Origin of the sequence: Rhodococcus phenolicus, assembly GCF_001646785.1 — a bacterium.
Classification (GTDB): domain Bacteria; phylum Actinomycetota; class Actinomycetes; order Mycobacteriales; family Mycobacteriaceae; genus Rhodococcus; species Rhodococcus phenolicus.
The window spans coordinates 1-52,777 of record NZ_LRRH01000066.1 but is presented as its reverse complement, the minus strand read 5'-3'; the positions used below and the strand labels follow the sequence as shown (position 1 = coordinate 52,777).

The window sequence follows — 52,777 nt, the reverse complement described above, 5'->3', positions numbered from 1 at the left end:
CTGCTGGCCGCGCCCGAGGGATCGTTCGAGGCGATCGTCCCGTATCTGGTGGCACTGGCGGCGCTCGCGTTGCTGTTCCAGCCCCGGATCCGCGCTCTCGCCGGGAACCGTGACCTGCCCCGGACCTTCTCGGCGGCCGTGTTCGTCGTCGCCGTGTACGGCGGCTACTTCGGCGCGGGCGCCGGCGTGATCTTCCTGGCACTCATCCTCGTGTGCTCGTCGGAGAGCATCTGGCGGGCCAGCATCCTCAAGAGCTATCTGCTCGGCGTCGCGAACCTGGTCGCCGCGATCGGCTTCGCCGCGTTCGGTCCCGTGCACTGGCCCGCCGCCGTCGCCATGGCGATCGGGACGGTCGCGGGCGGCTGGTGCGGACCGCCGGTCGTCAAGCGCATCCCGCCCGGCGTGCTGCGGATCGCGGTGGCGGTCGCCGGGTTCGGACTCGCCGCGTGGCTCGCGGTGCGGTAATCGTCAGTCCCGGCGGGTGTCAGTGCACGCCCTGCATCATCTTGCGGATCCACGGCGAGATCAGGGTCAGCACGACGCCGACGACGATCGAGGCGCCGCCGATCCACAGGTAGTACGGCACCTCGTTGCTCTCGTCGTAGTACTTGGCCAGAGTGCCGGCCATCGCCGTGCCCAGGGCCACCGACAGGAAGAACAACGCCACCATCTGGGTGTGGAAGTTCTTCGGGGCGAGCTTCGTGGACAGCGACAGGCCCACCGGGGACAGGAACAACTCGGCGAAGGTGAACAACAGCAGGATGCCCGCCAGGCCGAGCAGCGGTGCGCTGTTCGGCCCGCCTCCGGACATCGGGATGAAGCACAGGAACGCGATGCCCATGATGATCGTGCCGATCGCGAACTTGATCGGTGACGACGGCTGCCGCGGGCCCAGCTTCGTCCACGCGGCCGCGAACACACCCGCGAAGATGATGATGAACACCGGGTTGATCGACTGCACCCACGACGGCGGGAAGTCCCAGCCGAACAGGTTCCGATCAAGACGGGTGTCCGAGTACACCGCGACCATCGTGAACTGCTGCTGGAACAGCGACCAGAACGCGGCGCTCGCCAGGAACATCGGAATGAACGAGATGACGCGTTTGCGCTCGACCGGCGTGATGGACCGGCTCGACAGGATGATCACGAAGTAGACGACCGCCGCGACGATCGTCAGGGTGACGACGAGATCCGACATGTTGCCGGTCGTGATCAGGCCGGTCAGCGCGGCCACCGCGATGATCACCACGGCGACGGCCGCGACGGCCGCGACGCGCATGCGCAGCGCCGCCGGCAGCGGGTGCGGGGGTGTCGCGCCGATGCCGGCCAGCCGCTTGCGGCCGATCGAGTACTGGATCAGCCCGATGGCCATGCCGATCGCCGCGAGCCCGAATCCGTAGTGGAAGCCCATGTTGGTCTGCACCCAGCCGGTGAGCAGCGGACCGACGAGGGCGCCGAGGTTGATGCCCATGTAGAAGATCGAGAAGCCCGCGTCGCGGCGCTCGTCCTGTTCGTCGTACAGGTCGCCGACCAGCGACGTCGCGTTCGCCTTGAGTCCGCCGCTGCCGAACGCGATGAGGACCAGACCGACACCGACACCGGCCAGCCCGGGGATCACCGCCAGCGCGATGTGGCCGAACATGATCATCACGGCGCTGTAGAACAAGGTTCGTTCGGAGCCGAGGACCCGGTCGGCGATCCAGGCGCCGAGAATCGTGGACAGGTAGACGGTGCCGCCGTAGGCGCCGACGATCGAGGTCGCGGCGGCCTTGCTGATTCCCAGCCCGCCCTCGTCCGCCGAGTAGTACAGGTAGTAGATCAGGATGCCCTGCATGCCGTAGAAGGAGAATCGCTCCCACATCTCGACACCGAAGAGGTTCGCCAGGGCGAGCGGCTGGCCGAAGAACCGGTGGTCCGACTGCGAGACCGGGCGTGCCGCTGTGTCACTCATGAAAGTCACTTTCCCACCGGGAACAGCGCACGCGCGGAGATTTCGCGGGGCAGGGGTGCCGGCGTCAACGGGTCGAGACGTCGCGGCGCGCCCATACACGGACGATCAGCCGCCAGCCGACCAGGAACAATCCGAGGAAGATTGTAGCGACCACGACGAACGCGGTTGCGGTGCCCTGCCCGGTGACCGCGCGCAGCAGCATTCCGACGACCAGCGTGCACAGCCAGACCAGGACACCGGTCGGGACGGCGGCGCGCGCGTCGAACTTCTCGCGATAGAGCCCGGCGGTGGCGAACCAGCCGACCGTGAGCCCGGCGAGGAACGGCCACGCGGTGGTGGCGATCCCCGGGATGTTCAGGGTTTCGTCGTGGCTCGAACGCCCGAGAGCGGCGAAGACCACGACGAGGACGATGTCGATCACCAGCGCCGGCGCGTATTTTCTCACGAGTTCAAGGGTAGGTCGCGCACGCGACCGAGCGCCGTCCGGGATGGACGGCGCTCGGTGGACGTGCGGCCGGGGATCCTGCCGCCGGGGCGGGAGGTGGATCAGGACTGCAGGCCGGCCTCGATCTCGAGGGTGATGGTGATCTTGTCGCCGACGACGGCGCCGCCGCCCTCGAGCGGCATGTCGATGCTGATACCGAAATCCTTGCGGTTGATGACCGTGATGGCCTCGAAGCCGGCGACCGGGCCGTTGCCCATGCCGGGGTTCACCCCGTTGAACTCGAGTTCGAGTTCGACCGGCTTCGTCACACCGTGCAGGGTGAACTCGCCGTCGACGACGTAGCCCTTACCGGTGCTGCGGACGCCGGTGGACGTGAAGGACGCGGTGGGGAACTGTTCGGCGTCGAAGAAGTCCGCGGACTTGACGTGGGCGTCGCGGTCGCTGTTCCTGGTGTCGATCGAGTCGACGGCGATCTCGGCGGCCACGGCGGCGGTGCCGTCCTCGGCGACGGTGACGGCACCGGAGAAGTTCTGGAAGCTACCGCGGACCTTGCTGACCACGAGATGGCGGACGGTGAAGCCGACGGTCGAGTGCACGGGGTCGATGGCCCAGGTGCCGGCGGTCAGGCCCGGGAACGTCGCGGTGGTGGCGGTGGTCATGGCAACTCCTCGTATTGATTGAAGTTTCAACTTCTGATGTGGTCAACGATGACACCGATTGGTTGATTGCGCAACTACCTTGTGATGTGGATCACGAAGATGTGCGATCGGGATCGCGTTCCGGCTGGTCGTCCGGGTCCGCATCGCGGCGCCGGGACAGCAGCGACCGCGCCCGATGCTCGCGCTCCAGATCCAGCTCGGCATCGTCGATGCGATGCGACCGGTACAGCACCGCGATCACGATCCAGCCCACGACCGCGACGATCACGAAGCTGACCACCCGATAGACGAACACCGCCGCCAGCGACTGCGACGCGCTCATCCCCGCCGCCGTAAGGGTCGCGATCAACGTGCCGTCGACGAACCCCAGCCCACCGGGGGCCAGCGGCACACTGGCCACGGCCTTCGCCGCCGCGAACGCGATCAGCAAACCCGGCAGCGACGGATCGCCGCCGACCGTCCAGCACGCCAGGCCCAGGCACGCCACGTCGCACACCCGGTGCACTCCGGACCAGCCCAGCGCGGTCAGCGCATCCCGCCGTCCCAGCTCCACCGATTCGAGCTGGCCCAGGATCCGCTCGAACGCCTCCACCCCGGTCTCGGCGGGCTTCTTCGCGATCCGGTTGACGCGATGGATCAGCCACAGGCCCAGCGCCTGGATCGACGACGGATTTCTCGCGACGTGACGCAACCCGTAGAACAGGGCGAACGCACCGGCGACGGCCAGTACCAGCGTGACCGGGCTGACCCGCGAACCCACCGCCAGGGCACCGGTCACCCCGACCGCGGCGAGAGTCGCCGTCGCGATCACCCCGGACACCGCGAGCTGCCAGGACGCCACGACCGGCGTCGCCCCCCAGCGCCGCGTCTCCTTGTAAGTGAACGCCGTGGAGAACACCGGCCCGGCCGGCAGGGTCACCGACATGGCCGTGCTCGCGTACACCACCGACGCCGAGCGAAGATGCCCGACGGTGACCCCGCCGGCGTGGAGCAGGCGCTGCTGGACACCGGCGAACCCGCTCAGCGCCGCGGCCTGGGCCGCGATGCACGCCGCGAACCAGCCCCAGTGCATTTCCGTCAGGGCCCGCCACGAATCGCTCAGCGTCGGCCACAGGTAGACGGCCTCGACGGTCAGCAACACCACCAGCGCGGCGCCGAGCAGCCACTTCACCCATGCGAAGCCGCCCCGACGCGGCGCGACGCCGGGTCGGGGTGGTTCATCGCGAGGCGGCGCCACGCGGATCAGCGTATCCAACGCCCTGCTGCGACCGGTCTCACTTCGCTGCGGGCGGCACTACTCGGGGTAGTCCACCGGTGAGGCCAGATGGGTCAGCCGGCGACGCCCCCGCAGCTGCACCTCGTCGCCCAGGGCCCAGTGTTCGCGTTCGTCGTCGTCGGCGAAGTACAGCGCACTCGACGACGCCAGCACACGGCTCGGCCGCATCTTCGCCAGCTCGGTCAGGCGCGACGCCTCGTTCACGGGATCACCGATCACCGTGTACTCGAACCGCTCGGCGGCACCGATGTTGCCGGCCACCGCGAGACCCGCCGACACCCCGATACCGATGTCGAGGCCGGTGATCTCGTCGAGCGCGAACCGCAACTCGCGCGCCGCGGCGAGCGCGGCCGTGGGCGCATCCGGCCGGTCCAGTGGCGCTCCGAAGATCGCCAGGGCCGCATCACCCATGAACTTGTTGACGAAACCGTGGTGCCGGTCGACGACGTCGACGACCACCCGGAAGAATTCGTTGAGCAGGTCCACGACCTCGCTCGGCGGTCGCTCCGCGGCGGTGGCGGTCGAACCGACCATGTCGACGAACAGCACCGCCACGTACCGGGTCTCCCCGCCCAGCTCGGTGCCGTACTGCAACGCGCGGCGCGCCACGTCCTCGCCGACGTGCTGACCGAACAGTTCGCGCAGCCGGCGCCGCTCGTCGGACTCGGCCATCATCCGGTTGAAGCCGACCTGCAGGCGGCCCATCTCGCTGCCGTCGAACACCTCGACCTGCACACCGGTCGCGCCCCGCTGTACCCGCTCGATCGCCCAGCGCAGCTGCTTGACCGGGTCGGAGATCTGCGCCGACGTCAGCGTCGAGAGCACCAGCGCCAGCCCGATCGCCATGACCGACAGCGCGAGAATCGCCCACGACAGCGAATCCGGCGAGAACTCCATCTCCGACGTGAGCTGCGTGACGCACAACAGGACGATGCCGGCAACCGGCATCAGCGTGCCCAGGCCCCATGTCATCGCCAGGCGCGTACCGACGCCGGGCGCCATGGTCCGATCGAACCGGCCCTCGCTGAGAGCCTGCGCGGCCACCGGCCGCAGGATCCGCTCGCCGAGCATGTAGGTGAACCCGAACGTGCTCGTCGCCGCCATCGCGACCGTGATCGCCACCGCCACTGCCAGCGACGGCATCTCCTCCGCGGTGAGGAACACGAACAGCACACCGCCGAGGATCCACAGCGCCAGGTGCACGATCGCCTGCCGCAACGGTGCGTGCAGCGCGGCCATCTGCTCGGATCGCGTCGGCGGTCCGCCACGCAACTGCCAGCGCACCACCGAGCGCAGCATCACGGCCGCGGCGGTGAGGCTGACGACGCCCGCGAATGCGAGGTACACGGCGAACACCGCGAAGTTGCGGACCCGGTCCGCGATGATGTTCTCGGATTCCGAGATCGGGATGCCGTAGCGGACGAACGCGAACACCAGCAGGGCGCCGAACAGATTCGAGGCACACATCGAGACCATGTAGAGGGGCCAGCGACTACGCAGAGTCGTCGCAACAGCCCGATATGACCTCAACACGACTTCAAATCAAACCACTGTGGCCACGGTCACAGCACGTCGTGGTCGGTATAACGCGTCACCGGGCCGCTACGATCTGCTCGATCGATCGAATCGGGGGAGACGTCGGCAATGGGAGGAACCGGACGAAACCGGCGCAATGCCGATCCGGATGCGCCGCTGTGGCGGGCGTCGCAGGTGTTCCGACTCGTCACCCTCGCCTACGCGGTCAGCTCCCAGTTCTCGACCGTCGCGTACTACACGAAACCCGGATTGAGCTGGCTCTTCATCGCCCTTCTCGCGGTTTGGTCGACGCTCTCGGCGGTCCTGTTGTCCCGGGGTTCGACGCAGCGCTGGAAGGTCGTGGCACTCGACCAGGTCGTGGCGATCACCCTCATGGCCGCGACCCGGCTCGTCGCCGACCACGAGTGGTACAGCAATCACCAGACGTTGCCGACCACGCTCTGGGTCGCCAACGCGGTGCTGTCCGCCGCGGTGCTCGGCGGACCCGCCGCCGGGACGTGCTCGGCACTCGTGATGGCCACCGTGAGCGCCGTCGTGCGTGACCAGATCAACCTCGACCTGTGGCGGGATGCGACCGCACCGGTTCTCGTCGCGGTCGGTGTCGCGATGGGATTCGCGACCGTGACCGCCCGGCGCGCCCACCGGCAGCTCGAACACGCGGTGCGCATGGCCGCCGCCACCGAGGAACGCGACCGGCTCGCCCGGCAGGTCCACGACGGAGTGCTGCAGGTGCTCGCCCTGGTTCAGCGGCGCGGGAACGAGCTCGGCGGGGCGGCGGCCGAACTGGCCGAACTGGCCGGCGAACAGGAGGCGGCGCTGCGGATGCTCATCTCGGAACAGGACACCCGGGTCGACCGCGGTGAGGAACAGGTGGATCTGCGCGCGCTGCTGCGCGCCCGAGCCGCCGCGAACGTGACGGTCTCCGCCCCCGCCGATCCCGTCCTGCTCGACCGGGCCCGCGCCGTCGAGCTCGCCGCCGCCGCGGCGACTGCTCTGGACAACACCGCGCTGCACGCCGGCCCCGGCGCCAGGTCGTACGTGTTGCTCGAGGACCTCGGCGACGAAGTGATCCTCAGCATCCGCGACGACGGCAACGGCATCCCCGCGGGGCGGCTCGCCGAGGCACAGGCGCAGGGACGGATGGGTGTGTCCAAGTCGATCGTCGGGCGGGCCGAATGGCTCGGGGGTGTCGCGGTCCTCGACAGCGCCCCCGGCGAGGGCACCGAATGGGAGATCCGGATCCCGCGGGTGGTACCTCATGACTGAACCCGACCCGCGTGCCCCCGTCACCGTGATGGTCGTCGACGACCATCCCATCTGGCGCGACGCCGTCTCCCGCGATCTGGACGCGGCGGGCTTCCGCGTGGTCGCCGGCGCCGACAGCGTCGGATCGGCCGGGCGACGTGCCGCGGCGGTGCGGCCGGCCGTGGTGCTCATGGACATGTCGCTGCCCGACGGCAGCGGTACCGACGCCACCGTCGCGGTGCTGCGCGCCTCACCGGGGACGCGGGTGCTCGTGCTGTCCGCGTCGTCCGAACGCGACGACGTGCTCGGAGCGGTGAAGGCCGGTGCCTCGGGATATCTCGTCAAGAGCGCCTCGGCAGCGGAACTGGTGGAGGCGGTCGCGGCGACCGCCGCGGGCCAGGCGGTGTTCACGCCCGGGCTGGCCGGCCTGGTGCTCGGCGAGTACCGGCGGATGTCGGCGACGGCGGACCGCCGCTCACCCGCACCCCCGACGCTCACCGACCGGGAAACCGAGGTGCTCCGGTACGTGGCGAAAGGACTGTCGGCCAAGCAGATCGCGGCCAAGCTCACACTCAGCCACCGGACGGTGGAGAACCATGTCCAGGCGACCCTGCGGAAGCTGCAGCTCGCCAACCGCGTCGAGCTGACTCGCTACGCGATCGAGCAGGGGCTGGAGTAGCGGCGCCGCTCACGGGGACCGATCCCGGAGCCAGGCGCGGATCGCCTCGTCCTCGGTGAGTTCCGCGGCACGGTCGAATGCCGTGCGGGCGTCGTCGACCCGACCCGCCCGGGCGAGCAGGTCGGCGCGGACCGCGTGGAAGGGCTGATACCGGGCCGTCGCCGAACCGCCGATCGCGTCGAGCACGGCGAGGCCGGCGGCCGGGCCGCGGGTCCGCCCCACGATCGCGGCCCGCGCGACCCGCGCGCCGAGCGTCGGGGACACCTCGACCAGTGCGCGCGACAGCGTGTCCAGCGCGGGCCAATCCGTGACGCCGGTGTGCCGGCGTGCGGCGTGGACCGCGTGCATCGCAGCCTCGAGCTGGAAACGCCCCAGCCGCCCGCCCGCCGAGGCACGGCCAAGCAGTTCCTCCCCGCGTTCCACGAGCACGGTGTCCCAGGACGCCGGGTCCTGCTCCTCGAGCGGGACGAAGGGCGTGTCGGTCGCGTCGGCCCGGCTCAGCGACAGTGCGACCAGCGCCGCCAGGCCCCACGCCTCGGGTTCGTCGACGGACTCGGCGAGTGTCGTCGCCAGATGCAGTGCTTCGGATGCCATCGCGAGGTCGCCGCAGGTGCGGGCGATCGTGAAGCACCCGTACACCGCTTCGAGCACAGCGGGGATACGTTCGGGCATCGTGGCACGGTCCGGGACCACGAACGGGATCCGCGCGACCCGGATGCGCCTTTTCGCGCGGACCAGCCGCGCGGCCATCGCCGACGGAGCGACGGCGAACACCGACGCGACCTGTGCTGCGTCGAATCCGAGGACGGTCTGCAACATCAGCGGCGTGCGCACGGACTCGGCGATCGCCGGATGAGCACACACGAACAGCAGCGCCAGCCGCCGGTCGGGGATGGCGTCCGCATCGATGTCGTCGAGGACGGACGTCGTGTCCACGCCGCTGTCCGGGACCGACTCGAGCGGAACCGTGGTCCGATGCGCAGCCGACTTCCACACGTCGCGCTGCCGGTTCCGGGCGACGGTGAGCAACCAGCCGTCGGGGTTCGCCGGGACACCCTGTTCGGGCCAGATCCGCAGAGCCTGCTCGAACGCCGATGCCACGGCGTCCTCGGCGAGTGCGAGGTCGCCGGAGCGCGCCGCGAGCAGAGCGACGAGCCGTCCGCGCGAGCCGCGCGCCGCGTGCTCGGCGGCGGCCCACGCTTGCGGCCTTGTCACGTGTTCGGAGTCCATACGCCACCGACCGTGTGGGTTGCTCCGGGCCGGATCTCCACGGCACCCCAGTGGAGAGGCGGGGCCTGCCGGGCCCACTCGATCGCCGCGTCGAGGTCCGGGACGTCGACGACGACGGTGCCGCCCAGTTGCTCCTTCGTGTCGGCGAACGGGCCGTCCTGCACCCGCAGTTCACCGTCGACCATCGTCAGGGTGGTCGTCAGGTCGGACGGGGCGAGAACCTCCGCGCCGATCAGGACACCGGCCTGCTGCAGTGTTGCCGCATAGGCGGCGAACGCCTGCCTGCCTGCCTCGATCGTCTCCTCGCCGATCGACGCGGCGGTTTCCTCCGGGTAGTGCATCAGAATCGTGTATCGCACGGGACTCGTCCCCTTCCCTCGTGGCTCCGACTCGATCCTGCCGAGTCGTCCGTCCGCGCACCGCGGCTCGGAGAATTCACCGGGCACCGATTTCGGCCCCTCACCGTGATGACGATCGGGATCGCGCCGGATCGACACGCGGGACGCAGGACGGACCGGAACCGGCCACCTACTGTGGTGGGCATGGACTCGAGGGATCTACGCGTATCGGACGCCGAACGGGAACACGTCGGACAGCTGCTGCAACAGGCCGTGGGGCAGGGGATGCTCTCCCTCGGCGAGTTCACGGAACGCATGGACACCGTGCTGGCAGCCAAGACCCGCGGCGACGTCAATCAGGTTCTCGTCGATCTGCCGGGAATCCAGTTGCGGCCGGAATATCTGCAGCAGATCCAGGCACAGCACGTGCCGCCGCAGTCGCTGCAGTCCCCGATCCACGGGACGTCGCCTGCCGCCGGTGGGATGGTGATCCGCGGCCGCATGTCCAACCTGTCCCGCAAGGGGCGGTGGGAGGTGCCGTCCTCGTTGCAGATCGACACGCGGATGTCGACGGTGGTCCTCGATTTCACCGAAGCGGTGATGCAGACCCAGGTGGTGCACGTCCATGTGAACGACTACCTCGGTTCCGTCACCCTCATCGTGCCGACGGAAGCGACCGCGGACGTCAACGGCATCGACATGGTCGCGTCGAGCACCAATTCGAAGGTGCGGGCAGGGGCACCGTTCGGGCCTCTGCATCTGGTGGTGACCGGCAAGCTGCACTTCAGCTCACTGACAGTGCGGCACCCACTGGGTGCCGCACTGCGCAAATTGCTGAGCTGAACGCGGCTCGTCAGGGGCGACGCTGACGGGCGATCAGTTCGCTGACGCTGATACCCCCGGCGTTGTCCTCGTCGCCGTGCCGGCCGGTGGTCGGCCCGGACCGCTCCGGATCCGGATCGCTGTATCGGCCGAGCTGCGGATCCTGCTCCCGCGGTGCCGGCGCCGGGCGCGAGGAGCGTGGTTGTTCGGCGCCGGGTGCCATACGACGCAGCTGCGACAACCAGTTCTCGATCGCCTGCGGATCGCGGGTGCGCGCCCCTTCCGGGCGTGGCCCCGGCGCCGGACCGGCGGGCGGCCGCTGCGGTGCCTGCGGACGCACGAACGGGTGCGGCAGCGGCGGCGGCACGGTCCCGCGCTGACGGCGCGGCAGCTGCGGGATCGCAGTCGGGGACTGCGGGTCCGGCGCGGGTGCCGAACCCTGAACGTCACGCGGCGGCAGCGGCGGGACGATCGTGGCCGACACGTGAGGCAGGCCCGTGGGGCCGTGCGGTGACACGGTCGTCGGCGGCAACTGGGGCACCGATGTCGGCGCCTGCGGTTCCGCGGGACGCCGCTGGTCGGGTGCGGTCCGGCGAGGCAACGGCGGTTGGTCCGTCCCCTGCCGCTGGGGGAGCGGTGTTGCCTGGCGAGGTGGCGGAGGCATCGGCGGGCCGGGACGCATCGGCCGATCCGACGGTGCCTGCGTGCGGCGGGGCAACGAGGCACTGTCGGTGCGCTGCGGCGGTGCCGCGTGTTCGCGCTGCGGCGGTGCCGCTGGGTCGCGCTGCGGCGGTGCCGCTGGGTCGCGCTGCGGCGGGGCGGGCGGCTGGTTGCGTTGGAGCGCGGTGCTGTCGTACCAGGCGGGCGGGGCCTGCCGTGGCTGCGGCGGGGCCGCTTGCTCTCGTCGGACCTCGGCGCTGTCGTGCCGGACCGGAGCTTGTCGCGGCGGTGCCGTGTGGCCGCGCTGCGGCGGTGCCGCTTGTTCGCGCTGCGGTGGTGCCGCTTGTTCGCGCTGCGGCGGGGCCGTATGGCCGCGCTGCGGCGGTGCCGCTTGTTCGCGCTGCGGTGGTGCCGCTCGGCCGTGCTGCGGTGGAGGCGCGACGGTCCCGTTCGCGACCGGCGGCTGTCCCGGGCTCTGCCGGGCGGGCCGGAGGTGCCGATCCGGTGTGGGGACGGGCACCCGGCCGGCGCGGGAGGGCGAGGGGCGTCGCGGTGCGGGCGGGAACTCCCGGGCGCGGCGTTGTTCGGCGGAGGAGCGGGGTGCTGCGATCTTGGGCAGCGGCTGGGTCATGTCCGACGCGCCGATGCCGGGAACCATCGGCGGAAGGCGATGTGCTCCGGTCGCGGCGACGGTGGCCGGGCCGAACATGCCGACGGTGATGAGCTCGGGCACGTCCTGAGGCATCAGCTCGTCGGCGAGGATCGGTTCGCCGAGTCCGATCTTCTCCTGGATGCGTTTCATCCATGCGGGTGCCCACCAGCAGTCGTCGCCGAGCAGTTTCATGGTCGCGGGCACGAGGAACATGCGGATGACGGTCGCGTCGATGATCAGCGCGGCGATCATGCCGAACGCGATGTACTTCATGAGCACGAGTTCGGAGAACGCGAAGGCACCGGTGACGACGATGAGGATCATCGCGGCTGCGGTGATGATGCGCCCGGTGTGGGAAGTGCCGATCCGGATGGATTCGGTGGTGCTCGCACCCTGCGACCGGGCCTCGACCATCCGCGAGAGCAGGAACACCTCGTAGTCGGTGGACAGGCCGTAGATGATCGCGATGATCAACACGAGGATCGGCGAGAAGATCGGGCCGGGGGTGAAGTTCGCGAGGGTCGAGCCGTGGCCGTCGATGAAGATCCAGGTGAGGATGCCGAGGGTGGATCCGAGGCCGAGTGCGCTCATGAGCGCGGCCTTGATCGGCAGCACGAGGGAGCCGAAGGCGAGGAACATGAGCAGGGTCGTCAACGTCACGACGATCACGACCATGAGCGGAAGGGTGTCCAGGAGCGCGACGATCGAGTCGTACTCGAGGGCGGGTGTGCCGCCGATCATGACGGTGACCCCGTCGGGCCATTCGATGGCGTGGAGATAGTCGAGTGTCGGGTTGGCGTCGGCCCGGTTCTGCAATCCGGCGGTCAGGACGCGGACGCCGTCCTTCTCGGGCCCCGAGATCTTGAATTCTTCGACGAGGCCGGGCGCGTCGCTCGCGGCGCGTCGTACCTCGTTGAGGGCGCCGCCCTGGGCTCCTTCCACGATGAGCTTGATCGGCTCGGCGCGCTGTCCGGGGAAGAGTTCGTCGAACTTCTCCTGCGCGACACGGGTGGCGCTGTCGGGCGGGAGAAGCGTCTCGTTCATGCCGCCGAACTTGATGCCGGTCAGCGGCATGATGAGCAGGAGGAGGCCGACGACGGTGGGGATGGCGACCTTCATCGGGTTGCGCATCACCCAGCGGGTGAGGCGGCCGATGAGGCTTTCCTCGATCTGCTCGTTCGACTGGATCTGGCCGAACCGTTTCCAGCCGAATTTGTCGATGCGCTTGCCGAGGATGCTCAAGATCGCGGGGAGCAGCGTGATCGACGTGAAGGCGGCGAGGGAGACCGCGGCGATCGCGCCGTATGCGACGGACTTGAGGAAGGCCTGCGGGAACAGCAGCAGGCCGCCGAGGCTGGTGATCACCATCGTCGCCGAGAACACGACGGTGCGTCCGGCGGTGATGACCGTGCGCCGGACTGCGGCGGCCGTCTCGTAGCCCTCGGCGAGTTCTTCACGGAATCGGGACACCATGAACAGGCCGTAGTCGATCGCCAATCCGAGGCCGATGAGCGACACCACGGGGGCGACGAACGCGTTGACCTCGGCGAAGTTGGTGATGAACCGGACGATGCCGTTCGCGGCGATGATCGTGAGGCCACCGGTGATGAGCGGCAGGGACGCGGCGATCACACCCCCGAAGACGAAGAACAACAGGATGCCGACGGCGGGGATCGCAAGGATCTCCATGCGGTGGATGTCGTTCGCCATCGTGTCGTTGAGGGCACCGGCGATCGGTTGCAGACCGGCGAGCTGCACCTCGACGCCGTCGATGGCGAACGAGTCCTTGATCTCGCGGAAGTTGTTGGTCAGCGCGGTGTCGTCGTCGCCGACGAGCGCGATCGACGCGACCGCGTGCTGGCGGGACTCGTCGGCGAGCGCCGGCAGTGCGGGTGCGCCGTTCGTGGGCCAGTAGGCGCCGTTGATCTTGAGGATCTCGTCGGGATGGTCCGCGAGCACCGTGTTCAGGCTGTCCTTGACCTGCGCGGCGAATGCGGGGTCGTCGACGGTCTTGCCCTCGGGTGCCGTGTACAGCACGAGAACGTCGCCGCTCGTGTCACGACCGAAGGTGCTGTCGGCCAGTTCTGCGGCCGCGACCGACTGTGAGCCGGGGTCGAACCAGCCGCCCTGACTGAGATGGTCGTTCAGGCTGAGCCCGTATCCGGCCAGCCCCAGCAAGGCGGCGACCATCACCGCGATCACCGTGAAACGGGCGCGGAAGACGAGCTCTCCCCAGCGGTCGAACACGTGAAAGTCTCCTATTCGGCGACGCTCTTGCGCCCGACGAGCAAGGCGGAAAGCGGTCGGAACGGCTGCAGCCAGGCACCCTCGTCCGGGAGCATGTCCAGGCTGACGCGCGGCAGCGGCTCACGGAACACGCCGGGGATGTCCTCGAGATCGACGAAGTCGAGGATCTCGGACGTGACCGCCCAGCTGGCGTGTTCGCGGAACCCGAGCACCTGGACCGCGATGCCGGCGTTGGCGAGTTCCTCCAGGGGTTCGCGGAACGCCTGCCCGTCCGCGGAAGCCACCATCACACCGGCGAGGCCCTCGCTGTGCCGCAGCTCGATGTGCCGCAGCATATCGGAGTCGACGTCGCTGTCCTCGTCGATCTTGGGTTTGGCGAACACCGCGAAACCGACGTTGCGCAGCGCCTCGACCCACGGGCGGACGACGTCGGCGCTGCCGGGCGCGATGTTCGTGAACACCGTCGCTTCGGGTTCGAGGCTTGCCGAGGTCGAACGGGACAGTTCGGCGGTGCGGCTGAGCAACCAGCGGCCGAGCGCGTCGAACCGGGGCCGGTACGCCGCGGTGGGACGGCCGCCCAGGATCGCTCCGAGCCCCATGTCGAGGTTCGGCGCATCCCACACGAGCAGCACGCGCCGGTGCGGGTTGCCGCCTGTCGTCGCCGCCGAATCGGACGGGGCGGACATATCTTCGTCGAGGCTCATGCTCAGATCTTCCCCCAGATCAGCTCGGTGATGGCGCTGCCCACCTGGTGAGCCTTGTTCTCGAACTTGGTGACGGGCCGCTCGTGGCTGATCGGCGAGTCCCAGTCGACCGGTGCGAGGAGGGGTTCGGCATTGCCGGCCTCTTCGATCGCGACGGCGTATTCGGCGTGGTCCGTGGCCACGTGCAACACCCCGCCGGGCTTCAGGCGGCTCGCGATCAGCGCGAACGTCGGGCCCTGCAGCAGGCGCCGCTTGTGGTGGCGGGCCTTGGGCCACGGGTCCGGGAAGAACACCCGCACACCGGTGAGGGACTCCGGCGCCACCATGTGCTCGAGCACCTCGACGGCGTCGCCGCGCAGGATCCGCAGGTTGTGCACGGGCTGCTCGGTGCCGAGGGTGCGTTCGATGCGCTGCAGCGTCTGGGCGATGCCGGGCTTGTAGACCTCGATCGCGATCAGGTTGACGTGCGGTTCGGCCTGGGCCATCGCCACCGCGGCGGTACCGGTGCCCGAGCCGATCTCGAGGACGGTCGGGGCGCTGCGGCCGAACCAGCCGTCGAGGTCGAGCAGGTCGTCGCCGACGTCGCGGCCGAGGTGGGGCCACTGGCGGTCCCACGATTCCTGCTGCGGCTCGGTCAGCGAGCCGCGACGGGAACGGAAACTCGTCACCCGCGGGTAGAGGCGGTTTCCTCGCGTCGGGCGCTGTTCCGGCGTCTCGGTCGTGTGCTGATCGGCTTCGTTCACGGCACCCATTGTCGCGTATCTCGGGAGTGCGTGACAGAAGGGACTGGTGTGACCACAGGGTTTTCTCAGGTCCGCTGCCGCCGGGCGCCTCGTCTGCGACAATCCGTCCACGGTTGTCGGGGACATTTCGGGGGATGTTCGTGGTGGGGGATTTCGACGACGGGTGGCATGCGCTGGCGCAGCGCGTCGAGCGGATCGACGCGACTGCGGGCCGCGCTGTGCACGCGGCGCTACGCGCTCGGGACCGGCCGTTGACCGTGCAGGTCGTCGAGCGCGCCGGCAGCGGAGGCCGGGATCTCGCCCCCGTGGAATCGGCGGCCGGTTACACGGTCGAACACCTCGAAATGGACGTGCCGGGCCGCCCCGATCCGGTCGTCGACGGCGACGTCGTGGTCCAGGTGACCGCCGTCCGGTGCCCTCCGCACGCGATCCACCCGGTGGACCGGACCACGATCGCCCGTGCCGAGGCAGGGCGCGTCGTCGTGGTGCTCACCGGTACCGAGCAGCTCGCGGACCCCGGCGCGGCGCTCACCGCGGTTGCCGAGCAACTGCGGACGCCGGTGCTCCCGGTCTCGGACACCGAGGCCCTCGCCGCCGCGGTCGCCGCGCGGCTGCAGCGCGCCCGCCGTCGCCGCGACGACGAGCTGGCCCGGACGGTCGCGGGGATCGCCGCGACGCCGCCCGCGCGGGACGTGATCGAGGACGCGCTCGACACGCTGGGTCCCCGGTGACCGAACCGGCCGCCGCTGCGGACGACGTGGTGCGCCGATGGAATCCGGACGGATGGGCGCGTCTGCACGGGACGACGCCCGCACCGCGGGTCCGGGTCGCCGCGGTGCCCGGCTCCGGCGAGGACGAGCTCATCGGGGAACTCGAGGAACTGTGCCGGGAGACCGGAGGACCGGACGTCGAGTACGTGCGCGACGGGTCCGCCGCGGTCGTGCTCCTGGTTCTCGACGCGTCCGCGTTCGTCGGCCGCACCGAACTGTCCGTGCTCGAGTCCGCCGCGCAGGGCGCCGCGCGTGTGGTGTGCGCCCTCACCGGCATCGACCGCTATCCCGGATGGCGTGGTGTTCTCGACGCCGATGTCGCGCTGCTCCAGCGGCACGCGAGCCTGCCCGAGGTGGCGATCCTGCCGGTCGCCGCGACCGCCGCGGCCCGCGCCCGTGAGATCGGTGGCGATGCCGGGCACGTGCTGCGGCTCGAGTCGGGCATCGTCGACCTGCACGAGATGCTGCGTGCCGCCACCGCGGCCGCGCACATCGGGACCGTCGCGCGGTCGGCGGTGATCGCGCGGACGCGCGCCGTGATCGCCGAGACCGTGGAAGGGCTGCGCGCCGACGACGGAGCAGCGCTGCGCGCCGAGCGCGCGCGGCTCGTGCAGCGGACGGCTGCGCCCGCGGACCCGGCCGGCCGGGTCCGCGGCGACCTGCAGCGTGCCCGGTTCGAGTTGCTGCAGGAGGTGGCCGCCGGCGTGCGGGCCACCGCCGCGGCGGTCCGCGACGCCGTGGACACCGATCCCGAGCAGGCCCCGGAGTTGCTCGCCGCAGCGGTGCGGGCCCTGCGCGACCGGGTGTCGGCGATCGTGACCGCCCGGCTCGGCGAGCCGGGCACCGCGCCGCAGCGAAGTCCGGTACCGATGCCGCCGGCCACCGGCACCGTCGAGGATCGGCTCACAGTGGTGCTCGGCGCGTCCGCGGGTGCCGGGCTGGGCCGGCTGCTGGCCTTCCCGCTCGAAGCGGTCCCCGCCGCACACGTGGCGACGGTGCCGATCACCCTCGTGGCCGGCCTGGGTGCCGCGTGGTGGCTGGTACGGGTCCGGCGCCGGATCGCCGCCCGCGACCGCGCGCGGCGCTGGGTGACCGACGAACTCACCGAGATCCGCGCCGAGCTGGACGCGTGGGTGCTCGCCCGGGTCGTCGACGCCGAGGCCCGGGCGGCCGCGACCGTCGCGGCCGAGCACACCGCCCGGGTATCGGCGCTGCACGATCGGATCGCCGCGCTCGACGAGGAACTGCGCCGTCGCCTCGGGGAGCGGAACGTCCGGCTCGAGGCCTGCCGCCGGGACCTGGCCTCCCTCGACCGGCCGAACCGGCCCCGGACGGGGGAACCGCGGGTGCTTCCGGCGCGTCCAACCCTGTGAGAACCCGGAAACACGCGGGCACGGACGAGGAGGCACGGATGGTGGAGAGTTCCCTGATTCCCGATTGGCAGCCCGAACCCGAGGGATTCGCCTCGGGCACGCCGTTCGACCCGATCGCCGTCGCCGCCCTGGCGGATGCCGCGAGTCCGACCGCGGACCTCGACGGTGACGGCGCCTTCGATACAGTCACCCTGTCGTCGCCGTCGGCGCTGGTCGTCGCGACGGACCTGGACGACGACGGCAGTGCCGACCGCCTCACCGCGATCGCCGACGACGGCGAGTTCGGGGTGTGGGAGTTCCATCGCGAACCCGACGGGACACCGCGCTGGCTGCGCGTGGACGCCGGAAACCTGGGCCGGGAGTGAGATGAATCGCGGGTTCGGGCCACGACATTCTCGGTAGGATGCGCCGTCTGAATCGTTTCTGTGACATTTCCGACCGGACCCGATTCCCCCCTCCTGGAAGTCCGGCGTTAACCTCTATGAATAGGACTTCCGGCGCTCGTTTCCTCCGTTCGGCCACGGAGGGGATCGGGTGGTACCCCTGCCGAGAGGGGAATCCCGGGTCTGCCACTGGTTTCTGCGTGCATTTGTGCAGGTCGGAGGCGGGATCCGGTTCCGGGCACACCCCAGGAGAGTTTGATGACCTCAGCGACCATTCCCGGTCTCAACGGAACCGACGACAAGCCCCCGACCCAGCATGCCGAGTTGCTTGCCTGGGTCCAGGAGGTTGCCGAGCTCACCGAGCCGGATCGTGTTGTCTGGGCCGACGGCTCCGATGAGGAATGGGATCGGCTGACCACCCAGCTGGTGGAGGCCGGAACCTTCACGCGTCTGAACGACGAGAAGAAGCCGAACTCGTTCCTCGCCAACTCCGACCCGTCGGACGTCGCGCGCGTCGAGTCCCGCACGTACATCTGCTCGAAGAACGAGATCGACGCCGGCCCGACGAACAACTGGGTCGACCCGGCCGAGATGCGCGCCACGATGACCGAGCTGTACCGCGGCAGCATGCGCGGTCGCACGCTCTTCGTCGTGCCGTTCTGCATGGGCCCGCTCGGAGCCGACGACCCGAAGCTCGGCGTGGAACTCACCGACTCCGAATACGTGGTCGTGTCCATGCGCATCATGACCCGCATGGGTACCGCGGCGCTCGAGAAGCTCGGCACGGACCGTCCGTTCGTGAAGGCCCTGCACTCCGTCGGCGCACCGCTCGAGCCCGGCCGGCAGGACGTGGCGTGGCCGTGCAACGACACCAAGTACATCACCCACTTCCCCGAGGACCGCGAGATCTGGAGCTTCGGTTCCGGCTACGGCGGCAACGCGCTGCTCGGCAAGAAGTGCTACTCGCTGCGTATCGCGTCCGCGATGGCCCACGACGAGGGCTGGCTCGCCGAGCACATGCTCATCCTCAAGCTGATCTCGCCCGAGGACAAGGCGTACTACGTCGCCGCGGCGTTCCCGTCGGCGTGCGGCAAGACCAACCTCGCGATGATCCAGCCGACCATCCCGGGGTGGCGTGCCGAGACCCTCGGCGACGACATCGCCTGGATGCGTTTCGGTGAGGACGGCCGCCTGTACGCCGTGAACCCGGAGTTCGGCTTCTTCGGTGTCGCGCCCGGCACCAGCGCCGATTCCAACCCGAACGCGATGCACACCATCGAGGCCGGCAACACCATCTACACCAACGTCGCGAAGACCGACGACGGTGACATCTGGTGGGAGGGTATCGGTGGCGACGCCCCCGCTCACCTGACCGACTGGCTCGGCAACGACTGGACCCCCGAGTCCGACACGAAGGCCGCCCACCCGAACTCGCGTTACTGCACCCCGATGTCGCAGTGCCCGATCCTCGCTCCCGAGTGGGACGACCCGCAGGGTGTGCCGATCTCCGCGATCCTGTTCGGTGGTCGCCGCAAGACGACGGTCCCGCTGGTCAGCGAGTCCTTCGACTGGCAGCACGGCACGTTCCTCGGTGCCACCCTGTCGTCCGAGCAGACCGCCGCCGCCGAGGGCAAGGTCGGCAGCGTGCGTCGCGACCCGATGGCGATGCTGCCGTTCCTCGGTTACAACGCCGGCGACTACCTCAACCACTGGATCACGCTCGGTAAGAACGCCGACTCGGCGAAGCTGCCGAAGATCTTCTACGTGAACTGGTTCCGTCGCGGCGACGACGGCCGCTTCCTGTGGCCCGGCTTCGGCGAGAACTCGCGCGTGCTGAAGTGGATCGTCGACCGCATCGAGCACAAGGCCGACGCGCAGTCCACCCCGATCGGCTACGTCCCGACCGCCGCCGACCTGACCCTCGACGGCCTCGACGTCGACGCGGCCGACGTCGACGAGGCCCTGAAGGTCGACGTCGACGAGTGGAAGGCCGAGATCGACGGCATCGCCGAGTGGTTCGAGTTCCTCGGTGAGAAGGTGCCCTCGGGCATCCGCGACGAGTTCGAGGCCCTCAAGCAGCGCCTCGGCTGATTCTCCTGCTTCACGGTGAAGGGAACCTTCGACCATCCGGTCGAAGGTTCCCTTCGTTCGTTTCGGGGGGCGGTGTCACAACCGGCCGACACGCGCAACCAGCGACGCCCGCTCCCGGCGGCGCGAACCGAACGGTTCGTGCGAAAGGGGCGGGTGGACGGACCGCTCACAGGGGAGTGAGTGAGGGATCGCCGGGGGTGGACAGCGACAGCACGGCCTTGCGGATGTGCGGATTCGCTTCGAGGGCCTTCTCGCAGCGGTCGAGCTGGTCGGCGACGGTGTGTTCGGCCTTGTCGCCGACGAGGTCGACGGCACCGACGAGATACACCTGACGCGGACCGACGTAGTCCATCCGCAGCATGGTGACGCGTTCGATCTCGGGGAGGTCGAGGACGGCCTGCAGGCCCGCGAGCCGCAGCTGCGGCGAGGCCTCCTCACCGATGAGGAAGCGGCGGTTGCGGTCGATGAGGATCACCGCGATCACGCCGAGGAGAATGCCGACGAGGATGGAGCCGATGGCGTCGGGGACGGGGGATCCGGTGATCTGGTGCAGGAGGACACCGGTGAATGCGATGACGAGGCCGATGAGAGCGGCGGCGTCCTCGGCGAACACCGCTCGCACCATCGGGTCGGACGTGTTGAGGGCGTGCTGGAGGAGGTCACGCTCGGCGGATGCGGCTTCTGCGCGGACCTGCCGATAGGCCTGCCGGAACGAGATGCTCTCGAGGATGAATGCGATACCCAGGACCGTGTACGCGACGCCGTAGTCGGTGGCGGGTTCGGCATGGAACAGTTCCTGGATGCCGTGGGTGATGGACACCCCGGAGCCGAGGGCGAACAATCCGAGGGCCGCGAACATGGACCAGATGTAGGCTTCGCGTCCGTAGCCGAGCGGGTGTGCGCGGTCCGCCGGGCGGCGGGAGCGCCGGTTCGCGATGAGCAGCAGGACCTCGTTGCCGGTGTCGGCCCAGGAGTGGGTGGCTTCGGCGACCATCGATGCCGAGCCGGTGATGGCGGCGGCCGCGGTTTTCGCGACGGCGATCGCAAGGTTCGCGCCGAACGCGAGGGCCACCGTGAGGGTGCTTTCCCGGTCGGGGTCCGTTGTCTCCGTAACGTCGTGCGCGTGCGGTTGTGACATACCGGAACGGTACGGCGGAGCGCTTCGACGGGACCGGGGTTTCGGCGGTGGCCGGTCACGGGGAACTCAACGGTGCCGCGCCCTCGGGTTCCGGTCACCCTGATTCGAACTCCCCAGGTGAAGCGGTCGGACCGGCGGATGGTGCAATAGGACGATCGCATACGAGAGCCGGTCGCGCCGCGGCCGGGAGGAGGATCGGCTATGAGCGGGATCTACAACAACGTCACCGAGTTGGTGGGGCGCACCCCCCTCGTCAAGCTCAACCGGCTGACCGACGGCCTCGGCGCGACGGTCGCGGCCAAGCTCGAGTTCTACAACCCGGCCAACAGCGTCAAGGACCGTATCGGTGTGGCGATCATCGACGCCGCGGAGAAGTCCGGTGAGCTGAAGCCCGGCGGCACCATCGTCGAGGGCACCAGCGGCAACACCGGTATCGCGCTCGCCATGGTCGGCGCGGCTCGCGGCTACAAGGTCATCCTGACGATGCCGGAGACGATGTCCACCGAGCGTCGCGTCATGCTGCGCGCGTACGGCGCCGAGATCGTGCTCACCCCCGGTGCCGAGGGCATGGCCGGTGCGGTTTCGAAGGCCGAGGAGATCGTCGCGAACACCGAGAACGCGGTGCTTGCGCGCCAGTTCGGCAACCCCGCCAACCCCGAGATCCACGAGCGCACCACCGGCGAAGAGGTCTGGAACGACACGGCCGGTGAGGTCGACATCTTCGTTGCCGGCATCGGCACCGGCGGCACCCTGACCGGCGTCGGCCGCGTTCTCAAGTCCCGCAAGCCGGGCGTGAAGATCGTCGGTGTCGAGCCCGCCGACTCGCCGATCCTCACCGGCGGCAACCCCGGCCCCCACAAGATCCAGGGCATCGGCGCCAACTTCGTGCCGGAGGTCCTCGACCGCGACATCTACGACGAGATCGTCGATGTCGAGTTCTCCGACGCCGTCGACACCGCCCGTGCCCTCGGCACCGACGAGGGCATCCTCGGTGGTATCTCCGCCGGCGCCAACGTGTGGGCGGCACTCCAGATCGCGAAGCGGCCCGAGAACGCCGGCAAGCTGATCGTCGTGGTCGTTCCCGACTTCGGTGAGCGCTACATCTCCACCCCGCTGTTCGAGCACATCCGGGACTGAGTGCACGGTGAGTCTGCTGCGAACCCTCCGGGAGGATCTCGTCGCCGCGCGCGGGCACGACCCGGCCGCGCGCGGTGACGTCGAGAACGCGATCGTCTACTCGGGACTGCACGCGATCTGGTCGCATCGGCTCGCGCACCGGATGTGGGGCAAACCCGCGTTGCGCGGTCCGGCCCGGATGCTCGCGCAGTTCACCCGTTTCCTCACCGGTATCGAGATCCATCCCGGCGCGACAATCGGCCGCCGGTTCTTCATCGACCACGGCATGGGTGTGGTGATCGGGGAGACCACCGAGATCGGTGACGACGTGATGCTCTATCACGGCGTCACCCTCGGTGGCCGTTCGATGGAGAAGGCCAAGCGTCACCCCACGCTCGGCAATCGCGTCACGATCGGTGCCGGCGCGAAGGTGCTCGGCCCGATCGTCATCGGTGACGACAGTGCCGTCGGCGCGAACGCCGTCGTCACGCGGGACGTGCCGCCGGACTCGATCGCGACGGGCATTCCCGCGACGATCCGGTCCCGGACGCGGAAACAACACGAACCGCTGGTCGATCCGACGACCTACATCGATCCCGCGATGTACATCTGAGCCGTTCCTCCCTCTTCGGGTGATGGGAATCGATATCCGGAAGGACGGTTCCCATCGCCCGGAGGCGAAAGCGCGAATTCGCGACTGATTCCAGAAAAGTACGTCATAGTGGGTGGCGTGCCCTCTACGCCGGAGTACGTAGAGCAACTACGTACCGCAGCGCTGCGCGTGACCCGACCGCGGGTCGCGGTGCTCGAAGCGGTCCACGAGCATCCGCACGCCGATACCGACACGATCTTCGGGGCGGTGCGCGACGTGCTGCCCGAGGTCTCCCGCCAGGCCGTCTACGACGTGCTGCACGCGCTGACGTCCACCGGTCTGATCCGGCGTATCCAGCCGTCCGGTTTCGTCGCCCGCTACGAGACGCGGGTCGGCGACAATCACCACCATCTCGTGTGCCGCTCGTGCGGAGCGATTACCGACGTCGACTGCGCTGTCGGCGACTCCCCGTGCCTGACGGCCTCGGACCCGAGCGGCTTCGTCGTCGACGAGGCCGAGGTCGTCTACTGGGGGTTGTGCCCCGACTGTTCTCCTCCATCGCCTTCACGGCCACAGCCGTGATCAAGGACCGCGTCACCCACACCTGGAAGGAAGGGCCCAGTGTCCGAAAGCGAAAATCCGGTCATCCCGTCGCCGACACCCAAGGCGCACCGTCCGCTCACCAACCGGGACTGGTGGCCGGATCAGCTCGATCTCAGTGTCCTGCATCATAATTCGAAGAGAGTGTCGCCGCTGGGGGCGGATTTCGACTACGCGACCGAGTTCGCGAAGCTCGATGTCGACGCCCTGCACCGTGATCTCGAGGAGGTGATGACCACCTCGCAGGAGTGGTGGCCCGCCGACTTCGGTCACTACGGGCCGCTGTTCATCCGGATGAGCTGGCACGCCGCGGGTACCTACCGGATCGCCGACGGCCGCGGTGGGGGCGGGCAGGGCGCACAGCGGTTCGCGCCGCTCAACAGCTGGCCGGACAACGCGAGCCTCGACAAGGCCCGCCGGCTGCTGTGGCCGGTGAAACAGAAGTACGGCAACCGTATTTCGTGGGCCGACCTGATCATCTTCGCGGGCAACGTCGCGTACGAGTCGATGGGCCTGCCGACGTTCGGCTTCGCGTTCGGCCGCGAGGACATCTTCGAACCCGAGGAGGTCTTCTGGGGGCCGGAGGAAACGTGGCTCGGGGACGCGCGCTACGCGGGTGACCGCGAACTGCAGGGCCCGCTCGGTGCGGTGCAGATGGGGCTCATCTACGTGAATCCCGAAGGGCCCAACGGTAATCCGGACCCGCTTCAGGCGGCGCGGGACATCCGGGAGACGTTCGGCCGCATGGCGATGAACGACGTCGAGACCGCGGCGCTCATCGTCGGCGGCCACACCATCGGCAAGACCCACGGTGCGGCGCCGGCGGACAACGTCGGCCCCGAACCGGAGGCCGCTCCGCTCGAGCAGCAGGGTCTGGGGTGGAAGAACACCCACGGCACCGGTGTCGGCGGCGACGCGATCACCAGTGGCCTGGAAGGTATCTGGACGCCCACTCCGACCACGTGGGACAACAGCTTCCTCGAAACGCTGTACGGCTTCGAGTGGGAGAAGACCAAGAGCCCGGCCGGGGCATGGCAGTGGATCCCCAAGGACGGTGCCGGTGCCGATCTCGTGCCCGACGCCCACGACTCGTCGAAACGGCACGCTCCGACGATGCTCACCACCGACCTGTCCCTGCGGCTCGATCCGATCTACGGGCCGATCACCCGCCGGTGGCTCGACCATCCGGAGGAACTCTCCGAAGAATTCGCCAAGGCCTGGTACAAGCTGCTGCACCGCGACATGGGTCCCGTCTCGCGGTATCTCGGTTCGCGTATCCCGGAGCCGCAGCTCTGGCAGGATCCGGTTCCGGCCGTCGACCACGAACTGGTCGGCGCGGACGACGTCGCCGCACTCGAGGAGAAGGTTCTCGCGTCGGGGTTGACGATTCCGCAGTTGATCGCGACCGCGTGGGCGTCGGCGTCGAGTTTCCGCAGCACCGACAAGCGCGGCGGCGCGAACGGTGCCCGGGTGCGGCTGGCCCCGCAGAAGGACTGGGAGGTCAACGAACCCGCCCAGCTCGCCGAGGTACTCGCGAAACTCGAATCGATCCGCCAGGACTTCGAGAGCGGCGGGAAGAAGATCTCGCTCGCCGATCTCATCGTCCTCGCGGGTGGCGCTGCGGTCCGGAAGGCCGCGAAGAACGCCGGGCTCGATCTCGAGGTGCCGTTCACCCCGGGCCGCACCGATGCGACGCAGGAACTGACCGATGTCGACTCGTTCGCGGTGCTCGAGCCGCCGGCGGACGGCTTCCGCAACTACCTGCCCGCAGGCGAGAAGCGTCAGCCGGAGAAGCTGCTCGTCGAACGTGCGAATCTGCTGTCGCTGACCGCATCCGAACTGACGGTCCTGGTAGGTGGCCTGCGGGCGCTGAACGCCAATCACAACGGCACCCCGCACGGCGTGCTCACCGACCGGCCGGAGGCGCTGACCAACGACTACTTCGTCAACCTGCTCGACATGGGCACCGAGTGGAAGACATCGGAGTCGACGGAGAACGTCTACGAGGGCCGCGACCGGGCGTCCGGTGACGTGAAGTGGACGGCGACCGCCGTCGATCTGATCTTCGGCGCCAATTCGGTGCTGCGGGGGCTGGCGGAGGTCTACGCCGCCGACGACGCGCAGGCCAAGTTCGCCGACGATTTCGTCGCCGCCTGGACGAAGGTGATGAATCTGGACCGGTTCGACGTGAAGAAGAAGTAGACCCGGATACGAGTGGGGCACCCCGGCCGCGGCCGGGGTGCCCCACTCGTCGTGCTGGTCAGCCCTGGTAGCCGGGCGGGTAGAGCACGGACTTGAGCTCGCAGAACGCCTCGATGCCCTCGGGGCCGTTCTCGCGGCCGATGCCGGAGTTCTTGTAGCCGCCGAACGGCGAGCCCGGGTCGAAGGCGTACCAGTTGATGCCGTAGGTGCCGGTGCGGACCTGCGCGGCGACCTCGAGGCCCTTCTCGACGTCGGTGGTGTACACCGAGCCGGCGAGACCGTAGTCCGAATCGTTGGCGATCTTGATCGCCTCGTCGACCGAGTCGTACGGCAGGACGCACAGCACGGGGCCGAAGATCTCCTCGCGGGCGATGGTCATCGAGTTGTCGACATCGGCGAACACGGTGGGCTCGACGTAGTAGCCGGTCTCGATGCCGGCCGGGCGGCCACCACCGAGTACCAGGCGGGCACCATCCTTCTTGCCCTGCTCGATGTAACCCTCGACGCGGTCGCGCTGCTTCGCCGAGATCAGCGGGCCCAGCTGGGCGGCCGGATCGTCGGGCAGGCCGACGGGGAAGAACGCGGCGGTCGCGACGATCTTCTCGACGACCTCGTCGTAACGCGAACGCGGAGCGAGGATGCGGGTCTGGCCGACGCACGCCTGCCCGGTGTTCATCAGCCCGGACATCACGAGCATCGCGATCGTCGAATCCAGATCGGCGTCCTCGAGCACGATCGCGGCGGACTTGCCGCCGAGCTCGAGCGAGCAGCGCTTGAGGTTCTGCGCGGCGATCGCGCCGATGTGCTTGCCGACCGCGGTCGACCCGGTGAACGTGACCTTGTCGACGTCGGGGTGCGACACCAGGTACTCCCCGGTCTCGGCGCCGCCCTGCACGATCGAGAGCACGCCCTCCGGCAGACCGGCCTCGGCGAAGATCTCGGCGACCATGTTGATCGTCAGCGGCGCCTCGGGGGCGGGCTTGAGCACGACCGAGCAGCCGGCGAGCAGGGCGGGGCCCAGCTTGTTCGCGGCGAGGAACAGCGGCACGTTCCACGCGACGACCGCGGCCACCACACCGACACCCTCGCGGGTGACGCGGGTGCGGCCGAACGAGCCGGAACGCTCGTCGACCCACGGGAACGACTCGGCGGCACTCGCGTAGTAGTTCAGGGTGCCCAGCGCAGACGTCATCTGCATCATCTGCACCGACGCCGGGGGCTGGCCCATCTCGTCGGTGAGCTTCGCGGTGATCTCCGCGGAGCGTTCCTCGATCAGCTTGGCGGCCTTGGCGATCACCTGGGCTCGCTCGGCGGGCGCGGTGCGCGGCCACGGCCCCTCGTCGAACGCGGTGCGGGCGGCCGCGATCGCGGCGTCGATGTCCTTCGGCCCGGCGACCGGGACCGAGCCGACGCGTTCCTCCGTCGCCGGGGAGAACACCTCGAGTTTCTCGTCCGTCGACGGTGCGACCCACCGGCCGCCGATGAAGAGCTTGTCGTAGTCGGTCATCTTCCTCTTCCTCGTAACTTGTTGAGCGAACTCACGTCAGGGCCTGCCAGTAGGTGCCGTCGAGCATCGCCTCCAGGGTCGCGCGGTGCAGGATCATAGAGTCGGGATCGTCCGGCTGCTCGGCCTGCCCGAAGTGCACGGCGCGAGTCTGGATGCGCAGCATGATGATTGCGTGTTGCACCGCGGCGTAGCAGGTGAAGAAATCGAGGTGCCGCGGAGTGTGCCCGGTGCGGGCCGCGTACGCGGAGGCAAGATCGTCGCGGCGCAGGAACCCGGGCAGTCCGGGCAGGTTCGCCGACGCGGCGATGTCCTCGAAGAACCTGTGCAGGAACGTCATCCACGCCAGGTCCATCTCGCGGGCGCCGACGGTGGCCAGTTCCCAGTCGAGGACGGCGACGGGGCGGAAATCGTCGAACAGGATGTTGCCGATGCGGGCGTCGCCCCAGCACACCACGGCCGGAGAAGGATCTTCCGGTACGTGTTCGCCGAGCCAGGTGAAGGCACGCTCGATGAGCGGTGAGCGCGGGCCGGTGCGGGTGGTCCACTCGTAGTAGGCGCGTTGCCGGTCGATGTGGGTGCGCACCGCGCGGGTCGCGTCGGTCGTGACGCCGAGACCTGCCGTGCCGGGAGGAAGTTCGTGGATCTGCGCGAGGATGCCGACCGCCGCGTCCTGCATCGCCGCGCGTTGCGCGTCGTCCGCCTCGGTGACCCACGATCCGAAGTTGTAGGGCATGACGTCCGGGGGGACGAGGCCGTCGACGCGGGACATCACGAAGAACGGTGCGCCGAGCGGCCCGTCGTCGGGTTCGGACCACAGGACGGCCGGGACCGGAACGTCGGTGTGCTCGGCGACGGCGCGCATCACCCGGAACTGGGCATCCAGATCGTAGGTGGGGAACACCGGCACGGCGGTGTCCGCCGGCGCGATGCGCGCCACGAGCGGGTGGGTGTCGCCGTCCCAGGTGGCGTCGAACAGCAGGGTCTCGCTGGACATGCCGTTCGCGGCCGGGGAGTGCACGTTGTCCACCCGCGGATCCTGGACGCGGGCGGCGAGCCAGCGCTGCAGGTCGTCGCGGAGTTGCTGCGGATCGCGACGCGAATCGTGCGGACGGGCAACTTCGGCGTGATGGGTGGTGTCGTCCGGATCGATGGTCACCCGAGCCTCCCTTCGGTATCCCGCTCCAGTGACCTAGAACACTAGAACACGTTTCAGGTTTACGGAAGGGAGTCCCGGGACCGGCATGCGGGATCAGGTGGGATGCTGCTCGAACCACTCCAGGACCAGCCGATAGGCCTCCGCCGCGGCTGCCGGGTCGTACCGCGGTCCGGTGTCGTTGAAGAACGCGTGGTCGGCCCCGGTGAAGGTCACCACTTCGTGGACGAGCCCGGCCCGCTCGAGCGCCGCGGTCGCGGCATCCCGCGTCGCGTTGACCCGCTGATCCTTCTCCGCGTAGATCGCGAGTACCGCCGCCCGCGACCCGGAGAAGTCCGCGCCCTCGGGCAGCGGCCCGTAGAAGGGGACCGCGGTGGCCAGGCGCGGCTCACCGGAAGCGAGCAGCAGCCAGGTCATCCCCCCGCCGAAACAGAAGCCGACCGCCTCGAGCGGCAGGCCGGGCAGCCGCCGGGACAGTTCCCCGACCGCGGCCTTCATGTCGGCGGTGAACCGTTCCGGCGGCACGGCGCTCAGCGCTGCGGTCGCCGCGGCCGGATCGGCGAACGACGCGGTGCCGCCCTCTTCGGAGAGCAGGTCGATCGCCAGCGCGGAGTAGCCCGCACCGGCGAAACGTCCGGCGACCGAGCGGATGTGATCGTTCAGGCCCTTGTTTTCGTGTATGACCAGAACACCCCCGCGAGCGTCGGCGGCGTCGGCCCACGCCCCCTGCATCGTGCGGCCGTCCGGACCCGGGAAGGTGATCTCCTGAGTCGGAACCGTGTCGGCGGAACCCGGGGGCGGCGCCGCGGGGGTGCCCGGCCCGGTACTCGGCGGTGACTCGTCCCGTGCGCACGCCGCGAGCAGCGACGACGCCGCCGCCAGGCCGATGCCGAGCAGGCCCAGCCGACGCAGCGCCTCCCGACGTGACAGCAGGCCGTCGGCGTGGTCGACGGCGATCTCCTCGGCGATGTAGCGCTGGAAGGGTGTCATCGGGCTCCCCGTCCGGGTTGCGACCTCCCGAGAAGTATTTCGCATCTGCGCGACGGTCAGGGCTCGATTGCGAGCACTCCCGCGCCGGTGAGCGTGCCGAGCGAACCCAGCTCGGCCGGCACGATTCGCAGCTCGTGCAGGAACGACAACCGCGCGTACCGTGTCGCCGCCGCCTGCATCGGACCCCACAACGGCGGCCCGGCCTGCGCGAATCCGCCGCCGACGACTACCAGGCCGACATCGGTCAGCGCTGCCGCCGACGCGAGGATCTGGCCGAGGGCTGTGCCCGCGCGTTCGAGTGCGGTGGCCGCGGTCCGGTTCCCGGCGGCCGCGTCGGCGCACAGCGCGACCGCGTCGGTACCCGTCCAGCCGTGCCTGCGCGCCCAGCGCACCGTCGCCGGGCCGCTCGCGACCGTCTCGATGCAGCCGGTCGCGCCGCACGCGCACTGGTCGACGCCGAAGGCGGAGGTCATGTGCCCGACGTGTCCGGCGTTGCCGGAACGACCCGTCCTGACCCGGCCGTCCAGGACGAGTCCGCCGCCGATCCCGGTGGACAGGACCACACTCAGCAGGTCCGCGGTGCCGCGTCCCGCGCCGTGCCGCTGCTCACCGAGGGCGGCGGCCGCGCCGTCCACGATCAGCCGGACCCGCGCGTCCGGGAACAGTGCCTGCACCGCGTCGGCCAGCGGGAAACCGGTCGCCCACTCGGCGATGTTGATGGGCGAGGCGGTGCCCGCGGTGGTGTCGACCGGGCCTGCGCTGGCGATCCCGACCGCAGTGATCGTCCGGTCGCCCGCGGCGCGGCGCAGCAGCGCCACCGCAGCGTCCCACACACCGGCCGGCGGGGTCGGGACGCTCAGCGGGGCGAGCGGGGTGCCGTCGTCACCGACGGGGGTGGCGGCGAGTTTGGTGCCGCCGACATCGAGAGCGAGTGCGGTCATGGCGCTCGACAGTAGCGGGCGACCGTGCGCGGTGCCCGCGTCACGATGTCAGTTCCGCCGCAGCACCAGCACGAGGTTGCTGACCAGGAACTCTCGGACCACCGGGACCTTCACGAGCCACCATGCCCAGCGCGGGTGGTAGCGGGGGAACGCGGCGAGCAGCTCACCGCCGGGGGTGCTGCGCGCCCAGCGCAGACCGTCCGCGCAACCCACCTCGAACAGGGAGACGCCGTAGCGGTTCTTCGGCTCCCGGCCGTGTTTCCGGGCGTAGCGCCGGGCCGCGTACTCGCCACCGAACGCGTGCCACGGCCCGGTCTCGTGACCGCCGAACGGGCCCCACCAGAGCGTGTAGGACAGCACCATCAGGCCGCCGGGCCGGGTGACGCGGAGCATTTCGTCGGCCATCACCCACGGCTGCGCGACGTGTTCGGCCACGTTCGACGAGAAGCACACGTCCACCGACCCGGTGCGCACCGGCAGCGCCAGGCCGGACCCGCGGATCGAACCGCCCACCTGCAGGCCCGCGGCGTGCATCTCGGACGGATCCGGCTCGATCGGCACGTACCGGGCGCCGACGGCGTCGAACACTTCGGCGAAGTAGCCGGGACCGCCGCCGACGTCGACGACGGTGGTGCCGGACAGGTCCCGGCCGGTCAGGCCGGCATGGAGGTCGCCGATGAGGTCCACGGTGTCGCGGGCGACGCCGCCGTAGAACACCTCGGGCGCGGTCTGTTCGAACCGGAAGCTGCCGAGCAGGCCGACGGAACGGCGCAGCGTCGCGCGGCGGGCGAAGCGCCCGGCGACGCGGGACGGGGCAGTGTCGGACACGAGACGCCAGCTTAATGGGGCCGGCGAGCGGCACCGACCACCCCCCGAGAGCGACGAACTCGTTCGCATAGCGTATAAATACATCTTGTGTCTAAGTTGCATTCAGCGGCCGAGCAGGTCTACCGCGAGGTCAAGGAGCGGATCCTGTCCGCCGCCCTGCCCGGAGGCGAACTGATCAGCGAAGGCGAGATCGCCGCCGAGATGGGAACGAGCCGCACCCCGGTCCGCGAGGCGTTCCTGCGCCTCGAAACCGAAGGCTGGATGCGGCTGTATCCGAAACGCGGCGCGCTGGTCGTACCCGTGGCCGACGGCGAAGCCGAACACGTCGTCGCGGCCCGGCTGCTCCTCGAGGCCGACGCGGTCCGGGTCGTCACCCGCGGTTCCGGCGCTGCCCGCACCGAACTCGTGCGCGCTCTGCGTGCCAACCTCGACGCGCAGCGTGAGGCCGCAGGCACCGGCGACGTCACCGTGTTCAGCGGGCTCGACGCCGACTTCCACGGCCTGATCGTCCGAGCCGCCGGCAATCCGCTGCTCGTCGACTTCTACGTCGGGCTGCGCGAACGCCAGCGACGCATGACCGCGCGGTCGCTGGTCCGCGATCCGCTGCAGCTGAACTCGATCATCGACGACCACACCGGGCTCGTCGGCCTCGTCGAGGCAGGCGACGCCGACGGATTCGCGGCCGCCGACGACATCCACATGCGACGCGTCCACGGACTGCCGCTCACGAACGGAGGCGAGGCGCGATGAGCGTCGAAACGGACAACGAGACCGAGGAATCGGCGGCGTCCCGGCGGCGGATCGCGCCCTGGGCGCTCGTCGCCGCGGCGATGTTCGCGGTCGCGTGGGGCGGCAACGAATTCACGCCGCTGCTCGTCATGTACCGGCTCGACCACGGATACTCACCGGTCGTCGTCGACGTCTTCCTGTTCGCCTACGTCCTGGGCATCGTGCCCGCGCTGCTGCTCGGCGGGCCCCTGTCGGACCGGCTCGGCCGCCGGCCGCTCATGCTGCCCGCGCCGTTCGTCGCGGCGGCGGGTTCGATCGTGCTCGCGTTCGGCGCCGACAGCGCGGTGCTGCTCGTCCTCGGCCGCATCCTCAGCGGCATCGCCCTCGGCCTGGGCATGGCGGTCGGCGGCAGCTGGGTCAAGGAACTGTCGCAAGGGCCGTGGGACATCCGCGCGGCCGTCGGATCGGGCGCCCGCCGCGCGGCGATGAGCCTGACCGCCGGATTCGCGATCGGCGCCGGCGCCGCCGGTGTGCTCGCGCAATGGGCGCCGTGGCCGAGCGGCCTCGCCTACATCCTGCACCTGATGATCACGCTCGGTGCCGGACTCGCGGTCGCCGCCGCCCCCGAAACACGTGCCGCGACCCCGTCTGGGGAGCGTCGTCCGCTGATCGAGGACCTGAAGATCCCGGCCGCCGCGCACCGGCGGTTCCGGATGGTCATCGCTCCGGTCGCCCCGTGGGTGTTCGGTGCCGCGAGCTGCGCCTACGCCGTGATGCCCGCACTGATGGCGGACCGCTCCGGCGGGAAACCCGTCGCGTTCTCGGCGCTGCTGTGCGTCGTCGCGCTGGGGTGCGGATTCGGGATCCAGGCACTGGGTCGCCGCATCGACACCCCGCACAGTGCCCGGGCCGTGGTGGTGGCGCTGATCGTTCTGGTCGTCGGCATGGCGGCCGGCGCGGTCGCGGCGGACCGGCTGACGGTGCCGCTCGCGATCGCGGGATCCGCGATCCTGGGCTGCGGCTACGGACTGGCGCTCGTGTCGGGTCTGCAGGAGATCCAGCGCATCGCCGGGCCCGACGACCTCGCCGGCCTGACCGCGGTGTTCTACTCGCTGACCTACCTCGGATTCGCGGTGCCCGCGGTACTCGCGATCGTCGTGCAGGCCCTGCCCGGTGTCGGATATCCGGTGCTGTTCCTGGCCGGCGCCGCGGTCGCCGCGGCGAGCCTGATTCTCGTGCTCGGCAACAGCCGCTCGGATCTTCCCGGCGCCGCCGACGCGCCCGAACCCGCGCACACCGGTTCGATCGCACGCTGATCCCGCGCGTGCCGTGCCCGTACCCGGCGGTAACCCCCGCCGGGTACCGAGCGATCACACCGTTAGTGTGTTCCCCGATACAGTCGCAGCACGCACGTTCGCCCGGGTCGCGGGCGAACCGAATCCGAGGGGGGTCGCCACGTGCGGGAGGTTCTGCTGCTCTGCTGGCGTGACAGCGGGCACCCGCAGGGAGGTGGCAGCGAGCGCTACCTCGAACAGGTCGGTGCCCAGCTCGCTGCTCGCGGTGTGGCCGTCACCTTCCGCACCGCCGCCTACCCGGGCGCCCCGAAACGCGAAACCGTCGACGGCATCACCATCAGCCGCGGCGGTGGCCGCCTCACCGTCTATCCGCGGGCGCTCGCGGCGATCGCCGCCGGCCGCCTCGGATTCGGACCGCTGCGCGGGTTGCGTCCCGACGCGGTAATCGACACCCAGAACGGCATCCCGTTCTTCGCGCGGTTCGTCGCCGGCGCGCCCTCGACGGTGCTCGTGCACCACTGCCACCGCGAGCAGTGGCCCGTCGCCGGACGCGTGATGGCCCGCCTCGGCTGGTGGATCGAATCGACACTCTCGCCGCGGGTGCACCGCCGCAACCAGTACCTCACCGTCTCGCTCCCGTCCGCCGACGAACTGCGCACCCTCGGGGTCGAACACGACCGCATCGCCGTGGTCCGCAACGGCATCGACCCCGTTCCCGCGACCGTCGAACCCGGCGACGACCACACCCGGACCGCCCACCCGAGCATCTGCGTGCTCTCGCGGCTGGTGCCGCACAAGCAGATCGAGGACGCGCTCGCCGCCGTCGCCGCGCTGCGCGAGCGCGTGCCCGGCCTGCACCTGGACGTCATAGGTGGCGGATGGTGGGAACAGAACCTGCGGGACGCCGCCGCCGACCTCGGTATCACCGACGCGGTCACCTTCCACGGGCACGTCCCCGAGGACCGCAAGCACGACCTGCTCGCCCGCGCGTGGGTGCACGTGATGCCGTCCCGCAAGGAGGGCTGGGGGCTCGCCGTCGTCGAAGCCGCCCAGCACGGTGTCCCCACCGTCGGCTACCGCAGCTCGAAGGGCCTGACCGATTCGGTGATCGACGGGGTCACCGGTCTGCTCGTCGATTCCCCGCCCGAGCTCACCGAGGCGGTCGCCGAACTGCTCGACGACGCCGACCGTCGCCGCGACCTCGGAGGCAAGGCCCGGGTCCGCGCCGGCGAATTCTCCTGGGCGGCAACAGGTGAGGGCGTGCTCGACGTGCTCACCGCGACGGCCGAGGGGCGACGGGTCTCAGGTCTGTTCCCGCGCAGCGCGGGTCTGCCCACGCAGCCGGACCGCGAGCCCGCCCACAGCGCCGCCGGTCAGTAGCAGCGCCCACAGCACGTGCGCGGCGACCGCCGCACCGCGATCGGCGGTTTCCCCGGTCACGCCGGGCACCCGGTACAGGCTCAGATCGGCATCGGTGTGCACGAGTTCGAGCCGATCCAGGGTGCGCCGGGAGTCACCGAGCTCACCGGGCGTGCCGTGCTCGACCAGTACCCACCCGACGCCGCGCGCGGCCAGTTCGTCCGGGTCCGTGCCGCCCAGCAGCAACGCCTCGACCTCGCCGGCGCGGCGGCCCTCACCCGCGACCGTGCCCCCGGCGACAATCAGCTGCCCGGTCTGCAACACGTCGGCGCGCAGCATCCGCGGCGCCGGGTCCAGCACCGCCGCGCGGCCGCTGTACCCGAACCGCCGGAACATACCGGCCGGGAGCACCGCCACATCCCCGTCGTCCGCTGTCACGATCCCGGCGACCTGCTGCCACCCCGCCGGGTACCGCACGGGCCGCATCTCGCCGCCGACACCCCACACCAGATCGGGAGTGGCGACCAGTACGACGACCACCGCCGCGGTCGCCCACGCACGCTCCCGTCCCCCGACCCGGGCCCGCAGCCATCCGACGCCCGCGCCGGCGGAGAGCGCATACAGCGGAAGTGCCGCCGCGACCCACTTCTGGGTGTCGCGCAGCAGCCCGGAGCCGGGCACGTGCAGCATGGACCACTCGCCCGTCTCCAGGCCGGCAGGGGTGGCCGCGAGCGCCGGGGCCAGCACCGCGACCGCGGCGAGCACCGCCAGCGTCACCGTCACCGGTTCCCGTCGTCGCCACAGCGCGGGCAGCCCGCACGCGACGACGACCAGCAGCGCCGCCGTGCCGGCGAGCGCCCACGGTGTCGTCCGCGACCCGGGCACCGCGTCCGCATTCCAGATTCCGCCCAGCCCGGCGAGTGATCCGAGCGTGCCGAGCCACGGCTCGGCGCGCGCCGCGAACGCGGCGACCCCGGCCGGGTCGGCACCGGAGCCGCCGCCCGACACCGCGGTCGCGACCAGCCACGGCGCCGACGCGGCGACGCTCAGCGCCACCCCGCCCGCGACGCGCGGCCATCTCCCGGTGGTGCCGCCCGGTGCCGCGAGCACCGCCAGCGTCGTGAGCGCCGCCAGTAACGCACCCGTCGGTGTCAGGCCCGCCGCCGCGAGCCACGCCGCCAGCGCCCACCAGCCCCATCGCTGTCCTTCGCGCACCGCGACGGCCGCGCACACCACCCAGGGCAGCGCCGCGTATCCCATCAGCAGACTCCAGTGGCCCTGCAGGAGCCGCTCGGCGACGTACGGATTCCACACCGCCACGGTCGCCGCGACGAGCTGTGCGGGCAGCCCCGCGCGGTCCGGCAGCAGCGTCGCGGTCAGACGTGCCGCGCCCCAGCCCGCCGCCCCCAGCGCCGCAACGAGCAGCGCGGCCACCGCTGTACCACCGTCGACGAGGACGGTCACGACGGCGAGCAGTGCGTCCTGCGGCACCGCGCGGGCAGCGGCATCGGTGATGCCCAGCGCCGAATCGGTGAGGAACGACCGGGGGGTGCTCACCGCGTCGCGCAACAGCAGGTGGCCGGGGGAGAACAGCAACGGACCGAGCACCGCGACCGCCAGCGCGAGGCTGTAGACGACCGGCACGACGGAACGCAACGACACCGGCCTGACCATGCGCGCAGAATACGGCCCGGCGCGGGTGTAAGGATGGGCGGATGCCGCGACCCCAGATGCCGCGCCCGGCGGCCACCGGTTCCGCTGTCGCCGGGATGACGATGGTGACCGTCGGTGCGATGACCGCCAATCTGGCGTCGTACCTGCTGCACCTGCCGGCGAGCCGCTGGCTCGGTCCGGCCGGCTACGGCGAGTTCGCCAGCCTGCTCGCCGCCCAGCTCGTCCTTGCGGTGCCGGCGCTGGCCCTGCAGACGGTGGTGGCGCGGGAAACCGTGCACGGCAGCGGTGCCGCCGAGTTGCGGCGTCTCGGCTATCGGTGTGCCGCGCTGGCGGCCGTGCTCGCGGTCGGGCTGGTGCCGGTGGTCGCGTGGGCGCTGGACACGAGCGTGGCCGGGACGTTCGGGTCGCTCGTCACGGCACCGCTGCTGGTTCTCCTCGCCGCCGAGCAGGGGCTGCTGCAGGGTCGCGGCCGGTTCGCCGCGCTCAGCGTCGTGCTGGCCGCTGCGGGTGTCGCGAAGGTCGCTCCCGCGGTCGCGGTGCTCGCCGCCGGTGGCGGGCCGGGTGCGGCCCTGCTGGCCGGCGCGGTCGGCACCGGGATCGTCGCCGCGGTTGCCGCGATGATCGTGGGGCGCGGAGACGCTGCGCCGGAACGGGATTCGCCGAGCACTCCCGGGATCGGCGCGGTGCTGCGCGCTTCCCAGGTGCAGCTCGCCCTGATCGCGATGACGTCGCTGGATCTGCTGCTCGCCCGCATGGTGCTCGACGCCGACGCGGCCGGCCTCTACGCGCTGGGTGCGGTCGCCACGAAGGTCGCGTTCTGGCTGCCGCAGGCCGTCGGTGTCGTCCTGTACCCGCAGATGGCCAACCCGGCCCGGTCCGGCGCCGCGGTCCGCTCGGCGCTGACGGTGCTGGTCGGTCTCGGGGCGGTGCTCGTGGCGGGCGCCGCGCTGTGTGCCCCGCTCGTGCCGCTGCTCGTCGGCGACGCGTACGCACCGGTGCAGTCGCTGCTGTGGGCGTTCGCGCTGCAGGGGGCGTGCCTGGCCGTCCTGCAGGGTGGTCTGCTGTCGGCGATCGCGAGTGAACGCACCTCCCTGGCCGGGGTCGCGTGGATCGGCCTGGCCGTGGAGGCAGTGCTCATGACGACGGTGGCCTCGACGGTGCAGCAGTTCGTCGCGGTGGCCGTCGCGGTCGCCGCGGTCACCGCCGCGGTGGTCGCGGTGCTCGCCGTACGCGCGGCCGGACCCGCCGTCCGGGGCGCGTAGACGGACCGTTTCCCCGGGGCGCGATCGGCGGAACACGAACGCCCGGCCGGAAGATCCCGGCCGGGCGTTCGCGGTGAACCTGCGACGGTTACTTCTCCGTCGGCGGCTTGCGCAGATCCGTCGTCGGGATCTCCTGGGTCGCGTCGGTGGTCCAGTCCCGCTGCTGCGGCGGGGTCTGTCCCGCCTCGGTCCGCGGGATCACCTGCGTATCGTCCGTGGTCCAGTCGCGCTGGGTCGGAGCGGCGTGCGCCGGACCCGACGGGGTGGCGTCGGCCGGACCGGCCGGAGCCGGACCACCGGCCGCCGCGGCGGGCGTACCGCCCTTGCCGCCGCGCAGGCCGAGGACGATCCCCGCGATCAGCGAGAGAGCACCGAGGATGCCGAGGATGATCGGGACGGTGCGGCCGAACGTCGACAGCTGGTCCTGGCCGTCCTTGGCCTGCTCGACCTGGAACTCGATGGTGTCCTGGTCGAACGGCAGGGTGACCTTCAGAACCGTCACCTCGGGCTTGTCGGCCTCACGGGCGTAGTACTGGTACTGCTGTTCCTGGCCCTTGACGACGACGCCGGTGACCGGGTCGACCCACAGGTCGCGAACGTTGGTGTACCAGCGCACCATCGTGACCGGCTGGTCGCCGCCCTCGACACCCCACGTGGCAGCGGGCAGGCTCAGCTTGTACGACGGGTTCGACGGATCGGCCTTCGACAGGTCGACCGGATCGACCGTGTGCTGGAAGTGGTAGACCTTGACGCCGCCGATCTCTTCTTCGCCCTGGTATGCGATGTCGTAGTTCTCGCGCGCGTTGATGTCGTAGTACGGGTAGCTCTTCTGCTCGACGTCGAACGGGAACTTGTACTGCAGTCCCTCACGGTTGTCGATCTCGGTGGGAGGGGCGGTGGCCGAGGTCTGGATCGTGCTCACACGGTTCGGGTACTCGTCTTTCGACACCGGCATCGAGGTGACCCGGTCGATGGTGAGACGGTCGACGGTCGCGGACACCAGTCCGGTGTCGCCCTGCATGTCGAGGCGACGCACGGTCTGACCGGCCTGCAGCGTCATGATGTCCGCATCGGAAGGGTCTTCGACCGTGACGAACCGCTGCGCGACGATCGGCACGTTCGTGTCGACCTGCGCCTTGCCGGCGAGCAGCGCCCTGGAATTCAGGATGTCGCCGGTACCCTCGGCCACCGTGGTGACCTCGAGATCCAGCGGCGTCTTCTTCAGCTTGCCCACGGTGTAGGTCGGCACCAGCAGCGCGATCGCCAGGAGGAACGTCCCCAGGCCCACCAACACCAGCGCAAGTTTCCGGCCCGAGCCCGAACGCTCAGCCATGCTGTCTCTCCTCACTCAACGGTTGTCATCGAGTACCCCCACCGGCAGCCGGGCTGCACGGATCGTCTGGTGCACGACACTGCGGACACCACGTGAGCCCAGACACTAACAGCCGAACGGCCTGGGGCGTACGTCCGGATCGCGGAACAACCCGGGGTTCCGGGACCGCGTGTCGCCCGGGCACACTTGTCGACAATGACCAGCCGACCCGAGACCGGTACACCACCCCGTGGCGCGACCGGCTTCCTGCCAGCTCTCGAGGGCATGCGTGGCTTCGCCGCCGTGGGTGTCCTCATCACCCATGTCGCGTTCCAGACCGGTGCGGTGCACGATCCGGTGATCGGCCGCGTGTGGGGCCGGTTCGATCTGGCGGTCGCGCTGTTCTTCGCCCTGTCCGGCTTCCTGCTGTGGCGCCCCCACGCCGCCGCTGCCCGCGGATACGGTGTCGCGCAACCGACGGGCCGCTACCTGATCTCCCGTGCCGTGCGCATCCTGCCCGCCTACTGGACCGTCGTGTGCCTGGTACTTCTCCTGCTGCCCGGTGCCGGCGGCGGCTGGAAGGTATGGGCGGCGAACCTGACACTGGTGCAGGTGTTCGTGCCGCTGACCCTCACCGAGGGGCTCACCCAGATGTGGAGCCTGTCCGTGGAGGTCGCGTTCTATCTGCTGCTGCCGCTGCTCGCGTTCGCTCTGTGCCGGCTGCGCGGGGACGCCGCGCGGTTCCGGATTCCGGTGATCCTGGCGGCGTGCGCGCTGAGCTTCGCGTGGGTGTGGCTGCCGGTCGCCACACCCGAGCACATCCACCACGACAACTGGCTGCCCGGGTACCTGCCGTGGTTCGGCGCCGGGGTGCTGCTCGCCGAGCTGGCCACCGTGACCGGGACGTGGGTGCATCGTCTGGCGGCGCACCGCGCGTTGATGGCCGCGATCGCGGTCACCGCGTTCGCGCTCGCCGCGACCCCGCTGGGTGGCCCGGAAGGACTCACCGACCTCGAACCGTGGCAGTACAACGGCAAGATCCTGCTCGGCGCCGTGATGAGCGCGGCACTGCTGGCGCCGCTGGTCCTCGCGCCCCTGAGCAATCACCGGATCCTGGCGTCGCCGGTCGCGCTGGCCGTCGGACGCTGGTCCTACGGCATCTTCATCTGGCATCTCGCCGTGCTGTCGATCGTGTTCCCGGTGTTCGGTCTCCTGCCGTTCCACGGCCATTTCTGGTTCGTGCTCGCGGTCACCCTCGTCCTGAGCCTCGCGGTCGCGTCGGTGAGCTACGCGCTCGTCGAGGAACCGGCCCGCCGCGAGTTCCACCGCAGGACGCGGGCGAACCGCGGCGACAGCGGCACGGTGGCGAGCCCCAGCGCGACCAGCCCGACGAGCGCCGCGAACTGAATCAGGAACGAGTGGCCGACGTACCCGCCCGGCGCTCGCCACGGCCCCGTCGACAGCAGGGCGATCGCGACCGTCGTCGCTGCGCCGGTCGTCCCCACCAGGATCCGTGAGACAGTGCCCTCGCCCCGGCGCGCGATGATCACACCGACCGCTGCGGCCCCGGCGAGGGCGACAGCCGCCCCGACCGCACCCGCCGCGACCGTCGCGACCGCGACGACGCCGACGAGCCCGGCGAGGGTGCTGTCCCAGGGCCGCGGAGCCGGCCCGGGCAGTTCCCGGGGCCGACGTCGCCGCGGCCACCAGGCCGCCGCGAACAACGGGATCAACAGCAGCAGGCCACCGAAGATCCCGGCGCGGTACCAGCGGTCCGTCGCGAACGCGAGGGTGACGGTGCCGCCGGTTCCGGCCGGCACGATCCAGCCCTGTTGCCAGCCGTCGACCACGACCGGTGTCAGTTCGCTGCCGTCCGGCGCGGTCGCGACCCAGCCGACGTTGGTGCTCTCGGGCACCACCACGATCCGGTCGGTGCCGGCGACGGGCACGTCGAGTTCGCGCAGGTCCTCGGTCCACGTGCCCATGTCGAGCTCGGCCGGTTCCGGCACCGGCGGTGCGGCCCCCGGGACGGGCAGGTGCACGCTCGACACGACGAACGCCGTACCCGGCTCGACGTCGACGTGCACGCGGCCCCCCGGCAGCGTGACGGAGCCGGCGTCGCACAGCGTCGCGGGGATCTCCTCACCGGCGGCCAGGGCGCCGACCGTCGTGGTCACCGACGTGCGGTAGGCGCGGTCGCCGACCGTGACGACGGGCCCGCTGTCGCAACCGACCGTGACGGTCCGGCCGGCGATCGGATCCTGCGGTCCCAGCGGCCCGTCCGGCCCGGACCCGAGCACGGTGATCTCGGCGAGACCCGGTGGGGTGAGTTTCGCGAATCCGAGGATCGTGCGGTCGAGGACGTCGGGCCACGCGACGAGGCTCACGACGATCCGGTCGGTGACGTGCGGTTCCAATTCCACCCGGGCCGAGGGTGTGTCGTCACCGAGGTCGACGTCACGCACCTGCGGTCCGTTGCCCAGGTTGACCGCGATCCGGGTCGGTGCCACCGGCAGGTCGCCGACGCTCGCGGCCACGTCGAGGCCGGTCACGAGTTCCGGCGACGGCAGCTCGAGGGTGAGGGTGGGGTGTGGGGCGCCGGGCTCGAGGGCGGATTCCTGCGCGGTCCAGGACGTGCGCGGATCGCCGTCGGTCGCGGCGAACGCGGATCCGGACAGGTCCACGACGTCGGCGGGACCACTCGCGGTGACCCGATCCGGCTGCGCGGCGATCGCCTCCGCGGCCGGGCCGGGACGCATCCGCACCCGCACCTGCGGCACCACCTCGGTGTCCGCAGGCACCGACAGGGTGCGGGTGAACGTGTTCGGTTCCTCCGCGGACGTCGCCAGTCCGCGGGCGCACCGCACCCGGTCCGGGGTGTCGACGCAACTGCCGCGGCCGGGGAACTCCTGACTCAGGTTCCAGCCGGTCACCTCGGCGCCGTCCGGAACCGGCGGCAGCACGACGCGGCGGCGGATGTCGATGCGCTGCGGATTCTCGCGGTCGGTGAAGTCGTCCACCGCGACCTCGGAGATCCCGAACTGGCTGCCGGCCGTGCCGTCGTCGGTGTGGGTGGCCGTGATCCGGATCCACGTCGTGGTGCCCAGCGGCAACGCGATCGTCTGTTCGCGGCCGGGCTTCTCGACCCGGACGGCGGTGGTGCCGCGGTCGGTTTCCAGCTCCAGCCACTTGACGGGGGACCCGAGCGCGCCGGGGCTCGTCGTCAGATGAAGCATGCCGGCCTCGATCGGGGTGTCGAGATCCATCTGCAGCCACTGACCGACCGCGGATTCGAGGCCGTTGCTGTGCCAGCCGGTGGTCGGGTCGCCGTCGACGACGGCGGCCGGTCCACTGCCCGGCGAGGTGCCGCCGAGCTGCGTCGCATCGGACGCGGCGCTGGACACCCCGATGTGCGCGCCCTCCCACTCGGCGCGGACGAGGTCGGTCTCGGCGACCGGGTAGTCCGGGACCAGGTTGTGGGTGCGACGCGGATCGTCCTCGGCCCGGATCGCCGACGAGTGGTAGTCGACCTGTCCGTAGTCGGTTTCCCGGTCGGTGGGGGTGTCGGTGACGGTCACCGCGTCGACGGGCAGGCCGGCCCGCCGGGCGTCGGCGGCGAGCAGTACCGGGCCGGGGATCGGCGGTTCGCCGTCGGCGAGCTGGAGCAGCGATTCGGGACCACCCTGCACCCGCGGCAGCGACGCGGCGTCGACGACATACGGGCCCACGGGCGCGGCGTCCGGAAGATCGACGCGGTAGATCTCGATCGCCGGGTATCGCGGCTGCAGATCGGCGTCCGCGACGAAGTCCTCGCCGAGTTCGCGGTAGATGTCCGGTCCGAACTCGGCGACCCGCACCAGCCCGGGGGAACCGTCGAGCGCGCGGTGCACCAGCGCGCTGCGCGCGGCGGGGGAGGTGTCCGGATCCAGGTCGTTGCGGACGACCACGTAGCCGATGCCCTGCCCGAGCAGCGTCGCGGCGAGGCCGTCCGACGGTCGGCCGTCGGCGATGAGCCGCTGCACCGAGTCGAGTGCGCGGATCGCGCCGGGCGGCACCAGCGGCACCGCGTCCCGGGACACCCACGGTGATTCGGCCAGGGCCTGGATCGGTTCGTCGCGGGTCAGACCCCAGATCTGGCTGCCGAACGGGGCGCCCGGCACGATCAGGGCGCGTTCACCGCGGTCGGAGGTGTGTTCGCCCAGCCAGGCTGCGGTGTCGTTCCAGTACCCGGGCACCTCGTCGTAGGCACCGCGCGGTGCGAGCTTGCCGGTCCACGCCAGGGACGTCGCGAGGGTCACGGCAACCAGGATCAGCGTGGTGAATGCGACCATCGGGTCCCGTTCGGGATGGGCGAAGGCGTTGCGGGCACGCGCCCACGGCACCGACCCGGGCAGCGGCACCCGCCGCAGCAGGTGAGCGAGGCCGAGGACCAGTGGCAGCCGGACCAGGGGCTCGAGTTTGTGGACATTGCGCAGCGCGGCCCCACCGGAGTCGAGGAACAGGCGCACCTGATCGGCGAACGGCGAGCTGAGTTCACCGACGTAGCCGGCGGCCAGCCCGGCGACCCCGACGAACAGGATCAGGGTCAGCCGCCCACGTCCCGGCATCGACCGCATCGCGAGACCGGCCATGCCGGCGGCGGCGAGTAGACCCGTCACGAGCACCGCGGCGGGCTGGGTCACGAGGACCGCCCCGGCGATGCGCTCGGGGGAGACGAACGGTGTCCAACTGTCGGTGCCGCGCAGGATCTCCGCCAGCGACGTCCACTCGGTGGTGACACCGGACGACTCGATGAAGTCGAGGAAAGGCGGACTGACCTTGCCGAGCAGCAGCAGCGGCACCATCCACCACAGCACCGCGACGACGCAGCACGGGATCCACCGGATCGTGAAGTGCCACCACGTTCGGTTGGGTCGGTGCGCGAGCCACCACACGCCGGCGACGAGGCATGCCGCGGCGGTCGCGACCGCGTTGATCGCCCCCATCAGGGCAACCGCGACCGCGGACTGCGCGGCGAGTTGCAGGGCCGAGCGCCCGGAATCGCCGCGTGTGTACCGGACCACGGGCAACAGCACCCACGGGGCCAGCATCATCGGCAGGGTTTCCGACGAGATCGAACCGAGGGTCGTCAGGACCCGCGGGGACAGCGCGAAGACCACCGCTGCGAGAACCCGGGAACTGCGACTGCCGACGCCCAGTGCCTCGGCGAGCCGCACGATGCCCCAGAACCCGGCGATCAGCAGCAGCGCCCACCAGACCCGTTGCGTGATCCACGGAGGAATGTGCAGGATCTGGCCGGCCGCGAAGAACGTGCCGTGCGGGAAAAAGTAGCCGTACGCCTGGTTCTGGACCTGGCCGAGGGGCGCGACGCTGCTCCACTGATGGGAGGCGCGGGCCAGGAACCCCAGCGGGTTCTGCGTCAGGTCGTACTTGGTATCGGCGACGATGAGGCCGGGAGCCTGTGCGAACGCCGATACGAACGCCACCACGGCGGCCGCGAACAACCACCGACGTGACAGGGGTTCGGCGGACGGCCCCGGATCGTGCAGGGCCGTCACGCCGGAGGAAGTGCGTGAACTCGCAGCGTTGCCGGCGCCGTCAGCGGCTGCCGTACTCAACCTGGTTCAGGAGGGACGAATCGGCGTTGCCGCTGCGGTCGATGTCCGGGCGGGTGTTGTCCTGCACCGCGGCGGTCACACCGAAAACTGCTGCAGCCCCGAGGACGGCGCCGATCACAGCACTGCCCAGGCCGGGTCCAAGGAACTTCGCCATGCCCATCTCCCCATCGTCGACGTCGGCGTGGGAGATTCCCGCGCCGTTTCACACCGCGTCAAGGTATCACCCGCGTCACAGCGTGTGCTGCGCGCTACAACTCCAGTGCCCCGAGCAGTGTCCGCAATTTCGCGGTGGTCTCGTCGAGTTCGGCGTCGGGGTCGGAATCGGCGACGATCCCGCCACCCGCCCACGCCAGCGCGCGCAGCCCGTCGGAGCTGATCTCCGCGCAGCGGATCGCGACCAGCCAGTCGCCGTCACCTGCGGCGTCGCACCAGCCGACCGCACCTCCGTAGAAGCGGCGATCCCCCTCGACGGAACGGATCGTGGCCAGCGCGGCCTCGGTGGGGGTACCGGCGACGGCGGGGGTCGGATGCAGCACCGTCGCGAGGGTGAGGGCGTCGGTGGCCGGGTCGCGCAGGGTCCCGGTGATCGGTGTCGCCAGGTGCCACACGTCGGGGGTGCTCGTCAGCACCGGCGTCTCGCCGATGTCGAGGTCGGTGCACAGCGGGCCCAGACGGTCGCGGATCCACGCAGTGACGTACGCGTGCTCGGCGAGATTCTTCGCGGACGCGAGCAGTTCCCGGCCGGCGGCTTCGTCGTCGGCGGGTTCGGCGCAGCGGGCGGCGGTTCCGGCGAGCGGACGGCAGGTGACGGTGCTGCCGCGCCGGCTCACCAGAACCTCGGGGGTCGCGCCGACGAGGGTGTGTCCCCAGTAGCGTTCGCCGGCGGCACTGAGGTCCACGGCGTAGGTCGCGGCGGTCGGGTGCCGGGCGACCATGCGCGCGGCGACCGCGAGGGGATCGAGCGGCTCGTCCGAGCCGAGCGACACCGATCGTGCCGCGACGACCTTGCCGAACTCGCCGAGTTCGAGCCGGGCGACCAGGGCCCGCACCCGGGCGACGTGGATGCGCGGCTGCGGGTTCTGCGCGACGACCCGCACCGGAGGCAGCGCCCCGAGATCGGCGGGCGGGTGCCACGGCCCGTCGGTGACGGTGATCTCTTCGGGCTGCATCAGCGCCGGCGGGCGTTCCGGGTCGAAGGGCAGGGCGCCGACGATCAGATCGGCCTCGTCGCGCTGCAGTGCCCGCGACGCCGCGGCGGGGGTGTCGTACAGGCGTCGGGTTCCGGTGGTGCGGAGGGTGCGATCGGTGCGCGAGAGCAGGAAACCGTCCATGGTGGGCTCGACGATATCGCCCCGCGCCGGTGGCGCGCCCGTGCCACCGCGCCGGTGGCGCGCCCGTGCCACCGCGCCGGTGGCGCGCCCATGCCACCGCGCCGGGGCGCGGCGACTCCACCCGCGGTATTGCCTAGCGTCCCGGCGGGACGATCAGCACCGGCCGGTGACTGTGGCGCAGGACGTGGTCGGCGACCGAGGACTGCAGCAGCGACCGCAGACCGGTGGTGCCACGGGTCCCGGTGACGATGATGTCGACGTCGAGTTCGTCGGCGGCCTCGATGATCGAGGTCCACACCGCGTTGACGATCTCGAGGGTGCGCCCTTCGGCGTGCAGTCCCGCCGAGCGGGCCAGTTCGAGACCTTCGGAGTTGGTGACCTTCGCATCGGTGAGAGCGACGTCCTCGGTGTCCTCGTCGGGCACCCACTCGGGTTGCATGACCCCGGACAGTCCGGACATCCGTGCGGCCTGGCGGACCATCGGTTCCCATGCGGTGACGACGACGGCCCGGCAGGATTCGAGGAAGCGGCCCGCGTATTCGACGGCGCGCTTGGAATTCTCGGAACCGTCGTAGGCAATGAGGATCAGATCTGCGGGCATCTCACACCCCCTGGGTCGAAACCGGCTGCTCGAGGTGCACACTACCGTTCCCGGCGGGCTGTGGGAGTCGACTGTGCGAGGGTCGGCTACCGTCGGTGTTCATGCGTATTCGTCACAGCCTCGTCGTCGTGCTCGCTGCCGCGACAGCAGTGGTCGGCTGCGGCGGGAACGACTCGCCCGGCGTCTCGGTGACCTCCGGCAGCGAGACCGTGGCCTCGACGTCGGCGGCCCCCGCGACCATCACTGAGTCGTCGTCGGCGCCGGCACCCGCGCCGGTGTGCGGGGACGATCTGCTCGCGTCGCTGACGTTGCGGCAGAAGCTCGCGCAGCTGCTCAACGTCGGGGTGACCGGCACCGACGATGCGCTCGCGGTGGTGCAGTCGGAGCAGATCGGCGGAATCTTCGTCGGCAGCTGGACCGACGCGTCGATGCTGGCGAACCGGGAGATCCCTCGGGTTGCCGCGCAGAGCCCCCTGCCGCTGATGGTGACGATCGACGAGGAGGGCGGCCGCGTCTCGCGGGTCGGCGAGCTTCTCGGCGAGGATCCGTCGGCACGGGTGACGGCACAGACGATGACCGTCGACGAGACCTACGCGATGGCGCTCGAGCGCGGACGCGAACTGCGGGATCTGGGCATCACCGTCGATTTCGCGCCGGATGTCGACGTGACAGACCGGCCCGACGACGACGTGATCGGCGACCGGTCCTACTCCGACGATCCGCAGGTCGTCGTGCAGTACGCCGACGCGTATGCGCGGGGTCTGCGTGATGCGGGAATCCTGCCGGTGCTCAAGCACTTTCCGGGCCACGGCTCGGCGTCGGGTGATTCGCACACCGGCTCGGTGGTCGCGCCGCCGCTCGAGCAGTTGCGGCAGGTCGATCTGGTGCCCTATCGCGAGCTCGTCACCTCGGGGGTGGCGGTGATGATCGGCCACCTGGACGTGCCCGGCCTGACCGACGGGCTGCCGGCGAGCATCAGTCCCGCGGCCGTGCAGCTGCTGCGGGACGGCGCCGGTTACGGTGCGCCGCCGTTCGACGGGGTGATCTTCACCGACGATCTGTCCGGGATGCGCGCGATCACGGACAACTACGGCATCGCCGAGGCCGTGGCGGCCGCGTTGACCGCCGGCGTCGATCAGGCGTTGTGGCTGACGACCGATCAGGTGCCCGAGGTGCTCGATCACCTCGAGCAGTCCGTGCAGTCGGGTGCGTTGCCGGCGGCGCGGGTGGACGACGCGGTGCGCACGGTCGCGCGGGCCAAGGGCGTACTCGCCTGCTGATTTCCGGCGAATCGGAATCCGTCGGACCACCCCGGCTCCTTACTCTAGGGTAAGGAGCGCTACCCGAGCAGTATGGAGGACACATGGCCGGCGGTACCAAGCGACTGCCTCGCGCGGTGCGGGAACAGCAGATGCTCGATGCCGCCGTGGAGGTGTTCTCCGAGAACGGGTTCCATGAGACCTCGATGGACGCGATCGCCGCGCGCGCGGCGATCTCCAAGCCCATGCTGTACCTGTACTACGGCTCGAAGGACGAACTGTTCGCCGCGTGCATCGGCCGCGAGGGGCAGCGGTTCGTCGAGGCTCTGGCTCCGGCGGGCGATCCCACCCTGCCGCCGCGCGCGCAGCTGCGGGTTGCGCTCGAGTCGTTCCTCGGGTTCGTCGACGAGCATCGCCATTCGTGGATGGTGCTGTACCGCCAGGCGCTCGCGCAGCAGGCCTTCGCGAGCCAGGTGCGCAGCAGCCGCGACCGGCTGATCGAACTGACCGCGCATCTGCTCGAATCGAGTACGCGCGAGCCCGAACCGGACATGGATTTCACCATCATGGCGGTCGCTCTGGTCGGCGCGGGTGAGGCGGTGGCCGACCGTATCGCCGGCGGGGAGATCGACGTCGCCAAGGCCGCCGATCTGCTGGACAATCTCGCGTGGCGCGGCCTGGCCGGCCGCAAGCGTACCGACCAGCACGGCTGACCCGGCAGAACGATCGAGCGGACCGGGACGCCCCCATCGCGCCCCGGTCCGCCCGAAGTCGGTGTGCCGTATCCGGCCTCAGCGCAACGTGGCGCTCAGGTGCGGGTACCGCTTGGTCGGATGCCGCAGGGACAGATCCCAGCCGTCCGCGACGTGCTGTGCGTACAGATTCACCGTGGCCGGCAGCAGCACCGGCTTTCCGAACCGCACCGCGTAGGTGACCTTGCCCGGGAGGCGGCCCTCGACCGCCCGCAGCGCCGCTGCGGCGCTCCACATCCCGTGAGCGATGGTGCGCGGGAAGCCGAATGCCTTGGCGCCCAGCGTCGAGACGTGGATGGGGTTGCGGTCACCGGAGACGGCCGCGTACCGATCGATCGTCTTCCGCTCCACCCGCAGCGTCGACGTCGGCACGGTCGGGATCTGTTCGGGTTCCGGTTCCGGCTTGGGGGCGCCGGACAGCGACGTGCGCTGCTGGTGCAGGAACGTCGAGGTCTGCCGCCAGACCGGTTCACGGCCCACGGAGATCTCGGTGACGACGTCCACGAGCATGCCCTTGCGGTGCTCGCGCAGGTCTTCCGCGTGTACCCGGATGTCCAGCGGCTCGGTGACCGAGATCGGCCGGAACTGTTCGATCACGTTCTCCGCGTGCACCGAGCCCATGGCGGCGAACGGAAAGCCTTTGGACACCATCAGTTTCATCACGACGGGGAACGCGAGCGTGAACGGGTAGGTCATCGGCAGGGTGTCGCCGAAGCGCAGACCGCATACCTTCGCGTACTCGGCGAGGTTGCCCTGATCGACGCGTACGCCGCGCAGCAGGAGCGTGTCGTCGGGCAGCGACGTGCCGGACGCGCCGATCACCGGCAGCGCCGAGACCACGGCGCGGGAGTAGACGTCGAGGATCGACGGCACCGAGTCGAGTTCGATGACGGCCATCTACGCCCCCAGCATGGACTGGCCGCACACGCGCACGACCTGGCCGGTGACAGCGCTCGACGCCGGGTTCGCGAACCACGCGACGGTCTCGGCGACGTCGACGGTCTCGCCGCCCTGATTCAGCGAGCTGATCAGGCGGCCGCCCTCGCGGGTCGCGAGCGGGATCGCGGCGGTCATCGCGGTCTCGATGAAGCCGGGTGCGACGGCGTTGATGGTGATGTTCTTCTCGGCCAGCACGGGCGCGGTGGCCTGCACGAGGCCGATGACGCCGGCCTTGGATGCGCCGTAGTTGGTCTGGCCGCGGTTGCCGGCGATGCCGGCGATCGACGACACGTCGATCACGCGGCCGCCGTCCTTCAGTGCGCCCTTCGCGACGAGCACATCGGTGATCTTCTGCGGGGCGATGAGGTTGACCGCCATCACGGAGTTCCAGCGGCCTTCGTCCATGTTGGCGAGCAGCTTGTCGCGGGTGATGCCGGCGTTGTGCACGATGATGTCGGCGCCGCCGTGGCGTTCGAGCAGGTGCGCGGCGAGTTTGTCGCCGGCGTCGGCGGCGGTGACGTCGAGAGCGAGCGACGTGCCGCCGACCTTGTTGGCGGTCTGCGACAGCGCGTCGCCCGCTGCGGGGACGTCCGCGGCGACGACGGTCGCGCCGTCGCGGGCGAGGACCTCGGCGATGGTCGCGCCGATACCGCGGGCCGCGCCGGTCACGACCGCGACCTTCCCGGCGAGCGGCCTGTCCCACGACTCGGGTGCGGTGGCCTCGCCGTCGCCGATGCGCACGACCTGGCCGTCGACGAACGCGGACTTGGCCGAGAGCAGGAACCGCAGGGTGGATTCGACACCGGACAGTCCGGCGGGCGCCTGCGGCGAGACGTACACGAGCTGGACGGTCGCGCCGCGACGCAGTTCCTTGCCGACGCTGCGGGTGAAGCCCTCGAGGGCGCGCTGGGCGATGCGCTCGTCGACCGAGCCGGTTTCCTCCGGCGTGGTGCCGAGGACGACGACGCGGCCGCTGGGGCCCAGGCCCTTGATGGCGGGCTGGAAGAACGTGAACAGCTGCTCGAGCCCGGCGGCGTCGGTGATGCCGGTCGCGTCGAACACGAGGGCACCGAAGTTCTTCTCGGAGGGCTCGGCGAAGACGTAGTCGCTCAGCAGGGCGCGGATCGGCTCGACGAGGCGGCCGTTGCCGCCGAGCAGCACCGGACCGGCGAGGGCCGGCTGACCCGGCTGGTAGCGACGGAGCTTCTCCGGCTGGGGCAACCCGAACTGCTTGGCGAGGAAAGCTCCGGGTGCGGACGTGATGAACTGGGCGTAGAGCTTGGGTGCACCCTTGGTTTCGGCCACGATTCCACCTTCTCTGGTTCGGAAGTCATGCGGTGTCGACAACAACTTACTCGTGAGTAAGAATAGTAGCCAGAGTTCGCATCCACCAGCACACCGGGAGACGATCACGTGACCACCAAAGCCCGTTCCACCACTTCGCGCTCGTCGCGCCGCGTCGCGGTCCTCGGCGGCAATCGCATCCCGTTCGCCCGGTCCGACCGCAAGTACGCCCGCGCCTCGAACCAGGACATGTTCACCGCGACCCTCGACGGCCTGGTCAGCCGGTTCAACCTGCAGGGAGAGCAGCTCGGCGCCGTCGTCGGCGGTGCGGTCCTCAAGCACAGCCGCGACTTCAACCTGATCCGCGAATGCGTGCTGGGCAGCGCCCTCAGCCCCTACACTCCCGCGTGGGACCTGCAGCAGGCCTGTGGCACGGGCCTGCAGTCGATCGTCTCCGTCGGCGACGCCATCGCCGCCGGGCGGATCGAAGCCGGCATCGGCGGCGGTGTCGACACCACCTCGGACGCGCCCATCGGCGTCAACAACGAACTGCGCGAGTTCCTGCTGTCGCTGAACCGGGCGCGCTCCACCGGCGACCGCATCAAGCTGCTCGGCAACGTGCGCCCGTCGATGCTGGGCATCGAGATCCCGCGCAACGGCGAACCCCGCACCGGACTGTCGATGGGCGAGCATGCTGCGATCACCGCGAAGGAATTCGGGATCGCCCGCGCCGACCAGGACGAACTGGCCGCCGCGAGCCACCGCAACATGGCCGCCGCGTACGACCGCGGGTTCTTCGACGACCTCGTCACCCCGTTCCTCGGTCTCACCCGCGACGACAACCTCCGCCCCGACTCGTCGGTCGAGAAGCTCTCGACACTGAAGCCGGTGTTCGGTACGAAGCTCGGCGACGCCACCATGACCGCGGGCAACTCCACGCCGCTCACCGACGGTGCGTCCGCGGCGCTGCTGTCCACCGAGGAATGGGCCGCCGCCCGCAGCCTGCCCGTCCTCGCGTACCTCGTGGACTCCGAGACCGCAGCGGTCGACTACATCCACGGCGGCGACGGCCTGCTGATGGCACCCACCTACGCGATTCCGCGTCTGCTGAAGCGCAACGGGCTGAGCCTGCAGGACTTCGACTACTACGAGATCCACGAGGCGTTCGCGTCCGTCGTGCTCGCGACGCTGCAGGCATTCGAGTCGGAGGAGTACTGCAAGGGCCGGCTCGGGCTCGACGCCCCGCTCGGTTCGATCGACCGCAGCAAGCTCAACGTCAACGGGTCCTCCCTCGCGGCGGGGCACCCCTTCGCCGCGACCGGCGGCCGCATCGTCGCGTCGCTCGCCAAGATGCTGCACGAGAAGAAGGCGGAGACGGGCAAGCCCGTGCGGGGTCTGATCTCGATCTGCGCGGCCGGCGGGCAGGGCGTCACCGCGATCCTCGAAGCATGACGAAAGAGCCGGACGAAAAAATTCCGGAAGGTCTGTAACACGCGGGAGAGCGTGTCGATAGACCTATCGACCCCGCATTGCTGCCTGACCCCCGACCTGGTGGCAACGCGGGGTCTTTCTCGTTCCCGGACCGTTCCGACCGGCTCGAATCCGGGTCCGTCCGACCTGGCCCTTAATCTGGTATGGCGAGGTGCACCCGGCCGGGGGTGCCCACAACCGGAGGGACACGGGTGAGCGGTAACAACGGGACGGACGACCGCAAGGACACCAGCGGTGCGGTTCATCCCACCGAGCCGGACACGCGGAAGACGCCGGAAACGGCCGGCGAGGTCGAAGCGGCGGACGCGGCCGCCACCACGGCACCGGGTGCGGGCTCGGACGGGAACACGACGGAGCTCCGGGAACCGGGCCCCGACGCGTCGGCCGCCCCGGACCGGGTGGAACCTGCCTCGGGGGCAACCGACCGATTCGCCTCCATGGCCCCGTTGCGCACTTCACCGGAAACGGAACGGGAGACATCCGGCGACGCCGACACCACCGGGATTCCCGCGGGTGACGTCCCCGAGCCGGGTGTTCGCGACGCCCTCCCCGACACGACCGCGCAGGAGCGGCCCGCCGTGCCGGCCCCGCCCGCCGAGACCGACCGGCCTGCGGAACCGACCGAGGCTGCCCGGCCGGACGAGGTTCCCGAACCGCCTCCGGCTACCGGGCCCGTGCAGCCTGCCGAGCCGGCGCGCGGTGGGCTGAAGCCGTGGGAAATGCCCACCGCCGCCGTCCCGGTCGCACCGCAGCCCGGGTCGAACTCTCTCTTCTCCAAGCCCGCGGTCGCCCCCGAAGCGGCTTCGGCGAAGCCGGCGGCCCCGGCCGCACAAGGCCCGGCCGATGACGTCGCTCCGCCGGTCGCGGACGTTGTGCCGGCCCCGCAGCCGGAAACCCACCGCTCGCCCGCAGCCGAGCGGGACCCGGCCGAGGCCGGAACCGAGCAGAACGCAGCCGAGCAGAGCGCAGCGGAGCGGAGCGCAGCCGAGCAGAGCGCAGC

At 70.5% G+C, this 52,777-nt stretch carries 43 protein-coding genes and 2 pseudogenes; 21 read left to right on the top strand and 24 right to left on the bottom strand.

The window, feature by feature from the left end:
- Window positions 1-465: sulfite exporter TauE/SafE family protein (locus A8G15_RS18940; RefSeq protein WP_156665463.1), on the top strand; the 465-nt coding region annotated here is incomplete at its 5' end.
- Window positions 466-484: 19 nt separating this feature from the next.
- Here A8G15_RS18940 and A8G15_RS18935 read toward each other — a convergent pair.
- The 5 genes from A8G15_RS18935 to A8G15_RS18915 all read right to left on the bottom strand — a co-directional run bounded on the left by A8G15_RS18935 (window position 485) and on the right by A8G15_RS18915 (window position 5,807).
- Window positions 485-1,951: a peptide MFS transporter gene (locus tag A8G15_RS18935; RefSeq protein ID WP_068163007.1), complete on the bottom strand. Its 1,467-nt coding sequence runs from the start codon at window positions 1,949-1,951 to the stop codon at window positions 485-487.
- Window positions 1,952-2,015: 64 nt separating this feature from the next.
- Complete coding sequence (locus A8G15_RS18930) at window positions 2,016-2,396, bottom strand: DUF3054 domain-containing protein (protein WP_068163004.1); 381 nt, start codon at window positions 2,394-2,396, stop codon at window positions 2,016-2,018.
- 101 nt (window positions 2,397-2,497) lie between these two features.
- Window positions 2,498-3,055: a YceI family protein gene (locus A8G15_RS18925; protein WP_068163002.1), complete on the bottom strand. Its 558-nt coding sequence runs from the start codon at window positions 3,053-3,055 to the stop codon at window positions 2,498-2,500.
- Between the two features lie 91 nt (window positions 3,056-3,146).
- Entirely contained in the window at window positions 3,147-4,292 is a 1,146-nt protein-coding gene (locus tag A8G15_RS18920; protein ID WP_068163000.1) for a lysylphosphatidylglycerol synthase transmembrane domain-containing protein, read from the bottom strand.
- 57 nt (window positions 4,293-4,349) lie between these two features.
- On the bottom strand, window positions 4,350-5,807 hold the full coding sequence (locus A8G15_RS18915) for an adenylate/guanylate cyclase domain-containing protein (RefSeq protein WP_068162997.1): 1,458 nt from the start codon (window positions 5,805-5,807) through the stop codon (window positions 4,350-4,352).
- Between the two features lie 168 nt (window positions 5,808-5,975).
- Between A8G15_RS18915 and macS the strand changes: the two genes are divergently transcribed.
- Entirely contained in the window at window positions 5,976-7,133 is a 1,158-nt protein-coding gene (gene macS / locus A8G15_RS18910) for a MacS family sensor histidine kinase (protein WP_068162994.1), read from the top strand.
- Entirely contained in the window at window positions 7,126-7,791 is a 666-nt protein-coding gene (locus A8G15_RS18905; protein WP_068162990.1) for a response regulator, read from the top strand. The genes macS and A8G15_RS18905 overlap by 8 nt, the downstream gene beginning before the upstream one ends.
- 9 nt (window positions 7,792-7,800) lie before the next feature.
- On the opposite strand, the gene A8G15_RS18900 is transcribed toward A8G15_RS18905, so the two are convergent.
- On the bottom strand, window positions 7,801-9,006 hold the full coding sequence (locus A8G15_RS18900) for an RNA polymerase sigma factor (RefSeq protein WP_245687899.1): 1,206 nt from the start codon (window positions 9,004-9,006) through the stop codon (window positions 7,801-7,803).
- The gene (locus tag A8G15_RS18895; protein ID WP_068162982.1) at window positions 9,003-9,380 is read right to left on the bottom strand and encodes a YciI family protein; all 378 of its coding nucleotides are present in this window, start codon (window positions 9,378-9,380) and stop codon (window positions 9,003-9,005) included. The genes A8G15_RS18900 and A8G15_RS18895 overlap by 4 nt, the downstream gene beginning before the upstream one ends.
- A gap of 183 nt (window positions 9,381-9,563) precedes the next feature.
- Between A8G15_RS18895 and A8G15_RS18890 the strand changes: the two genes are divergently transcribed.
- A complete protein-coding gene (locus A8G15_RS18890) occupies window positions 9,564-10,202 on the top strand; it encodes a DUF1707 SHOCT-like domain-containing protein (RefSeq protein ID WP_068162979.1) in 639 nt (212 codons plus the stop codon).
- A gap of 10 nt (window positions 10,203-10,212) precedes the next feature.
- Here A8G15_RS18890 and A8G15_RS18885 read toward each other — a convergent pair whose 3' ends face one another.
- From A8G15_RS18885 to trmB, 3 genes are read right to left on the bottom strand one after another with little or no spacing between them, the layout of a single operon-like run.
- Window positions 10,213-13,740 carry an MMPL family transporter gene (locus A8G15_RS18885; RefSeq protein WP_068162976.1) on the bottom strand — a complete coding sequence of 1,176 codons (3,528 nt, stop codon included), beginning with the start codon at window positions 13,738-13,740 and terminating at the stop codon, window positions 10,213-10,215.
- A gap of 11 nt (window positions 13,741-13,751) precedes the next feature.
- Window positions 13,752-14,426 carry an NYN domain-containing protein gene (locus A8G15_RS18880; RefSeq protein ID WP_245687900.1) on the bottom strand — a complete coding sequence of 225 codons (675 nt, stop codon included), beginning with the start codon at window positions 14,424-14,426 and terminating at the stop codon, window positions 13,752-13,754.
- 20 nt (window positions 14,427-14,446) lie between these two features.
- Entirely contained in the window at window positions 14,447-15,187 is a 741-nt protein-coding gene (gene trmB / locus A8G15_RS18875; RefSeq protein ID WP_068163022.1) for a tRNA (guanosine(46)-N7)-methyltransferase TrmB, read from the bottom strand.
- Window positions 15,188-15,321: 134 nt separating this feature from the next.
- On the opposite strand from trmB, the gene A8G15_RS18870 reads away from it, so the two are divergent.
- The 4 genes from A8G15_RS18870 to A8G15_RS18855 all read left to right on the top strand — a co-directional run bounded on the left by A8G15_RS18870 (window position 15,322) and on the right by A8G15_RS18855 (window position 19,804).
- Window positions 15,322-15,918, top strand: coding sequence for a hypothetical protein (locus tag A8G15_RS18870; protein ID WP_068162970.1), 597 nt, complete (start codon window positions 15,322-15,324; stop codon window positions 15,916-15,918).
- Entirely contained in the window at window positions 15,915-17,330 is a 1,416-nt protein-coding gene (locus A8G15_RS18865; protein WP_068162968.1) for a hypothetical protein, read from the top strand. The genes A8G15_RS18870 and A8G15_RS18865 overlap by 4 nt, the downstream gene beginning before the upstream one ends.
- A 38-nt stretch (window positions 17,331-17,368) precedes the next feature.
- On the top strand, window positions 17,369-17,695 hold the full coding sequence (locus A8G15_RS18860) for a DUF6802 family protein (protein ID WP_068163019.1): 327 nt from the start codon (window positions 17,369-17,371) through the stop codon (window positions 17,693-17,695).
- A 276-nt stretch (window positions 17,696-17,971) separates the two neighbouring features.
- Window positions 17,972-19,804 carry a phosphoenolpyruvate carboxykinase (GTP) gene (locus A8G15_RS18855; protein ID WP_068162964.1) on the top strand — a complete coding sequence of 611 codons (1,833 nt, stop codon included), beginning with the start codon at window positions 17,972-17,974 and terminating at the stop codon, window positions 19,802-19,804.
- Between the two features lie 166 nt (window positions 19,805-19,970).
- On the opposite strand, the gene A8G15_RS18850 is transcribed toward A8G15_RS18855, so the two are convergent.
- A complete protein-coding gene (locus A8G15_RS18850; protein WP_068162961.1) occupies window positions 19,971-20,942 on the bottom strand; it encodes a cation diffusion facilitator family transporter in 972 nt (323 codons plus the stop codon).
- A 201-nt stretch (window positions 20,943-21,143) separates the two neighbouring features.
- Here A8G15_RS18850 and cysK point away from each other — a divergent pair, with 201 nt between their 5' ends.
- The 4 genes from cysK to katG all read left to right on the top strand — a co-directional run bounded on the left by cysK (window position 21,144) and on the right by katG (window position 25,452).
- A complete protein-coding gene (gene cysK, locus A8G15_RS18845) occupies window positions 21,144-22,079 on the top strand; it encodes a cysteine synthase A (protein WP_068162958.1) in 936 nt (311 codons plus the stop codon).
- 7 nt (window positions 22,080-22,086) lie between these two features.
- On the top strand, window positions 22,087-22,671 hold the full coding sequence (gene epsC, locus A8G15_RS18840; RefSeq protein WP_068162955.1) for a serine O-acetyltransferase EpsC: 585 nt from the start codon (window positions 22,087-22,089) through the stop codon (window positions 22,669-22,671).
- A gap of 117 nt (window positions 22,672-22,788) precedes the next feature.
- Complete coding sequence (locus A8G15_RS18835; RefSeq protein WP_068163015.1) at window positions 22,789-23,232, top strand: Fur family transcriptional regulator; 444 nt, start codon at window positions 22,789-22,791, stop codon at window positions 23,230-23,232.
- 39 nt (window positions 23,233-23,271) lie between these two features.
- On the top strand, window positions 23,272-25,452 hold the full coding sequence (gene katG / locus A8G15_RS18830) for a catalase/peroxidase HPI (protein WP_068162952.1): 2,181 nt from the start codon (window positions 23,272-23,274) through the stop codon (window positions 25,450-25,452).
- A 58-nt stretch (window positions 25,453-25,510) separates the two neighbouring features.
- Here the strand turns inward: katG and A8G15_RS18825 are convergent, their stop codons facing one another.
- The 5 genes from A8G15_RS18825 to A8G15_RS18805 form a co-directional block, all read right to left on the bottom strand.
- A complete protein-coding gene (locus A8G15_RS18825) occupies window positions 25,511-26,959 on the bottom strand; it encodes an aldehyde dehydrogenase (RefSeq protein WP_068162947.1) in 1,449 nt (482 codons plus the stop codon).
- A gap of 31 nt (window positions 26,960-26,990) precedes the next feature.
- Entirely contained in the window at window positions 26,991-28,115 is a 1,125-nt protein-coding gene (locus tag A8G15_RS18820) for a phosphotransferase family protein (protein ID WP_068162944.1), read from the bottom strand.
- Window positions 28,116-28,208: 93 nt separating this feature from the next.
- Window positions 28,209-29,102, bottom strand: a complete 894-nt coding sequence (locus A8G15_RS18815) for a dienelactone hydrolase family protein (RefSeq protein ID WP_068162943.1) — start codon at window positions 29,100-29,102, stop codon at window positions 28,209-28,211.
- 56 nt (window positions 29,103-29,158) lie between these two features.
- Complete coding sequence (locus A8G15_RS18810) at window positions 29,159-30,043, bottom strand: ROK family protein (RefSeq protein ID WP_068162940.1); 885 nt, start codon at window positions 30,041-30,043, stop codon at window positions 29,159-29,161.
- Window positions 30,044-30,091: 48 nt separating this feature from the next.
- A complete protein-coding gene (locus A8G15_RS18805; protein ID WP_068162936.1) occupies window positions 30,092-30,871 on the bottom strand; it encodes a class I SAM-dependent methyltransferase in 780 nt (259 codons plus the stop codon).
- A gap of 87 nt (window positions 30,872-30,958) precedes the next feature.
- On the opposite strand from A8G15_RS18805, the gene A8G15_RS18800 reads away from it, so the two are divergent.
- From A8G15_RS18800 to A8G15_RS18790, 3 genes are all read left to right on the top strand, one after another.
- Window positions 30,959-31,621, top strand: coding sequence for a GntR family transcriptional regulator (locus A8G15_RS18800; protein WP_068162933.1), 663 nt, complete (start codon window positions 30,959-30,961; stop codon window positions 31,619-31,621).
- A complete protein-coding gene (locus A8G15_RS18795; RefSeq protein ID WP_068162932.1) occupies window positions 31,618-32,916 on the top strand; it encodes an MFS transporter in 1,299 nt (432 codons plus the stop codon). Before A8G15_RS18800 ends, A8G15_RS18795 begins: the two co-directional genes overlap by 4 nt.
- 141 nt (window positions 32,917-33,057) lie before the next feature.
- Window positions 33,058-34,275, top strand: a complete 1,218-nt coding sequence (locus tag A8G15_RS18790) for a glycosyltransferase family 4 protein (protein ID WP_068162931.1) — start codon at window positions 33,058-33,060, stop codon at window positions 34,273-34,275.
- Here the strand turns inward: A8G15_RS18790 and A8G15_RS18785 are convergent.
- On the bottom strand, window positions 34,198-35,928 hold the full coding sequence (locus A8G15_RS18785) for an MmpA family trehalose lipid delivery protein (protein ID WP_068162927.1): 1,731 nt from the start codon (window positions 35,926-35,928) through the stop codon (window positions 34,198-34,200). The two genes, A8G15_RS18790 and A8G15_RS18785, sit on opposite strands and share 78 nt — an antisense overlap.
- Before the next feature lie 56 nt (window positions 35,929-35,984).
- Between A8G15_RS18785 and A8G15_RS18780 the strand changes: the two genes are divergently transcribed.
- Window positions 35,985-37,190: a polysaccharide biosynthesis protein gene (locus tag A8G15_RS18780; RefSeq protein ID WP_068163013.1), complete on the top strand. Its 1,206-nt coding sequence runs from the start codon at window positions 35,985-35,987 to the stop codon at window positions 37,188-37,190.
- An 88-nt stretch (window positions 37,191-37,278) separates the two neighbouring features.
- Here the strand turns inward: A8G15_RS18780 and pgfA are convergent, their stop codons facing one another.
- Entirely contained in the window at window positions 37,279-38,523 is a 1,245-nt protein-coding gene (gene pgfA / locus A8G15_RS18775; RefSeq protein WP_068162924.1) for a cell envelope lipid trafficking protein PgfA, read from the bottom strand.
- Between the two features lie 195 nt (window positions 38,524-38,718).
- Here pgfA and A8G15_RS31930 point away from each other — a divergent pair.
- A pseudogene (locus A8G15_RS31930) lies at window positions 38,719-39,717 on the top strand (acyltransferase family protein); the annotation flags it as partial.
- 71 nt (window positions 39,718-39,788) lie between these two features.
- On the opposite strand, the gene A8G15_RS32380 reads toward A8G15_RS31930, so the two are convergent.
- From A8G15_RS32380 to A8G15_RS18750, 4 genes are all read right to left on the bottom strand, one after another.
- Entirely contained in the window at window positions 39,789-44,051 is a 4,263-nt protein-coding gene (locus tag A8G15_RS32380) for an alpha-(1->3)-arabinofuranosyltransferase domain-containing protein (RefSeq protein ID WP_425415108.1), read from the bottom strand.
- Between the two features lie 49 nt (window positions 44,052-44,100).
- Window positions 44,101-44,274: a DUF2613 domain-containing protein gene (locus A8G15_RS18760; RefSeq protein ID WP_082900001.1), complete on the bottom strand. Its 174-nt coding sequence runs from the start codon at window positions 44,272-44,274 to the stop codon at window positions 44,101-44,103.
- 94 nt (window positions 44,275-44,368) lie between these two features.
- Window positions 44,369-45,451, bottom strand: a complete 1,083-nt coding sequence (locus A8G15_RS18755) for an isochorismate synthase (protein ID WP_068162915.1) — start codon at window positions 45,449-45,451, stop codon at window positions 44,369-44,371.
- Between the two features lie 133 nt (window positions 45,452-45,584).
- A complete protein-coding gene (locus A8G15_RS18750) occupies window positions 45,585-46,052 on the bottom strand; it encodes a universal stress protein (protein ID WP_068162913.1) in 468 nt (155 codons plus the stop codon).
- 101 nt (window positions 46,053-46,153) lie between these two features.
- Between A8G15_RS18750 and A8G15_RS18745 the strand changes: the two genes are divergently transcribed.
- Window positions 46,154-47,332: a glycoside hydrolase family 3 N-terminal domain-containing protein gene (locus A8G15_RS18745; protein WP_068163011.1), complete on the top strand. Its 1,179-nt coding sequence runs from the start codon at window positions 46,154-46,156 to the stop codon at window positions 47,330-47,332.
- Between the two features lie 83 nt (window positions 47,333-47,415).
- Window positions 47,416-48,024: a TetR/AcrR family transcriptional regulator gene (locus A8G15_RS18740; RefSeq protein ID WP_068162910.1), complete on the top strand. Its 609-nt coding sequence runs from the start codon at window positions 47,416-47,418 to the stop codon at window positions 48,022-48,024.
- Between the two features lie 78 nt (window positions 48,025-48,102).
- Here A8G15_RS18740 and A8G15_RS18735 read toward each other — a convergent pair whose 3' ends face one another.
- A complete protein-coding gene (locus tag A8G15_RS18735) occupies window positions 48,103-48,960 on the bottom strand; it encodes a MaoC family dehydratase (protein WP_068162907.1) in 858 nt (285 codons plus the stop codon).
- Window positions 48,961-50,307 (bottom strand): 3-oxoacyl-ACP reductase, encoded by a 1,347-nt coding sequence (locus A8G15_RS18730; RefSeq protein WP_068162905.1) that lies wholly within the window; start codon window positions 50,305-50,307, stop codon window positions 48,961-48,963.
- 108 nt (window positions 50,308-50,415) lie between these two features.
- Between A8G15_RS18730 and A8G15_RS18725 the strand changes: the two genes are divergently transcribed.
- Complete coding sequence (locus A8G15_RS18725; protein WP_068162897.1) at window positions 50,416-51,738, top strand: acetyl-CoA C-acetyltransferase; 1,323 nt, start codon at window positions 50,416-50,418, stop codon at window positions 51,736-51,738.
- Between the two features lie 230 nt (window positions 51,739-51,968).
- Window positions 51,969-52,777: pseudogene (locus tag A8G15_RS18720) on the top strand (hypothetical protein); the annotation flags it as partial.

What these genes read in the sequence shown, in the direction of transcription:
- A8G15_RS18935 (WP_068163007.1), bottom strand. Translation starts at nt 1,951, where the DNA reads ATGAGTGACACAGCGGCACGCCCGGTCTCGCAGTCGGACCACCGGTTC.
- A8G15_RS18925 (WP_068163002.1), bottom strand. Translation starts at nt 3,055, where the DNA reads ATGACCACCGCCACCACCGCGACGTTCCCGGGCCTGACCGCCGGCACC.
- A8G15_RS18915 (WP_068162997.1), bottom strand. Translation starts at nt 5,807, where the DNA reads ATGGTCTCGATGTGTGCCTCGAATCTGTTCGGCGCCCTGCTGGTGTTC.
- macS (WP_068162994.1), top strand. Translation starts at nt 5,976, where the DNA reads ATGGGAGGAACCGGACGAAACCGGCGCAATGCCGATCCGGATGCGCCG.
- A8G15_RS18905 (WP_068162990.1), top strand. Translation starts at nt 7,126, where the DNA reads ATGACTGAACCCGACCCGCGTGCCCCCGTCACCGTGATGGTCGTCGAC.
- A8G15_RS18890 (WP_068162979.1), top strand. Translation starts at nt 9,564, where the DNA reads ATGGACTCGAGGGATCTACGCGTATCGGACGCCGAACGGGAACACGTC.
- A8G15_RS18880 (WP_245687900.1), bottom strand. Translation starts at nt 14,426, where the DNA reads ATGTCCGCCCCGTCCGATTCGGCGGCGACGACAGGCGGCAACCCGCAC.
- A8G15_RS18870 (WP_068162970.1), top strand. Translation starts at nt 15,322, where the DNA reads ATGTTCGTGGTGGGGGATTTCGACGACGGGTGGCATGCGCTGGCGCAG.
- A8G15_RS18860 (WP_068163019.1), top strand. Translation starts at nt 17,369, where the DNA reads ATGGTGGAGAGTTCCCTGATTCCCGATTGGCAGCCCGAACCCGAGGGA.
- A8G15_RS18855 (WP_068162964.1), top strand. Translation starts at nt 17,972, where the DNA reads ATGACCTCAGCGACCATTCCCGGTCTCAACGGAACCGACGACAAGCCC.
- A8G15_RS18850 (WP_068162961.1), bottom strand. Translation starts at nt 20,942, where the DNA reads ATGTCACAACCGCACGCGCACGACGTTACGGAGACAACGGACCCCGAC.
- cysK (WP_068162958.1), top strand. Translation starts at nt 21,144, where the DNA reads ATGAGCGGGATCTACAACAACGTCACCGAGTTGGTGGGGCGCACCCCC.
- A8G15_RS18825 (WP_068162947.1), bottom strand. Translation starts at nt 26,959, where the DNA reads ATGACCGACTACGACAAGCTCTTCATCGGCGGCCGGTGGGTCGCACCG.
- A8G15_RS18815 (WP_068162943.1), bottom strand. Translation starts at nt 29,102, where the DNA reads ATGACACCCTTCCAGCGCTACATCGCCGAGGAGATCGCCGTCGACCAC.
- A8G15_RS18810 (WP_068162940.1), bottom strand. Translation starts at nt 30,043, where the DNA reads ATGACCGCACTCGCTCTCGATGTCGGCGGCACCAAACTCGCCGCCACC.
- A8G15_RS18795 (WP_068162932.1), top strand. Translation starts at nt 31,618, where the DNA reads ATGAGCGTCGAAACGGACAACGAGACCGAGGAATCGGCGGCGTCCCGG.
- A8G15_RS18785 (WP_068162927.1), bottom strand. Translation starts at nt 35,928, where the DNA reads ATGGTCAGGCCGGTGTCGTTGCGTTCCGTCGTGCCGGTCGTCTACAGC.
- A8G15_RS18780 (WP_068163013.1), top strand. Translation starts at nt 35,985, where the DNA reads ATGCCGCGCCCGGCGGCCACCGGTTCCGCTGTCGCCGGGATGACGATG.
- pgfA (WP_068162924.1), bottom strand. Translation starts at nt 38,523, where the DNA reads ATGGCTGAGCGTTCGGGCTCGGGCCGGAAACTTGCGCTGGTGTTGGTG.
- A8G15_RS18760 (WP_082900001.1), bottom strand. Translation starts at nt 44,274, where the DNA reads ATGGCGAAGTTCCTTGGACCCGGCCTGGGCAGTGCTGTGATCGGCGCC.
- A8G15_RS18755 (WP_068162915.1), bottom strand. Translation starts at nt 45,451, where the DNA reads ATGGACGGTTTCCTGCTCTCGCGCACCGATCGCACCCTCCGCACCACC.
- A8G15_RS18750 (WP_068162913.1), bottom strand. Translation starts at nt 46,052, where the DNA reads ATGCCCGCAGATCTGATCCTCATTGCCTACGACGGTTCCGAGAATTCC.
- A8G15_RS18745 (WP_068163011.1), top strand. Translation starts at nt 46,154, where the DNA reads ATGCGTATTCGTCACAGCCTCGTCGTCGTGCTCGCTGCCGCGACAGCA.
- A8G15_RS18740 (WP_068162910.1), top strand. Translation starts at nt 47,416, where the DNA reads ATGGCCGGCGGTACCAAGCGACTGCCTCGCGCGGTGCGGGAACAGCAG.
- A8G15_RS18735 (WP_068162907.1), bottom strand. Translation starts at nt 48,960, where the DNA reads ATGGCCGTCATCGAACTCGACTCGGTGCCGTCGATCCTCGACGTCTAC.